The following is a 56,401-nucleotide window of genomic DNA, read 5'->3' on the forward strand; positions in this document are numbered from 1 at the left end:
GTCCGGCGTCTCGTCGTAGCGTTCATCGCCACGTCGAGTCGCGTCGCCGGAATCGCCGGACAGCTCGCGTTGCAAGGCATCGAAGTCGGTGGCGTGCGTGCTGTATTTCAGCTCCCTCGCCACCTTCGTCTGCTTGGCCTTAGCTCGGCCGCGCCCCATGGCTCGACCCCCTCGCACAGGGACGGGGGCGGCCGGGGGAACGGCGGCCCCACTCGTCTCGACAACTAGTTCCTGGTAACTACCGTACCGTGTCGAAGGGGTTCCCCGCGACGCGGTAGGCGTGAGACATACCGCCGGATCTCCGCGTGGGAGGATGCGCGGGTGCTACGACCGTTCGTCGCCTACCTCAGGGTGTACGAACCGCTGTCGGCTCTTGACGCACCGTTGGCGGAACAGGCCCGCAAGGCCCTCGAAGCCGGGGCGTTGAGCCGAGCGGACGTAGGCGCCCGCGAGCGCGAGCTGTGGCTGCGGTCACAGCTTGCCCGACCGCGGCGCCTGTTGCCCGGTGAGCGCGCCGACGGCGCCGTCGCCCCCGACGCGCCGTTCGACGTGCTCGCGCTCGACCCCGCCGACGTGCCCGGTGACGTGGGCGAAGGCCCGCTGGTGTGCCCGCTGGACCTGCGGGCGCGGTCCGCCGCCGCCCTGGTCGGATTCCTGGCGACGTCGACCGCGCCGCTGCGCGAGGCCGCCCTGTCCGTCGAGCCCGACGAGGTGCGGGCACGGGCCACCGCGGTCATGGCCGAGCTGAACCGGGGTGCCGTCCACGTCATCTCCACGACCTGGACCGTGCCGCTGCCGTGGTTCGCGCTCGTCGAGCAGGACGCCCGGCGGATCGTGCTCACGCCCAAGAACGACCCCGACCGCGAGGTGTCCTGGCGGGTGTCGATGGGCGAGGCGCGGGCACGCGTGGCGCGGGCGCACCGCGTCGTGTCCCAGTCCCTGGGAAACGACGGTCCGGCCAAGGTGCTGTCCGACACCGGCCGCTGGCTCGACCACTTCGCGCCGGACTCGGCGGTCGAACTCGACTACGGCGGCCTCGTGCAGCTGATCGACGACAAGGACCTCCAGGAGGACACGTCCGCCGAGGACGTCAACGCGATCGTGGACGCGTTCGAGAGCGGCGACGTCGAGGAGGTCGCGCTGCGGTACGAACGGCTACGGGAGTTCTGGGGCGAGCCCGCCCGGCGCGAGCGGCACGGCTAGGCCGTCTTCCGGGCGTGTCGCGATCGGCTCGTTCTCCGGGGTGGGCCTTGACCCGCGGTCGAAGCACGGCCCAGCAGCAGCCGGGCGCCGATCGCGGTCACGGCCGCGAGCAGCAGCGCGACGGCCCAGCCGAACGTGTCCGCGACCCAGGCAGCCAGCGGCGGGGTGACCGTGGCGGCCAGGTAGTTCGCCCCGTTCTGCATGGCGATCGCGGTGCCGCTGCGGCCCGGCGGCGCGAGTTCGCCCGCCGCCGTCAGCGCCACGCCGTTCCACGACACGGCGATCGCGGTCGTCGCCACGAACACCGCGCACACCACCCACGTCGGCGCGTCGACCGCCGCCGTGCACAGCCCGAACGCGACCGCGCAGGCCACGGCGAGCTTCCGCAACGGCCCGATCCGGTCGCGGACCGCGTCCGACCACACGCCGACCGCCAGCCGTCCCAAGCCGCCCAGCACCTGGGCGGCGGCGAACAGGCCGGCGGCGGGCCCGACCGGGACGCCGACCCGTTCGACGAGCAGCACGACCATGAGCGTGGCCGCCGTGAACTGGGGGACCACCAGCAGACCGCTCGCGACGCTCAGCCGGATCAGCCTCGGGTCGGCGAGCACGAGACCGGGTGCGCGGGTCGCCCGGACCGCGCCCGGCGGTTCCCGGACCAGCGCCGCCGTGGCCAGCGCGACGAACCCGGTCACGCCCGCGAGCGCCACGAACGCGACCGGCACCCCGGCACCGATCGCCACGCCCGGCAGGACGGCTGCGGTCAGCGCGGCACCGAGCGGCGAGGCGGCCTGGCGCACGCCCATGGCCAGGCCGCGCTTGTCGGTGGTGAACCAGTTCATGACGGCCCGGCCACTGGCCGCGTTGACGCTCGCGCCGCACAGGCCGACGCCGACCAGGGCGACGCCCGCGAGCACCGGACCGCCGACCGCGGTCAGGGCGAGGAAGAGCGCGGCGCCGAACCCGCCGATCGTCATGGCCAGGCGTTCGCCGTGCCGGTCGGCGACCACGCCCCACGGCACGAGCGCGACCATCGTGCCGAGGTTGACCGCGCCGAGCAGCAGGCCGACCTGGGGGAGCGTCAGTCCGAAGTGTTCGCGCAGTTGCGGCGTGAGCGCGGGGAGGCCGAGGAAGACCGCCGCGTTGACCCCTTGCGCGACGGTGCCGACGGCGAGGACGACCCAGCGGTTGGCCATGGGTCGACCGTAGATCGGCTGTTCACTCGATGGGAAAATGTTTCCATCATGTGGTTGCTACTCCTTGCTTCGGCCCGGGTTCACCGGCCAGCCGCGCTCGGCCGCGAGCAGCTCGTCCACCGACGCGCTGCCGCTCTGGTAGCGGCTCGCGATCTCGGCGTTGAGGTGGTCGACCACGGCCTGGACCTCGCGTCGCCGTGTGGACACCGACGACTCCTCGCCGGCGAACGTGCGCAACGCCAACGCCAGCTTGTCGTCCGAGAGCGCGCTCACGTCCGACAGGTCGACGTCGGCCAGCAGCGCCTCGACGTGCCGCTGGTGCGCGTCCGCCCGGGACGGCTCACGGGTCTGGTAGCGGCCCAGCCCGCTCGCCGGTCCGACCGCGTTGCCCGCGAGGATCGAGGCCAACCGGTCGACGACGGCCGCGCCCCCCTCCGTCCGCCTGCGCATCTCCGCTCGCACGATGTCGATCCGGGCGTGCAGGAGCCGGCGCAGGTACGACAGGTCGGTCTCCTCCTGCGCGGCTTCGTCACGGAGCGCGCGCACTTCGCCGAGCGGGAGACGGTCGATCCCCTCGGCGTAATCGGGAGCGAGCACCCGGTCGATCCGGCGGCGCCCGCCAGGACGCACCTCGATCACGTACTCATCCTGAGGTAGTTCGTGCCCACCCGCCAACACAAACCTGCTTCCAAAGTCGTCTCAAACCTGTACCGGGTCGCGCACGCCGAGTAGTGCACGTGCATCGGCCGGTGAAAGTGGCGGTCGCTGCGCGATCCGGGCGAGACCGGCCGCGCGCGCCACCAGTTGTGCGTTGTCACGCACAGGTTGGCCCTGGGCATAGGAGAGGGTGTCCTCCATTCCCACCCGAAGGTGGCCACCCGCCCCCAGGGCCGTGAACATCACCGGGAGTGACGTCCGCCCGATGCCCGTCGCGGAGAACGTGGCACCTTCGGGGAGCAGTCGCAGAGCTGCGGTGAGCGTCTCGGCGTCGCCCGGCATGCCACCCGGCACGCCCATGACCAGGTCGACGTGCACCCGGCCGCCGGCGGGCAGACCGTGGCGGTCCAGCAGTCGGCGCAGGGCGGCCAGGTGGCCGAGGTCGAAGATCTCGTACTCCGGCACGATCCCGCGTTCCCGCATCGCCAGGTGCAGGGAGACGACGAACTCCCAGCGGTTGAGGAAGACCTCGTCCCCGAAGTTGATCGTGCCCATCGTGCAGGACGCCGAGTCGGGCAGGGCGTCGAGCGCCCGCAGCCGGTCGGCCTCCGGGTCGTGCACCGACCCGCCGGTGGAGAGCTGGACGACCAGGTTCGTCTCCGTGCGTAGAGCCTGCACGGTGTCCTTGAGCCGGCCGAGGTCCAACGAGGGCCGCGCGTCGTCGTCCCGGATGTGCACGTGCACCATGGCGGCGCCGACCTGTTCGCAGTCACGCGCGGTCTCCACCAGCTCCGGCAGCGTCACCGGCAGGTGCGGCACGTCGGACTTCGCGTGCTCGGCCCCGGTGGGGGCCACGGTGAGCAGCGTTCCGGGTCGGGACATGCGGTGATAGTGGCACATTCCCTGATCCGGTCAGATGAGGTGAACGGGTGGGAAACCCGGTTGTCGGCACGGTTCGGTATTCCTACCGACCACCAATGGAGCAGGTCGCGACGCGCATATGGACCAACCCGGGTGGTTCTCGCGGTGGTCCGCACCAGTGCGGACTCCTCCGTGCGCACCCCACGTCCGTTCGGCGCACCCCGCCGTGACCGCTTCCCCCGCACCGGTTTCACCCGTCCGGCCTATCGGCGGGACTTCGGGTCCGCACCGGTGCGGACCCGGAATCGTCACCACGCGCCGGCCGAATCGGCGGCTCGGACGGTCGCGTCCCGCCCGCCGCGCACCGTGACTCCGGGTCCGCGGCGGGGAGGGCGTCCGGTCAGGTGCGGCGGGTGAAGCCCTGCGCGGCCTGACGACCCAGGCCCGGCGTGTCCGCGGGGACGGAGTCGGGGTCGACGGTGGCCTGCACGACCCGGTCCTCCGCGCCGACCAGCAGCTCGGTCGACGGGTCGACCGAGCGCTTGACCAGGGCCAGCGCCACGGTGCCCAGCTCGTGGTGCAGGGCGACCGTGCCGACCCGGCCCACGACGCGGTCGCCTGAGGTCACCGGGTCGCCGGTCTCCGGCTGCACCTCGCGGGAGCCGTCGAGGTGCAGCAGCAGCATGCGGCGCGGCGGGCGGCCCACGTTGTGGACCTTCGACACCGTCTCCTGGCCCCGGTAGCAGCCCTTGTCCAGGTGGACCGCCGCGCCGATCCAGTTCACCTCGTGCGGGATGGTCTTCTCGTCGGTGTCCACCCCCAGGCGCGGGCGCAGGGACTCGACGCGCAGCGCCTCGAACGCCCACGTGCCGGCCGGTCGGGCGCCGGCATCGGTCAGCCTGGTCCACCACGCGGCGAGGTCCGCGCGGGGCACGGCGAGGTCCGCCGACAGCGGTCCGGGCCACGGCGTGCGGCGGACGAAGCCCGTCGGCAGCGCGGCGGCGCCGTGGGGCGCGTCCGGCAACGTCAGGTCCAGCTTGTCGAACACCTCGGCCAGGGCGGGGCCGGTGACGCTCAGGATCGCCAGCTCCGGCGTCGCGTCGCGCACCTCGACCTTCGACCAGAAGATCATCTTGGTCAGGTACGCCAGCAGGTCGCCCGCGCGCGCCGACTCGGTGTCCAGGTACACGACGCCGTCGACGTGGGCCACCACGACGTGGTGCTCGACCCGGCCCTGCACGTCCAGGATCAACGCCTCGGTCCCGACCTCGCCGAGCGCCGTGAAGTGCTGGCTGGTCAGGCTGTGCAGCCACGTCAGCCGGTCGGCGCCGCTCACCGCCAGGACCGCCCGGTGGGAGCGGTCGACGACGACGGCCGCGCGCGCCGCCGCCCGCTGTTCGGCGAACGGGTCGCCGAAGTGCCACGGCACGCCCTGGTCGGGTGCGCCCTCGAACGGTGCCACGGCACCCGGCAGGGCGAGCAGCGGTGAGTTCACTCAGGTCTCCTCGGGTACGTAGGACTCGACGCAGGACCGGCACGTCCCCGACAGCGCCAGGTGCCCCGCGTCCAGTTCGAACCCGTACTGCCGCTCGAGTGTTCCGGACAGCGGTTCGAGCAGGTCGCACGGCACCTCGTCGATCCGGCCGCAGCGGTGGCACACCAGGTGCACGTGCTCGTGCTCGTCGATCGAGTAGCTGGGTGCGCCGTGCCCGAGGTGCGTGTGCCGCACCGTGCCGAGCCGGTCCAGCAGGTCGAGCGTGCGGTAGATCGTGGTGATGTTCACGGTGGGTGCCGTCTCCTGCACCCGACGGCACACCTGCTCGGGCGTGGCGTGCCCGAGTTCGCGCACCGCGTCGAGGACCAGTTGCCGCTGCGGTGTCATCCGCATGCCGCGGTCGTGCAGCGTCTTGCGCAGGGCCTTCCGGCCACCGGCGGTCTCCACGGGTCCATCGTAGGCCGTGGGTACCCTCACGGGCATGCGCGTGCTCGCCCTGCCCGACGGAACGCTCGCCGACCCCGACCAGCCGTTCGTCCGCGCCGACGACCTCGGCCTGCTGCGCGGTGACGGCGTGTTCGAGACGGTCCTGGTCGTCGACGGAAAACCCCGCGAGTGGGCCGGTCACCTCGACCGCCTGGTCCGGTCCGCGGCCATGCTCGACCTCGAACCGCCCGACCTGGCCGGTGTCGAACGGGCGGGCCGGGCGGTGATCGACCACTGGACCGGCGGCGAACTGGCGTTGCGCCTGGTCTGCACGCGTGGTGCCGAGGGCGGCGACGGCACGCCCACGGTGTTCGCGCTGGGCTCGGAGGTCGGCGCGAAAGCACGTCGGCAACGCGTCGACGGCGTCTCCGCGATCGCGCTGGACCGGGGTTTCGACGCCGATCTCGCCGAGCGCGCGCCGTGGCTGCTGCTGGGCGCGAAGTCGTTGTCCTACGCGGTCAACATGGCCGCGTTGCGCGAGGCCGAACGCCGGGGTGCCGACGACGTCGTGTTCACGACACCGTCCGGCGAGGTGCTCGAAGGCCCCACGTCCACGCTGGTCCTGGTGCGCGGGCGGACGTTGCGCACGCCACCGTCCGCTTTGGGCATCCTGCCGGGCACGACGCAGGCCGCCCTGTTCGAGGTGGCGGCCGGTGCCGGGTGGACGACCGAGGTCGGCCGGGTCGACGTGGCGGACCTGTACGACGCCGACGCCGTGCTGCTGGCGTCCAGCGTCCGCCTGATCGCCCGCGTGCACACGCTGGACGGCAAGTCGCTTCCGGACTCGTCGGAGGTTCACGCCGAACTCGCGGCGTGCTACGAGTCCCGGTACTGAAAAAGGCCTTTCCCGGGAAGGATTTCCCGGGAAAGGCCTCTTCAGGTGGTGACTACTTCAGACCGGCGTCGACGGCGTTGATCAGGAGGCCGCCGGCGGTGTCGCCGGACATCTCCCAGATCATCGCGCCGAGCAGGCCCTTCGACTTCATCCAGGCGGTCTTCTTCTGGATGGACCAGACGTCGTCGAACGTCCACCACTGGCCGTTGTCACCGGTGAAGCACGAGGTGGCGACGGACGGTTCGTCGTGGACCACGGTGCAGTTCGGCACACTCGCGATCAGGTTGGAGTAGCCGCGCGTGCCGGCCTCCTCCTGGAACTGGCCCGGTGCCGCACCGGTCGCCGACTGCCACTCGCCCTTCTTGCCGCCGTCCTTCACGCCCTGCCAGCCGCGTCCGTAGAACGCGAGGCCGACCGTGATCTTGCGGGGCGGCACGCCGGCTTCGAGGTACGCGTTGACCGTGTCCTCGACGCTGAAGTGGAACGAGTACGGGTCGTCGGCGTCCTTGTACAGGTTGCCCTGGTGGCCCGTGCGGTTCGGCTCCCACGAGTTGTCGCTGCCCGAGCCGTGGAAGTCGTAGCCCTGGACGTTGAAGATGTCCATGGACTTGGCGACCCGGCCCAGCTCCCAACCGGCGTCGATCTTGGCGCGGTCGGCCGGCGTGAACGCCGTGATCTGGTAGCGCTTGCCGGAGGTCTTGGTCAGCTCGTCGAGCTGCTTGCGGAACTCCTCGATCAACAGGGTGTTGTTGACCTTGTCGTTCGGGCCGATGTGGTTGCCCGCGTGGCCTTCGGCGCCCGGCCACTCCCAGTCGAGGTCGAAGCCGTCGAAGATGCCCGCGGCCGTGCCCGGACCGCCCGCCGCGTTGTAGGTCGGCAGGTTGCCCTTGATGTACATGTCGATGCAGGACGACACGAACTTCTTGCGCGAGGCGTCCGTGGCCGCCACGTCGGAGAAGTACTTCGAGTACGTCCAGCCGCCCAGGGAGATCAGCACCTTCAGGTTCGGGTGCTTGGCCTTGAGCTTCTTGAGCTGGTTGTAGTTGCCGCGCAACGGCTCCCAGCCGGTGTCCGCGACGCCGTCGACCGACTGCGCCGAGGAGAACGGCCGGCTGTAGTCGGCTTCCGCGTCGCCCGCGCCGTCACCCTGGTTCGGGTCCTGCGGGTTGGGCGAGGTGCCCTTGGTGACGCCGTGGAGGCAGGTCAGGTTGACCGGGTCGATGTTGCCGAACGCGTAGTTCAGGTGCGTCAGCTTCGCCGCGGTGCCGCTGGTGTCCAGGTTCTTCACGAAGAACTGGCGACCGTAGATGCCCCACTGGACGAAGTAGCCGACCCGGGCGTAACCGCCGACGATGTCCGCCGTGGTCACCTTGACCGGGGTGCTCGCGGCCGAGATGTTGTCGTACAGGTCGCGAGCCTTGACGGAGAACGTGTACTCCGTGGACGGCGACAGACCGCTGACCACGGCGGTCGGCTCCAGGACGGTCGCGGCGACGGTGTCGCCGACGTAGACGTCGTAGTTCGCGACGCCCTTGTTGTCCGTGGAAGCGTTCCACGCCAGCGTGACGCTGCCCGCGTCCTTCGCCGTGCTGCGCAGGTTCGCGGGCACGGTCGGCGCCTGGGTGTCGTCGGCCGGGTTGTTCGTGGTGACCGACAACGCCGTGCTCGCCGCGGACAGGGTGCCCTTGGTGTCCTTGGCCTTCACGGTGAACGAGTACGCGGTGTTCGGGGTCAGACCGGTGATCGTCGCGGCGGCCGTGGTGACCGTGGCGGCGACCGTCGTGCCGTTGTAGACCTCGTAGCCCGCGACCGGCAGGGAGCCGGCCTTGGAGGCGTCCCACTTCAACGACACCGTCTTGGTCGTCTTGACCGGCGAGGTGAGGTTGGCGGGGACCGTGGGCGGCACGTCCGGCGTTCCGTCGCAGTTGGCGTTGTTGATCCGGCAGGTCACCGGTTCGACGGCCGAGCTGAGCTGGAACGTCGGGCTGTACGGCTCGGTGGTCTTCCGCGCCCCGATGGACTTGTTGTAGTGCACCGGGTTGAGGGTGACCGTGTTGCCGGACTGCGCGACGGTGCCGTTGTTCGCGTTGCTCGCGGTGACGCCCGAGGGCAGCGTGAACGTGATGGACCAGTCGGTCAGCGTCGCGTCGGTGTTGTTCGCGACGATGAACTTGCCCTGGTTGCCGTTGAGTTCGAACTCCGCGGCGACCGGTGCCGGTGCGGGGCCGGGACCACCCGAGCCGTCGCAGTTGGCGTTGTTGATGGTGCACGCCGTCGGGTCCACCGCCGAGCTGAGCGTGAACGTCGGGCTGAACGGGTCGGTGTTGCGCCCCGCCGGCAGGTTGCTGATGTAGTAGGCAGGGGTCAGCGTGACCTTGGTGCCGTTTTGTTTGGTGGTCGCGTTCTGCGCACCGCTCACCGTCACCCCGGCGGGCAGGTCGAACTTGATCGACCAGCCCGAGACGGCCGTCGTGCCGGTATTGGCCACGACGAACTTGCCGGTGTTCCCCGTGCGGGAGAACGTGGCGGTGAGGCCCGTGGCGGCGTTGGCGGCCGGCACGGCTAGTGCGGTCAACACGGTCAGTGCAAATAGCGCGGTGGCTAGTCGACGCATGGGTTGTGCTCCTCGATTGCAGGGACAGTCGAGAACCACGGCGGCCAAGGGAGAACGTAGGTCGTCGGTCGGGGTTCCACAATGGGTCTAGACCATTTGCGTCCGTTCAGCCCTGCGGGCGGAAGCGCACCCGTGTACCCGGACGGGCCTGTCCCAATTGGTGCAGCACCTGCGGTGCGACAACGCCGATCACCGGATAACCGCCGGTCGTGGGGTGGTCGGCGAGGAAGACGACCGGTCGTCCGTCCGCCGGAACCTGCACCGCGCCCGTCACCAGACCTTCGCTGGGCAGTTCGGAGTATCGCGTGGATTCCGTGCGGACCAGACTCGTACCTTCCAGGCGCAATCCGACACGATTGCTCTTTTCGGACACCGCCCAGTTCCCTTTGTCGAGCTGCGCGGCGGGATTGTCGAACCATTCGTGGCGTGGTCCCAAGAGGACCGGCACGACCAACTCCGGTGGAATTCGCACCGGGACGAGGACGTCCGCGCCGACCGGCACACCGCGTGCCGCGCCGAGGGGCAGCACGTCGCCCACCGCGAGCGGCCCGGGACCCAGGCCCGAGAGCAGGTCGGCGGCCCGGCTGCCGAGGACCGGCCGCACGTCCACACCCCCGGACACCGCCAGGTAGACCCGCAGGCCGTGTTCGGCACGGCCGATCGCCAACTCGTCGCCGGGCGCCAGGTGGACCGGGCTGTCGACGTCGCGGCCGTTGCGCCGGACCGGCGCGTACGGGCCCGTGACCGCGGCCGTGCAGGAGGCGGACGCGCGGACCGCGAGCCCGCCGATCAGGACCTCGATCCCGGCGGCGTCCCCGTCGTTGCCGACCAGGCGGTTGGCCAGGCCGAGCGAGACCGGGTCCAGGGCGCCGGACGGCGGCACGCCCAGGTGCGCGTGGCCGGGCCGGCCCCGGTCCTGCACGAGCGCCTGCGGGCCGGTGGCCAGGACGGTCAGCGTGCGCGACACCTCAGACCACCTCGAACCGGACGTGGTCGCCCGGCGTGAGCAGGGCCGGCGCCCGCCCGTCGGGATCGAACAGCGGCGCGTCGGTGCGGCCGATCAACCGCCAACCGCCGGGCGTGGCCCGCGGGTAGGCGGCCGTGTACTCGCCCGCGATGCCGACCGCGCCCCGCGGGACCTTCGTGCGCGGCGTCTCCAGACGGGCCTGGTGCAGGACGTCGGGCAGGCCGGTCAGGTAGGCGAAACCGGGCGCGAAACCGCAGAACGCCACCCGGTAGCGGGCCTCGACGTGCAGCCGCACGACCTCGTCGGCGGTGATGCCGGCGGTCGCGGCCACCAGGTCCAGGTCCGGTCCGTCGTAGACCACCGGCAGCACGACCTCGCGCGCGGGCGCCTCGTCGACGTCCGAGGGGTCGAGGTCGGCGAGCACGGCGCGGACCCCGGCACCACCGCCCACCACCAGCACGGTCCGGGCGGCGGGCACCACCTCGACCACCCCGGCGACGTCCCGCACGGCCCGGCGGACCGCCTCGACCTCACGGCCCGAGGAGACCTCGACCAGCACGCCGTCGGCACCGCACCGCAGCAGTCGCATCGGGTCCCGGTTCAGCCCACCACGCGGCGCAGGTGGGCGGACGTGTGCGGCTGGAGGGGCTGTCCGACCATGGCGCGCTCTTCCACGTACGCCAGGTCGCCGTTGTTCACGATGCCGTAGAGCCGCTGCGCCGCGACGACGTCCTTGGCCGTGGCCGTGCGGATCACCGCGTCGGTCCCCAGTTCCCACGACGTCTGCGTGCGCGGCTTGCCGTAGTACAGCTCCACGATCCCGGTGTTGTGCGTGAGCAGCACCTCGATCGTGTCGTCGGGCTGCGGACGCCAGAACCCGGTCTCGCGCGCGGCCGGGCGGATCACCGCGCCCTGCTCGTCGAGCAGCCACGACCGGGCCTCGTAGTAGAGGAACGGGCGGCCGTCGTGCGCGAACGTGACCTGCTGGCCGAACCGGTACGGGCCGTCGATCGTCGGGTACACGACCTCGCCCTCGCCGCGCCAGACGCCCACGAGCGGAAGCAGCGCCAGGCAGGCGTCGTGCAGGGACGGGCCCTCGCGCAGGTTCGCGGTGTCCGCCGGGATCGGCAGGTCGTCGAACTGCGGCAGATTGCGCGAACCGGTCGTCGCGGCCCGCGACGCCGCCGCCTGCACGGCCGCGTCGCCGCTGCCCGGAACGGGCGCGTCGGAGGTCATCAGCGCTGGTCGGAGTACAGCCGGTACACGACGTACCCGGCGAACCACGTGATCAGCAGCGAGACGAACACCAGCAGGCCTGTGAAGAAGTGTTCCACCCGTCGAGTTTATCCCCCGACCCCGGACGCGCGTCGGCCCCGGTGGCGAACACCACCGGGGCCGACTACGGGTACGAACGTCAGGCCGCGACCGTGACCTGCACGGTGTGGACACCCGGACCCTCGGCCGTCACGACCGCCTCGCCGTTGCCCGAGCGGTGCAGGGCGCGGATCGTCCACGCACCCGGCGCCGCGAAGAACCGGAAGTCGCCCTCGGGGGAGGACACGACCTCGGCGGTGAACTCGCCGGTCGAGTCGAGCAGGCGCACGAACGCGCCCTCGACCGGACCGTCCGCCGTGCTCACCTTGCCGGTGAGCACGACCTCGTTGCCGCCGACCTCCACGTCGACACCCTGCTGGGGCGCTCCGCAGCTGCTCATGTTCAGGCTCCCTTGCCGTCGCCGAGCTCCACCGGCACGCCGACCAGCGAGCCGTACTCGGTCCACGAACCGTCGTAGTTCTTCACGTCCTCGTGGCCGAGCAGCTCGTGCAGCGCGAACCACGTGTGCGAGGAGCGCTCGCCGATGCGGCAGTACGCGATCGTCTTGCGCGAGCCGTCGAACCCGGCCTCGCCGTAGATCGCGGCCAGCTCCTCGTCGGACTTGAACGTGCCGTCCTCGTTCGCGGCCTTGCTCCACGGCACGTTGATCGCCGAGGGGATGTGGCCGCCGCGCTGGGCCTGCTCCTGCGGGAGGTGCGCCGGCGCCAGCAGCTTGCCCGAGAACTCGTCGGGGGAACGCACGTCGACCAGGTTCTTGTTCCCGATCGCAGCCACGACCTCGTCGCGGAACGCACGGATCGACAGGTCCTGCTCCTGCGCGGTGTAGTTCGTGGCCGCGCGGGACGGGACCTCCTTGTCCAGGGGACGGCCGTCGAGTTCCCACTTCTTGCGGCCACCGTCGAGCAGCTTCACCGTGGTGTGGCCGTACAGCTTGAAGTACCAGTACGCGTAGGCGGCGAACCAGTTGTTGTTGCCGCCGTAGAGGACGACCAGGTCGTCGTTCGAGATGCCCTTCTCGGACAGCAGCTTCTCGAAGCCCGCGCGGTCGACGAAGTCGCGGCGCACCTGGTCCTGGAGTTCGGTCTTCCAGTCGACCCGGACGGCGCCGGGGATGTGGCCGCCTTCGTACGCGGTGGTGTCCTCGTCGACCTCGACGAACACCACGCCGGGCGTGGTGAGGTTCTCCTCGGACCAAGCGGCCGAGACCAGGACGTCTTCACGGCTCATCGAGCTGCTCCTGTTTTCCTTGAGTTGGTTGCTAGCTGCGTACGAGGGCGGGCGTGAAGCGGCGCAGGAGCAGGAACATCTCGCAGCCGAGGCACAGGCCGAGCGCGGCGTTGAGCAGCGCGGCGACCAGGGCACCGGACGTGGCGACCACTCCGAGCGCGGTGAGACCGGACGCGTACCCGATCGTGCCGACCGCGGCGAACACGAAGCCGACGCCCTGCGCGAACCGCAGGGGGGCGGTCTCCTCGCGTTCGGCGGTCGGCTTCAACCGGGGTGCGACGAAGGACCGGAAGACCGCCGTCCAGGGATTGGCGTTCAACGACACGAACGCGCCGAGGCCGAACAGCACCGCCTGTGCCGCGAGCACGGGCCACGCGCCGGTGAGCAGCACGACCACGAGGACCACCGCGGTGGTCCACGCGGTGAACCGCGGTCCTCTCGGGTCTACGGGGGAGTCCTTCGGCACGGCGATCTCCTGACGAACGGGGACGTGGTCCGGTCCGGGCGGCGGCGACGGTGCGTGCGCACGTCGTCGGGAGCCGTCCGGTCAGATCGCCGCGCGACACAGGCTGCTGCGCACGCGGCACAGGTCCACCGCGCGTCGTCGGGTCAGCAGCAGGGTCACGCCGCGAGCGTAGCCGGTCGTCCCTGCTGTCGGGAGTGCGGTCCACTGGATGGGAGATGCCAGGTTCGTCGTAACGCGACTCACCCCAAATGCGTTCGGAGCGCCTCCGCCAGGGCCTCCCGACGCGGCACGCCGCCGACCCGGAGCAGCTCCGCGCCGGACGCGTCGAACGCGATCGTCGTCGGCGTCCGCAGCACACCCAGGGTGGTCGCGACCTCGGGCCGGTCGGCCACGTCGAGTTCCGCGTGCCGCAGCCCGGGGGTCTTCGCGGCGAGGTCGGCGAGCAGCACGCGCGTGTGCCGGCAGGGCGCGCAGAACGTGGTGGAAAGCTGCACGAGCGTCACGGCGGCGTCCGCGTCGAGCAGGGCGCGCACGGGCTCGGGCAGGTCGACGGTCTTCCGCGCCGCGCGCACCCGCCCGTCACGCACCTTCTTCACCACGCCGATCGCCGCGACCACGAGGACGACGCCGAGCAACGCCCACAGCCCGGTCGTGCTCATCAGAAGGCCGCCTGGTCGAGCGGGATGTCGTTGACCGTGCCCTCGACGGTCAGCGCACCGCTCTCCACCTTCACCGACGTGGGAGTCACCTTGAACGGGAGGTTGCCGGGGTCGACGGTCACGCTCAGGGCCTGCCGCACCGCGCCGAGCACCTCGGCCAGCGCGCCCAGGGACGTGTCGTCGAGCTGCACGTCCGTGGTCGTGATCTGCACCCGGCCGCCGTCGAGCAGCGTGACCACGCCGGTCGCGGTGATCCGCAGCTTGCGGCCGGCGACCGTGGTGTTGCCGCCGAGCTTGACGCCCGCCTGCTTGGCGCTCACCGGGAAGCCGGGCAGCTCGGCGGGTTCGATGGACATGTCGGTGAACGGCGTGACCACGTTGACCAGTCGGTTCACGTCGCTGGCCTTGATCTTGACCGTGCCCTTGACCTGGTCGATCCGCGCGTCGCTGGTGTCGCCGGAGAGCAGCGGGGACAGCCCGATCCGCACGTGGTAGAGGTTGGCCTTGATCTCCAGGTCGCGGAGCTGGTCGTTGACGGGTACGCCGGACGCGCTGATCTCGATGTCGCGGTAGTCGCCCGCGACCGCCTGGGCCAGGAACGGGAACCCGTTGATCCGCACGTGCGGGTCCTCGCTGAGCCCGAACTTCGCGCGCATCTTCTGCGCCACCTGGTACTCGCCGGCGGCGGCGAGCCCGAAGTCGGCCGCCACGAGCAGGCCCACGAGCACGAGCAGCACCACGACGAGTCTGCGCCCGCGCGCCGGTCGGCGTGGGGTGTCGGTCACGGGTGCGGTCATCGGTTCTCCTCAGCGCGCCTGTCGAGCCAGGTCGCGATCCGGTCTACCAGAGCGGGTGTCATCGCGGACTCCGCGTGGCGCACTCCGGGCTCCAGCCACAGTTCGGCGTCGCCGCCCGCCGCGCGGTGCAACGCGGTCGAGTGCGCGGGCGCGAAGTAGTGGTCGAGTTCGCCGTGCACGAGCAGCAGCGGGACGGGCGCGATCCGGTGCACGACCTCGATCGGGCTCTCCGGCGCCACCGCCCACGGGTCGCCGAGCCGCACGCCGAGCGCACGGGCCACGACCCGGCCCTGCGGTTGTTCGAGCAGCCAGTGCACGCGTCGCATGGCCGGCGTCTCGCGCACCCACCAGCGGCTGGGGCTGCTGACCGCGGCGACGGCGGCGGGTCCGGGCACGTGGTCGAGCGCGGCGTGGCGCAGCGCCACCGACGCGCCCATCGAGAACCCGACCGTCACCACGCGTCGGTACCCGAGGTCGTGCGCCAGCGAAACACCGGCGGCGAGGTCGTGGGTCTCGGTGTCGCCGACCGACGACCGGCCACCGGAACGACCGTGTCCCCGGAAGTCGAGGGCGACGACGCCGCCGTGCCGGGCGAACCGGTGCAGCACGCGGGCGACGTAGGGCTTGCGCACGTGGTTGGTGAACCCGTGGCCGACCACGAACGCCAGATCGGCCGCCGAATGGCCGATGTGTACGCCCTGTAGTCGAATGCCGTCGTACGTCCGACGCGCGACCGGAACCGCCGCGGGTGTGATGCCGGTCGGCTGACCTGGGTTTTTCGTGGAACGCACGGGTAGGGTCTCCGGCATCCGCAGGCAACGGGGCCCGGTCACCGTACTTCGCCGCCGGGTGTTCGGTGACCCGACACCGGCCGAATCAGGAGGGCTGGCCCGCGATGAGCATCGACGTGCTGCTGCTGACCGCAGAACCCGACCACGAGACCGTGCTGCCCGCGCTCACCCTGCTCCCGCACGCGGTCCGCCCGCTGCGCCCGGAGGTGTCCGCGCTGCTGGAGGCCGGTCCGCACGACGTGGTGCTGGTGGACGCGCGCACGGACCTGGTGGCGGCGAGAGGCCTGTGCCGGCTGCTCGACTCGGGCGGCGTGGACGTGCCGGTGGTGGCGGTCGTCACGGAAGGCGGCCTGGTGGCCGTGAACGCGGACTGGAACGTGGACGAGATCCTGCTGCCCACCTCCGGCCCGGCCGAGGTGGACGCCCGGCTGCGGCTCGTGCGGTCGCGGCGGGGTGTGGAGAAGCAGGGCGGCGACGGTTCCCTCCAGCTCGGCGAGCTGGTGATCGACGAGGCCACCTACACCGCCCGGCTGCGCGGACGTCCGCTCGACCTCACCTACAAGGAGTTCGAGCTGCTCAAGTACCTGGCCCAGCACGCGGGTCGGGTGTTCACGCGGGCCCAGTTGCTCCAGGAGGTCTGGGGCTACGACTTCTTCGGCGGCACGCGCACCGTGGACGTCCACGTGCGACGCCTGCGCGCGAAGCTGGGTCCCGAGCACGAGTCGCTCATCGGCACCGTGCGCAACGTGGGCTACAAGCTCGTCCGCCCGCCCCGTCAGGGTGCGGCCCGGCGCCCGGCACCCCTGCTCGACGAGCTGGCCCATCGCGGCTGATCCGCGAGTCATACGTTCGGACACCGCGAGTTGTGCGTTCAGGCATCCCGAAACATGCATTCGCGCACCGCGGGGGTGGTGCCGGTCGTCACGATCGACGCCGTCGTGGACAGTGCTCTCCCGACTCGTGGTGCCTGAGTGCATATTTCGCGGTGTCCGAACGTATAACTCGCGTGTTGGCGTGTGCGCATGGTGGGACGCGGCGGTGGCGCGGGTAGGTTCGATCACGTGGAGACTGCCTGGTTCGAGGGCCTGACCGCGGCACGGATCGCGACCGTCGAGGCGCTGCTCGCGGCGGCGAAGGAAGCCGACGGCGTGGCCGCTGTCGGCGAGGCGGTCCACCTTCGTCTGCGGCCGGGTGCGACGGGGAGTAGGCACCTGCTGGCCGAGCGGGACGGCGTGCTGGTCGGCTACCTCCACTTGGACGTCGTAGGTGACGCGGACGGCAACAAGGTCGCCGAACTGGCCGTGCACCCCGAGCACCGTCGTCGTGGCGTGGGCACCGCTCTCGTCGAGGCGGTACTGGCGGAACGGCCGCGCATCTGGGCGCACGGCGGCCACCCCGGCGCCGAGGCGTTGGCGGCGAAGCTCGGCTTCCGCAAGGTCCGCGAGCTGCTCAAGCTCCGCCGTGACCTGGCCGGCGAGCTGCCCGAGGCCCGGCTCCCCGAGGGTGTGACCCTGCGGGCCTTCGTCCCGGGGCGGGACGAGGAGGCCGTCGTCCGGGTCAACGCGAAGGCGTTCTCGTGGCACCCCGAGCAGGGTGCGATGACCGAGGACGACGTCCGGCTCAAAGAGGCCGAGCCGTGGTTCGACGCGGCCGGGTTCCTGCTCGCGGTCGACGGCGACGACCGGCTGCTCGGGTTCCACTGGACCAAGACCCACGGTGCGCGGCGTGGCGAGGTCTACGTCGTGGGTGTCGACCCGGATGCGCAGGGCGGTGGCCTGGGCAAGGCGTTGACGCTCGCCGGACTCGCCCATCTGCGCGCGACCGGACGCGACGAGGTGGTCCTTTACGTCGAATCCGACAACGCAGCGGCACTAAGCGTGTACACCCGGTTGGGCTTCACCCGATGGGATTCGGATGCGCAGTACTCGAAGTAGTGACAAACCCATTACGTGCCGCAAACGCGCAGGTCACGGCATCACCCGATCGGCGGTGTGACTCGTCACCTCCCGCATGGAGTTCACCTCCCGTTCACGCCTTCCTGGGCACCCGTCCACCATCGCTACCTACCGTCCGTGGCGAGCGGCGTACCTCGCCGCCAATTGCTTCCGATGGTGGAGGACCCAGGTGAAGACCACGCGGCACGGCGCCGTTCTCGGGCTTATCGCGGCCGGTGCGCTTCTGCTCACCGCTTGCGGCAGCGACAACAACACCCCCGCAGGCAACGCGACCTCCGCGACGTCGGGTGCGGCGGCGGCCACGCCCGTCGAGTGCGGTGGGAAGGCCAAGCTGAACGCTGAGGGCTCCTCCGCGCAGAAGAACGCGATCGACACGTTCATCCAGGCCTACAAGGCCAAGTGCTCGGGCCAGGACCTCGCCTACAACGCGTCCGGCTCCGGCGCGGGCGTGAAGAACTTCAACGCGGGCCAGGTCGACTTCGGCGGCTCCGACTCGCCGCTGAGCAAGGACAAGGGCGAGGTCGAGGCCGCCACCAAGCGCTGCCAGAGCAACCCGGCGTGGCACCTCCCGCTGGTGTTCGGCCCGGTCGCCATCGGCTACAAGCTCGAGGGCGTGAAGGACCTGGTCGTCAACGGCGACGTCGCGGCCAAGATCTTCAACGGCACCATCAAGAAGTGGAACGACCCGGCGATCAAGGCCCTGAACGGCAGCGCCACGCTGCCGGACAAGGACATCAAGGTCGTCTACCGCTCCGACGAGTCGGGTACGACGGACAACTTCCAGAAGTACCTGAAGGCCGCCTCGAAGGGCGCCTGGACCCAGGGCGACGGCAAGCAGTTCAAGGGCGGTGTCGGCGAGGGCAAGGAGAAGTCCGCCGGTGTCGCGCAGGCCGTCGGCTCGGTCGACGGTGCGGTCACCTACGTCGAGCTGTCGTTCGCGCAGGACAACAAGCTGTCGATCGCCAAGATCGACGCGGGCCAGGGTGCCGTCGAGCTGACCGGCGAGTCGGTCGGCAAGTCCATCGAGGGCGCGAAGATCAAGGGTGAGGGCAACGACCTCGTCCTCGACCTCGACTCGATCTACGCCACCACCACCGCGGGCGCGTACCCGCTCGTGCTGGCCACCTACGAGATCGTCTGCTCGAAGGGCTACGACCCCGACGTCGCGAAGGCCGTCCGCGCGTTCCTGACCGTGGCCGCCACCGACGGTCAGGCCGGCCTGGCGGACGCGGGCTACGCTCCGGTCCCCAAGGCGTTCCAGGACAAGCTGCTGACCGCGATCAAGGCCATCGTCTGATCCGGATCGCCACCTCTCCCCGGCGACGCTGAAGCGATGAACGACCCCACCGTGGCCACCCGCCCCGCGGGCACCGGAGACACCGGTGCCCGCGGGGGCGGGCCGGCCGCTCGACCCGCCCCGGAGGCTCCGATTCCCCCGATCACGGAAGCCGACCAGAAAGCAGCGCACGTTCGGCCGGGCGACCGGATCTTCCGCGGCCTCGCCACGGGATCGGGCGTCTTCATCGTGGTCCTCATCGGGGCCATCGGACTGTTCCTGCTGCTCCAGGCCATTCCCTCGCTGCTGCTCGACAACGTCAACTTCGTGACGAGCCGCGAGTGGTCGACCGGCGACGTGAACGACCTGCGGTTCGGCATTCTCGACCTGCTGCTCGTCACCGTCGTGTCGTCCGCGCTCGCCCTGGTCATCGCGATGCCGATCGCGTTGGGCATCGCGCTGTTCCTCACCCAGTACGCGCCGCGCCGCCTCGCGCGTCCGTTCGCGTACGTCATCGACCTGCTCGCCGCCGTGCCGTCGATCATCTTCGGCCTCTGGGGCCTGCTGGTGCTCGGCCCGGTCCTGACGCCGATCGGCCAGTGGCTGACCGACAACCTCGGCTGGACCGGCCTGTTCGCCAAGGGCAACGTGTCGATCGAGCTGGGCGGCACGATCTTCACGGCGGGCATCGTGCTCGCGGTGATGATCCTGCCGATCATCACCGCGGTCAGCCGCGAGGTGTTCGACCGGACCCCGCCCATGCACATCGAGGGCGCACTGGCGCTCGGCGCGACGAAGTGGGAGGTCGTCCGCACGACCGTCCTCCCGTTCGGCAAGGCCGGCTACGTCAGCGCCTCGATGCTGGGCCTGGGCCGCGCGCTCGGCGAGACGATCGCGTTGACGATCATCCTGAGCAGCACGATCGAGCACTTCGGCTGGAGCCTGTTCGACGGCGGCGCGACCTTCGCGTCCAAGATCGCTCTCGCCGCGCCCGAGTTCAACGACCCGAAGTCGGCGGGCGCCTACGTCGCCGCGGGCCTCGTGCTGTTCGTGCTGACCTTCGTGGTCAACGCGCTCGCCCGGGGTGTCGTCGCCGGTCGCAAGGAGTACGAATGACCACCACGGCGGACCTCAACCGCCTCGCGACGCCGCCGACGTTCCAGAGCACGAGCGGCGCGCGACGGTTCAAGAACGGCTTCGCGACCGCGCTGGTGTACCTCGCCTTCGCGATCGCCATCGTGCCCCTGGTGTGGGTGCTCTACACGGTGGTCCAGCGTGGCTTCCCGGTCGTGCTGGACGGCGACTGGTGGCAGAAGTCCCTGTCGGGCCTGCTGGCCCGACAGTCCGGCGGCGGCGTCTACCACGCCATCTACGGCACGCTGGTCCAGGCGCTGGTCTGCGGCTTGCTGTCGGTGCCGATCGGCCTGTTCATCGCGGTCTACCTGGTCGAGTACGGTGCCCGCTCGCGGCTCGCCCGGATCACCACGTTCATGGTCGACATCCTCACCGGTGTCCCGTCGATCGTGGCCGCGCTGTTCGTCTACTCGCTGTGGATCACCACGTTCGGGCTCGACCGCAGCGGCTTCGCGGTGTCGTTGTCGCTGGTGCTGCTCATGGTGCCGGTGATCGTGCGCACGACCGAGGAAATGCTCAAGATCGTCCCGGACGAGCTGCGCGAGGCGTCCTACGCGCTGGGCGTGCCCAAGTGGAAGACGATCGTGAAGATCGTCATCCCGACGGCGCTCTCGGGCATCCTGACCGGTGTCATGCTCGCCCTTGCCCGCGTGATGGGCGAGACCGCGCCGGTGCTGGTGCTCGCCGCGTACGCGCCGTTCATCAACTACAACCTGTTCGACGGTCCGATGGCGTCGCTGCCGCTGCTCATGACCGTCGAGCGGAACAACCCCACGGACGCGGGCTTCGATCGGATCTGGGGTGCCGCGATCACCCTGGTGCTGATCATCACGCTGTTCAACCTGCTGGCGACGCTGCTCTCGCGGCTGCTCGCCCCGAAGACGAAGTGAGCGGGCGATGGCCAAGCGCTTGGATGTGAAAGACCTCAACATCTACTACGGCAAGTTCCACGCTGTGGAGAGCGTCTCGCTCGCGGTGCCGCCGAAGAACGTGACCGCGTTCATCGGCCCGTCCGGTTGCGGCAAGTCCACCGTGCTGCGGTCGCTCAACCGCATGCACGAGGTGGCGCCCGGCGCGCGCGTCGAGGGCAAGGTGCTGCTGGACGGCGAGGACATCTACGCCTCGACCGTGGACCCGGTGTCCGTGCGCCGCACGATCGGCATGGTGTTCCAGCGGCCCAACCCGTTCCCCACGATGTCCATCCGGGACAACGTGGTCGCGGGCCTGAAGTTGGCCGGTGCCAAGAACAAGAAGCAGCTCGACGAGGTCGCGGAGCGCTCGTTGCGCGGCGCGAACCTGTGGAACGAGGTCAAGGACCGGCTCGACCGCCCCGGCGGCGGCCTGTCCGGCGGTCAGCAGCAGCGGCTGTGCATCGCCCGTGCGATCGCGATCCAGCCCGACGTGCTCCTGATGGACGAGCCCTGCTCGGCTCTGGACCCCATCTCGACTCTGGCGATCGAGGACCTGATCACCGAGTTGAAGAAGGAGTACACGATCGTCATCGTGACCCACAACATGCAGCAGGCGGCGCGCGTCAGCGACCAGACCGCGTTCTTCAACCTGCTCGGCGTGGGCAAGCCCGGCCAGCTGATCGAGATCGACGACACGGAGAAGATCTTCTCCAACCCCAGCCAGAAGGCCACCGAGGACTACATCTCGGGCCGCTTCGGCTGATCCGGCAACGGAAAAGGGCCTTTCCGCATCATGCGGGAAGGCCCTTTTCGTCGTGGTGGAACAGCCGCATGCGTCAGGCAGGAGTGGATCGGTTCGGTGGGGACGGCGGTGCCGTCCCCACCGAAAGGGACTCAGACGTCGTCGCCGCCGTACCCGGGCATCCGGCCCGTGACGACGAAGACGGTCCGCTTGGCCACGGACACCGCGTGGTCGGCGAACCGCTCGTAGAAGCGGCCCAGCAGCGTCGTGTCGACGGCCGACGCGACGCCGTGCGACCACTCCTTGTCCATGATCACGGTGAACAGGTGGCGGTGCAGGTCGTCCATCGCGTCGTCCGCGTCCTCGAGCGACCGGGCGCGCTCGACGTCGCGGCTGCGGATGATCTCGGTGGCCTCGCGGGCGAGTTCGACCGCGATGCGGCCCATCTCCGCGAAGTACGGCTGGACGGTCTCGGACAGCACCGGGTTCGGGTGACGCCGCCGGGCCGCCTTCGCGACGTGCAGCGCCAGATCGCCCATGCGCTCCACGCTCTCGGCGGCGTGGATCACGGCGAGCACGACCCGCAGGTCGGTCGCGACCGGGGCCTGGAGGGCCAGCAGCGCGTACGCCTGCTCTTCGATGCTCGAACGCACGTCGTCGATCTTCAGGTCGTCGCCGATCACCCGCTCGGCGAGACCGAGATCCGCGCCCAGCAGCGCCGCGGTGGCGCGCTCCATGGCGTCGCCCGCCATCGCGCACATGTCCGCGAGCTGCTCGGCGAGTTGTCCTAGCTGGTCATGGTAGGCCTCACGCATGAGGGCAGCCTACGTCGGCGTTGTCGCGGCAGCGACATACCCCGATGAACCCGAGATGAACCGAAGGCGTCCAGATGGGCTAGGCGCAGGGGTCGCTCGCAGCGTTCACAATGGACAGATCCTTCGGTGTCGTCGGCTTGTCCGGGTCGCTCGCGCCGGCCTGTGGTGGCACGACCTTCTCGTCCCAGTCGGGGCTGAGCACCAGTTGGACGGCACCGCCCATGCTCTCGTCGAGCACCAGCTCCGAGTCCGGTATCGCGGCCTTGAGCGTCGCCGCCCAGTCCTCGCGACCGGTCGCGTAGCGGATCACGGTCTTGTCCACCGAGGGTGCACTTCCGGTGAACACGACGTCGAAACCCAAGCCCTGCAACGCTTCCGCGGTCGTGGCAGCCGCGCCGCCGACCCCGTTCTCGCTGTTGCGCACCTGGACCTTGACCTGCTTCGGGTCGATCACCTTGCCCTGCTTGGGCGCCGGCTTCTCGGCGGAACCCGTGGTGCTCGGCTGCGTCTGCTTGGCCGGCGTCTCGCCGGGCAGCGGCAGGCCGTCGATCACCGCCTGGAACAGCGTCTTGGTCTCCGGGAGCTTCAGCAGTTCCTTGTTGTCGTTCGGGGACGGCGTCGGTCCCTCGGAGGTCTCGTGCGGCACGGTGATGAAGCTGACCCGGCCGGCCTCCAGGCCCTGCAACGACTCCGCGAGCGTGAGCATGTCGTTGACGCCGATGTTCTCGCCCGAGGTCGAGGCGGCGAACGCCTCCATGAACGCCTTGAGCTTGCCCGGGCTGAGCAGGGTCTCCGACGACAGGACCTTCTTGAGCAACGCGGACAGGAACTTCTTCTGCCGCTCGATCCGGTCGTAGTCGGCGAACTGCTCGTTGAGCACGTAGCGCGCGCGCACGTAGTCCAGGGCCTTCTGACCGCTGATCTCGTACTTGCCCGGCTTGTCGAAGATCATGCCGAGCTTGCCGTCCTCCATGACCTTCGGTACGCACACCTCGACCGAGCCGACCGCGTCGACCATGCCCTTGAAACCGTTGAAGTCGACGGACACGAAGTGGTTGATCTTCAGGCCGGTCAGGTCGGTCATGAACTTCGTGACGCAGAGCGGACCGCCGTCGGCGTACGCCTCGTTGGCGAGCACGTCCTCGGCGGGTTCGAGCTGTTCGCCGGTGTACTGGCCGGTCGTGTAGTCCCAGCGCTCGCAGGCCGGGCGGGTGATGCGCAGGTCGCGCGGCACCCACACGACGACGACCCGCTTCCGGTCCGCCGGGATGTGGGCGAGCATCAGGACGTCCGAGCGGGCGCCCTTCTCCTTCTGCTCGGTGCCGACACCGTCCTCGGGCTTCGCGCCCGCGCGGGTGTCGGAGCCGACGATGAGGAAGTTCTCGTCGCCCAACTGCTTCTCGGCCTGGTGGACGTTCTTGTCGTCCCCGGGCAGTGCCTTGATCTCCTGGATCTTGCTGTCCAGGTAGACCATGGCGCCCCAGCCCAGGCCGGTGGAGACGAACACCAGGACGGCCGCCGCGAGCGCGACGATCTTGACCAGTCGCACGATCCGCTTGTGCTTCGGGCTGCGTTCCCGCCGCGCGGGCCCCTCTTCGTCGTCGCCGTCGACCGGCGAGGCGTACTGGGTGGCGTCCTCGTCGGCCTCGGACTTCCACGGCATGAGCTTCTGCCGGCGTTCCTTGCGCAGGCGCTCCTGCTCGGCGAGTTCGTCGTGCACCGCGGAGAACCGGGCCAGCGTGTGGTCGACCTCGCGGCGCTTGGCGACCTCGTCGCTGATGACCTCCATCTCGGTGGTCAGGCTCGCCGGGTCGATCCCCTCGCGCGGGTCGGGTCCGGGCGGCTTGGGGCCGCCGGGCGGCCGGCCCTGGTCCGGGTGGCCGGCGTTGCGGGGGCCGCTGTTCTGGGCGCCGTTCTGGGGACCCGCGTTCTGCGGGCCCGCGTTCTGCGGGCCCGCGTTCTGCGGGCCCGCGTTCTGGGGGCCCGCGTTCTGGGGTCCACTGCTTTGGGGCCCACTGCTTTGGGAGTCGCCGTTCGGGGTGCCGGCGAGCCGGTCCGCGACGCCGGGACCGTCACTCGCGAGCCTGCGCGGCACGTGCCCGTCGGCCGGTTCCGCGTCGGCGGCGAGCCGGCGCGGGGTGTGGCCGGTGCCCTGGGGACCCTCGGCGTCGTGGGGACGCCGGGCTCCCGGGCCGCGCGGGTCGAGGTCGGGCACCGGCATCCGGCGTGAGTCGGACCCGTCGGGACCGGGCGCGGGCATGCGCCGCGAGTCCGACGCGCCGCGGCGCTGGTCGGGTGCGTCGGCATCGGGCAGGCGGCGGGAATCCGGACCGTCGCGGCGCGGGTCGGCACCGTTCGGGCCGGGCAGCGGCATGCGCCGGGAGTCCGATCCGTCGCGGCGCGGGCCGGGACCGTCGTTGCCGGGCAACGGCATGCGTCGCGAGTCGGACCCGTCGCGCCCCGGTTCGGGACCGTTGTGGCCGGGCAGCGGCATGCGCTGCGAGTCGGACCCGTTGTGGCCGGGCAACGGCATGCGACGGGAATCGGATCCGTCGCGCCCCGGTTCGGCGCGGTCGAAGTCGGGGTCCGGCCCGCGTCGCGGATCCGGTCCGCCGGGTCGGGGGACACGCCGCGAGTCCGGACCGTTCGGGCCGGGCGGCGGCATCCGGCGTGGCCCGGAGCCGTCGGGCGGCATGCGGCGCGAATCCGGGCCGTCGGGTCCGGGTGCGCCTCGTCGGAGGTCGTCGGCATCCGGCACCGGGCCGCCGGGCAGCGGCATGCGGCGCGAGTCGGAGCTTCGCCGCGGGTCGGGGCCGTCGGGGGCCGGGATGCGGCGGGAGTCCGGTCCGGGCACGCCGGATCGGGGTTCGCCCGACTCCGACGTGCGCCGCGGGTCGGGGGCGGGCGGGCGGTCCCGGGTGTCGGGACCAGGCCCCTGGCCGGCGTGTTCGGCTGCCGGGAGGTGCGGTTGGTCCGGCCGACGCCGGGGGCCGCTGTCGCCGTCGGGTCGACGCGGGTCGCCGGGAGCGGCGAAGCGGCGCGAGTCGGGGCCTTGGCGCGGGTCGCCGGGCGGAAGCCGGTGCGGACCGGAACCGTCCTCGGGTCCACGCCGGTACCCCGGGTCTTGATCGGGTTCGGCGAGCCGCCGCGGCTCGGGCCGGCGGCCGGCACGGTCGGGTTCGGCGAGTCGTCGGGGGTCGTGGTCGCCGGCCCGCCGGGCGGGACCGCCGTCGTCCACCTCGCCGAGACGCGGTCCGACGTCGGGTCGGCCACCGGCTTCGGGCAGGTCCCGACCACGCGGGCCGGGTTCCGGTGCGCGGCGCCCGTTGCCCGGCTCGGTGGGAGGAAGTCCTTGACCACCGGGCGGGACGCGACGTCCGCCGTCGGCCTCGCGACCGCGGCCCGATCGGCTCCGACGCCCGTCGTCCTGGGGACGTCCGCGGCCGGGTTCTTCGTCCTCGGCCGCGAAACGGTGTCCGCCGTCGGCGTCGGCGCCTCGACGCCCGTCCGCGCGCCCCGGCCTGCCGCCTTCGGTCCGGGGACCTGTCCGGACCTGGTCGGGCTCGTCGGGCAAGGCCCGTCGCCCGCTGTGCGCGGCGGGCGGTTCCGGCTCGGCGGTACGACGTCCGCCGCCTGCTTCGCCCCGGTGGTCCGGTCCGTCGGGCAGCACCCGACGTCCGCCGTTCGGCTCCGGTTCGCTCGTCCGGCGTCCGGCGGTCGTGCCGGTCCGGTGGTCGGGTTCGTCGGGCAGGGCGCGACGTCCGCCGTTCGCGGCGGGCAGGTCCGGTCCGGCCGCGCGGCGTCCGTTGCCGGGTCCGGTCCGGCGTCCGCCGTCCGGGGCGGGGAGTTCCGGTTCGCCGGTGCGGCGTCCGTCCGCCGGGCCCGGACGGCCGTGCCCGGCGACTCCGCGTCCGTTTTCGGCCGCGGTCTGCCGATCGGGACGGGCCCGACCGTCGGTCCCGTCGGGCCGGGAGCGGCGTCGGCCGGGGGGTTCGTCCGGGGCGGGCTGTCCGCTGCCGGCGGTCGGGTGCGGCTCGGCGGCGCGGGTGTCCGCACGACGGGGATTGTCCGGGTTGCCGGTGCGGCCGAAGTCGGTGCCCGGTGCGGCGGTCTGGCGGCCACCGTCGTCCAGGCGGGCGCGGCGGGCTTCCGGGCCGCGTTCGGGGCGCAGGCCCGGATCGGACAGCGGTGTGTCGTCCGCGCGGCGGCGTCGGCCGCCCTCACGGGGTTCCGCGCCGTCCTGCTCGGCCGCGGCACGGCGTCCGCCGCGGCGGCCTCGTCGGTCGGCCTCGGGTGTGGAGCGGCGGAAGCCGACGGGATCGTCCGAGGTCGCGGAGGCGGGCGGTGTCGGGCGGTGTTCGGGCCGGTCTTCGGTGTCCGCGAGTCGCCGGCGGCCGGTCGGCCCGTCCGGCGGGACCGGGCGGGGGAGGTCGGTGCGGCTGTGCTGCTCCAGCAGTTCGGAGACGCTCAGTCCGCCGCCGTCCTCCCGCGACCTGCGCCGACGTCCGGTCGGGAGGTCGTCTTCGGGGCCCAGGTCAGCGCGGGAACCGGTGCCGTCGCGGCGGGGCTCGTCGGGCACCCGGTCTCCCTTCAGCTTCGGTCATTACTGGGTTGTCATCACGAGTTGACGACATCAAGGACACAGTGGTTGCACCAACGGCGTGTCACTTGCGTTGGCGATACTACGGATGACAGCCGATCCTGACGACCACTCCCGGTGATACAGGGGTCGGTAGGACTGCGGTACAAGCCCGCTACTACCCCCCGAAGGAGTGAGAATTATTTGATGCTCAGTAACCGGCTACGCGCGGCTCGGTGATTCCGCGTCGCCCGGAAGCGGGACCGGCCAGGCGGACCCGACCGCCCTCCCGGTAGGCGACCGCGTTGCGACCGGACTGCTTCGCCGAGTACAGGAGGCTGTCCGCGCGCAACAACTGTTGCTCAGGAGCAACGGCCGGTCGCGTCGACGCGTCCCCCGCCGGCGGTTCGCACGCCAGTCCCATGCTCACGGTCACCCGCAGCCCCGGCGCGAGCGAATCCCAGGCGTGACGCTCGACACGCGACCGGGTCGTCTCGGCGATCCGGACGGCCTCGGCGGCGTCCACGTCCGGCAGCACGAGCACGAACTCCTCACCGCCGTAGCGCGCGCAGAACGCGCCGTCCGGCAGGTCGACCTGCAACAGCTCCACCACGTTCTGGAGCACGCGGTCGCCGAGCAGATGGCCGAACGTGTCGTTGACCTGCTTGAACCAGTCCAGGTCCACCAGCGCGATGGCCAGTTCCGCGCCGCCGCCGCGCTCGGCCACCAGCGACACCAGGCGCTGGTCGAGGTACCGGCGGTTGTAGCTGTCGGTGAGGCTGTCCCGCAGGCTCTGCTCCCGGGCCTCCGCGTGCTCGCGCCGCAGCCGGTCGACCTCGCGGCGCAACTGCTCGGGCACCATCGGTCGCACGTCCTGCTCGGCGAACGCCAGGTCGTACGCCGAACGCAGGTGCCGGTACGCCTGACGCCACTGCCCGCGGGCGGCGAGCAGGGTCGCGATCGACTCGTGCAGGTGGACCAGGTCGGGCCCGTCGGCCAGACCGTCGGGCTCGACGATCTCGGGTCGCAGTGCGGTCATCGTGCTCACCTCCCTACTTGCCAAGGTGTCGTCCCTGATGAGGCGGCTCTTGAGCCGCAGGGACAGGTCGGCGGGTGATTTCCCTCGACTGGTTGACCGTGCACTGCTCCGAATCGGTGACTTTCCGCAATCACGTCGTCACGGAGACGGGTGGGTCACTTGCGCGTGATGCAGGGCGCGAAACCGTAGGCCCGGCCGTTGAGCAGCACGACGTGCTGCGAGCCGATCTGGCTGCCGATTTCCGTGCCTTCCTGGAACAGGGTCAACGTTACGGCGACCACGAACACCACGCCCCGCGGGTGTTCGTCCTGTTCGGGTGGTGTCCAGTCGGCGTCGAGCCGCAACGTGGCCAGCGTCGGCACGACCCGCAGCGTGCCCTCCGGCAGCTCGCAGTCGTCGTCCTCGAAATCGGGGTGCTGCGTCTCCCGCAGCAGCTCGCGCTGCTTGTCGACGCCCGCCGTGCCGGCCTTGTTGAGGTTGTCGAAGTAGCCGGAGACGAGCGCGCGCTCGGTGTCGGTGATCGTCAGCGGCTTCGGCGTGCCCGCCACGGCGGGACCGCACCCGGTGAGCAGGAGTGCGCAGAGGGCGGCGAGTGCGCCGCGCTTGTCAGCCACCGGAGTGCATCACGTCGGCACCGAGCGGGACCGTGTCGTCCTCGGGGTCGTCCAGCCAGCCCTCCGGCAGCACGACCTTCGCGGGCGAGCCCTGACGTCCGCGCGGCCCCTCGGCGTCGACCGGGGACTCCGCGTCGTGGTCGAGGCGGCCGAGCAGGTCGTCCAGCTCGGCGAGCGTGCCCACCATCGCCAACGACCGGCGCAGCTCGGAGCCGACCGGGAAGCCCTTGAGGTACCAGGCCATGTGCTTGCGCAGGTCCCGGACGCCCTTCTCCTCGCCGAGGTGGTCGGCGAGCAGCGCGCCGTGGCGGCCGAGGATCTCCGCGACCTTGCCCAGCTTCGGCGGCGGCGGTGGCGGCTGGCCCCGGAAGGCGGCCTGGAGTTCGCCGAACAGCCACGGCCGGCCCAGGCAGCCGCGGCCGACCACGACGCCGTCGCAGCCGGTCTTCGCGACCATGTCCAGGGCGTCCTGGGCGCTGAAGATGTCGCCGTTGCCGAGCACGGGCACGTTCGTGACGGCCTCCTTGAGCCGGGCGATCGCGGTCCAGTCGGCCTCGCCGGAGTAGCGCTGGGCGGCCGTGCGCGCGTGCAGCGCGACGGCTTGGGCGCCCTCGTCGGCGGCGATGCGGCCCGCGTCGAGGTAGGTGAGGTGCTCGTCGTCGATCCCGATCCGGAACTTCACGGTCACCGGGACGCCCGCGGGCTCGGCCGCGCGGACGGCGGCCCGCACGATCTGCCGGAAGAGCCGGCGCTTGTAGGGCAGTGCCGCGCCGCCGCCCTTGCGCGTGACCTTGGGGACGGGGCAGCCGAAGTTCATGTCGACGTGGTCGGCCCGGTCCTCGCCGACGACGATCCGCACGGCCTCGGCCATGGACTTCGGGTCGACGCCGTAGAGCTGCATCGAGCGTGGCCGCTCGCCCTCGCCGAAGGTGATCATCTCCATCGTCTTGGCATCGCGTTCGACGACGGCGCGTGCGGTGATCATCTCGCACACGTAGAGGGAGTCGGCGCTGCCGAACTCGCGGCAGAGCTGTCGGAAGGCCACGTTCGTGATGCCGGCCATCGGCGCGAGCACGACGGCGGGATCGACCGCGTACGGGCCGATCTTGAGCGACGGTGCCGGGTCCACGGGGTCAAGGCTAGCCCGCCGACGGCGCCGTTCCCGCCCGTTCGGCTGTGGCAGTGGTCGCGCGGTTCGGGGAGACTCGGGTGCGAGTCGTCTGTTCCCGACTCGGTGGCCGGATCGAGGGGACCGGCTCGCCGTGGGGGCGCAGGCGTTCCGTCCTGTCGAAGGGGAACGCTGTCATGTCCGAGCAACTCGTGCTCGTCCCACCACTGTCCGTAGTGCCTGCCGTCGTGCTTCCGGAGCCGGCGGTCGTGCCGGTCTCCATCGCGGTCCCGTTCACGCACCGCCTGTGACCTGATCCCCGGTCGACCACGCGCCGGGCCGGCGGTCCCGGCACGTGGTCGCGTGGGTTCTCGCAGGGGACGGGGTGATCAGAAGCGGACGGTCAGGCAGCCGATGCGGGCGCCCGCCGTTCCCGCATGACCCTCACCGGTGTGCGTGTGCTCCTCGTGGATCACGACGGCGTTGGCGTGGCGCTCCTTGAACTGCCACTTGACCTTCGTGTACGAGATGCCGCGCCCCTTGTCGTCGGTGGTGAAGTCGAGCCAGATCTCGTTCTGGGGGTTGGCGAACTTGGGGTCGGTCGCCCCGCCCTGCACGTTCTGGTAGTGCGGCCCGGCATCGGCCGGCTTGGGACCGCACGCGTTGACGTGTGCGTGCGCGCCGTACTCCCGGTTGGGCAGCAGACCGGTGGTCTTGAGGGCGACGATCGTGCTGCCGCCGAACGGGATGGACGTGACCGTGGCGCGGGCACCCTCGGGCACCCGCGGGTCGTAGCTGATCAGGTCGCCGGACACGTGGACGAAAGACGCCGCTGTCAGGGCGAGCGCTGCTAGGAGGTGCATGCACCCTCCCTATCGGGAGCCGCAAGCACTCTCCACCGCCGTCACACGTTCGGGTGCGGTTCGCAGAGGTGTTCGACCGACGTGGAATCGCAGACCGGATTTTTGTCGGTGTCGCCCTCTAACGTCCGGTTCGTGATCGCAGAAGTGCGGGGAAACCTGCTGGAAGCCGAGGCGGACGCCATCGTGAACGCCGTCAACACGGTGGGCGTGATGGGCAAGGGCATAGCCCTGGCGTTCAAACGCGCGTACCCGAAGAACCATGCGGAGTACCACGCTGCGTGCGCCCGCGGAGAGCTGGAGGTGGGCCGGCTGCTGATCCACGAGACGGGTCTGGAGGTGCCGCGCTACGTGATCAACCTGCCGACGAAACGGCACTGGCGTTCACGGTCGCGGCTCGCGGACGTCGTGGCGGGCATAGCGGCGTTACGGGAAGCGTTGGTGTCCTTGGACGTCCGCTCCGTGGCCGTGCCCGCTCTGGGCTGCGGCAACGGCGGCCTGTCCTGGTCGGAAGTCGGACCGGCCCCGCACGCGGGCCTGGCCGACCTGCCGGACGTGGACATCCGGCTCTACCTGCCGAACTGACCTCACGGCGACGGCACGTCGAAGCCTTCGGCCCGCAGCATCCTCCGCGCTCCCCACAGACCGGGCGGAGTCGCCCGCACGTGGGTCGGATCGGCCGGTTCGACCGCGCCCAGGGCCTCCGGTGCCGCGAGCACCGCCGGGAGATCCCGCTCCCACATCCGCTCTCGGAGACCGTCCATCTGGTCCACCAGGCCGACCGCGCTCTTGACCGGCACGAGTCGTCCCTTGAACGCCCGAACCAGTCGGGCGACCTTGGCCCACGCCACCAGCAGCGACACCTCCGACAGGTCCGCGGACCCGTCGACTCCCGACAGCAGTGCCAACTCGCGGGCGTCGTCCGGACGCAGGTGCTTCTTCGCGGTCAACGACCGACCCTCACCCGATCAAGCCACCAAAGCCCTGAACCGGGCGACCATGGCGGTACCGTCGGCCAAGGACTCCGCCTCGCCGTCGGGAAGACCCAACGCGGCCACTTCCAGCACGTGGCGCTACATGATCAACGCCAGCACGTCCCGGTCGTACTCGACCTCATCGGCCTGTACCGCCCGGAGAAAGCCGCGAACGGCGACCTCGTCCTCGATCTGAGGAACCATTCGAGCAAGAGCCACTCGACATCCGCCGAATCCCACCGCGTGAGCCGCTCCAGACCCGAGTCCAACGCCGCCTCCACGACGAACGGGTCGACATCGAACCCCCGCGCCACCGCCCAGTCGTCGAACTCGGCCACCAGCAAGTCGATCTCGTCGGGCTGCTCCGGGCCATCGCCACCGCCATGCATGGCCGAACGCTGTCCAGCACCGACGACCCGACCCGATCCAGGCACCGACATGCGGTCCCGGGCGTACCGACGACGAAAGTGACGAACCTGATCGAGAGTGCGTCGTACGTACTCGCGTTGACCAGCGGTTATGGTGGGCCGCCAGGGACTCGAACCCTGAACCCGAAGATTTCGAGACGACGTTGCTCGTCGTCTGCGGTCCGTGCTCGACACGTGCCGCTTCCTGCGCGAACCGGTCTTCGGACTGGACACAGTGGACGGACGTTGCCGGTCATTCGACGTCGTTCTGTGTGGGTAACCTGTGGCGTTGATCTTGCTCTCAACCGCGACCAGCGGGCCGACCTTCGCGCGTCAGCGGCTGTGACAGGCCTGGTCCTCGTCGCACATCCAACTGCGTGCCGTGACCCGTTGGCAAGACGGCGAAGCCGTTGCGGCAGCCGATCGCCGTGCACAGCTCGCCCAAGCCTCATGACCGCGCGATCGTCCGGAGTCTGAGCGCTGGAAGCTGCTGTGTGGTTCCTGGCTGCCCCGGTGGTTGGCGCGCCGCCGTCCCGGTCACGTGCACCGACTCCGCGCGCGGCCGACGGGCGGAGCGAAGCGGGAGCCCGGCGTGCCGCGATGCGGGGAGTCGGTGCCGACGTGAGCCGCACCCGGCCACGCGCCGCCGCAGGCGGCGCGTCTTGATCCCATAGAGCCGAATTCGGCAGTACCTCTCAGGTGAGTGCCGAGACCAGTGTCGACATGTCGGTGATGACGACCTCGGGGCGTTCGGCGGTGAACAGTTCGACCTTGCCCGGTTTGTTGGCGTAGCCGATGGCGTTGGTGTGAGCTGCCTTGGCGGCTTCGAGGTCGGTGAGGGAGTCTCCGACCAAGGTCGACCGTCCAGTTGCGACACTGAGCCGTGCGCAGGCTTGGTGGAGCAAGTGGGGCGCGGGTTTCAGCAACGCGGGCGCGGGTTCGGTGCGGGCTGACACGGCGTCGATGTGGTCGAGCAGGCCCGTGCGGTCCAGGTAGGCGTGGACGGCTGCGGCTGAGTTGTTGCTGACGACGGCGAGCTTGCGGCCGGTGCGTGGCCACGTGCGGATGAGGTCGTGCGCGCCGGGGGTCGGTTCGGCGGACTCGACGGCCTCGACCTCACTGTCCCGGAGCACGGCTTCCACTGCCCGTAGTTCGTGGGCGCCCAGCTCGGCGGCGTAGTGGAGCACGACGAACGGGTCTTCGGTCTTCTCGACCTCGGCGGGGAGGTCGTCGCGGAGGACATCCCTGAGTCGTTGGGCCACCCGGTCCGCAGGAAGTCCGGCGAACACCGAGCAGATCGGGCCGTCGAAGTCGAGCAACAGCGCGTCGGTGGCGGCGAGGACGGCGCGCAGTGCGGTCGGGTCGTTCAGGGGAACCTGGCCCAGGGTCACCGCTTGTGCTCCGTGGCGATGGTGTCCCAGATGCTGTCGAACCAGGTACGGGCCTGTTCGATGTACTGGCTGCCGGTGCTGGTGTTGTCGTCGGTCGTGCTGTGGTGGAACAGGATCGTGTCCTTGCCGACCAGGTCGTAGATCGGCTGGGTCTGGCCGTCCAACGTCAGGACGTGTTCGCGCACCGGGTAGAAACCGAAGAAGGCTTCCTCGTTGTTGATCAGGTAGAGCTTGAACAGCGGAGTTGCCGCGTGGACGCGGATTTCCGCCGTGGCTTCCTTGATCAGGCCCAGGTCGGCGAGTTCGGTGACGTTGTCGATGATCGCCAACGTGTGCCGTCGCATGATCTCGGCCATCCGGTCCCGGAACGCGGGGCTGTCGGCCTTGTCCTCGACGGTGCAGGGCACCGACCACGGCACGGTGGGGTCCGGCACCAGCATGCGGACGCGGATGGTCTGGGGCGTCAGGCGGCCGATGCGGATCTTGTCGAGCGGCTCTTGGAGAACGCCGTGCAACGTCTCGCCGGAGAACCCGGCGAAGTCGATCGTCACGTGGTCGGTCTCGAAGGCACGTTCGATGTGCGGGCGCAGTCCGACCGGGCGCTCGGTGCGTTCTCGGACGTAGACGCCGCTGCCCTGCCGGGAGACGATCAGACCGTCGTCGCGCAGCTCCCGGAGCGCGCTTTGGACGGTCATCGGGGCGACGTCGTACTGCTTGGCCAGCTCGGCGCGGGACGGCAGCCGGTCGCCGGGCTTGAACACCTTGGTCAGGATCGCGGCCTTCAGGGCGTTCGCGACCTGCATGTACGGCGGACGCGGGTCGTCCGGATCAAGTGGCACGTCGGTCTCCTCCACGTCCCAATGTCCAATGTGAGAAGTAGGGACATGGGACAGGCTTCAGGGTAGGGCACCTGCCTAGACGGCCTAGAGAGCTAGCTCAATCGGGTGATCGACGTGCGTCCGCTTGACCTGTCTAGCCAAGCTGGCTTACTTTCGAATCTGTACAGGCAAGCTAGCTGGGTTCGGAGGTGAAGGACGATGGCGGTTCCCTACGGGACGCGGTTCGCGGCGGCGTTCGACCAGGTCTTCCCGATGGGTGCGCTGATGGTCGGCGAGGTCGCGCCGGACATGGAGTACCTGAGCGCAGAGGACAAGGCACGCGGCAAGCACGCCAAGCAGCGCGTCGACGAACGAACCGGTAAGCGGCAATGGAAGGTGGTCGTGACCGACCCGTCCGCGGAGAAGGAACGGGACGCGTCGGTGACCGTGACGCTTCTGGCCGATGTGCAGCCGGTTCCGCCGGACTCTGTCCAGGTCATGCCCGGTATCGAGGTCCGGCCGATCGCGTTCGACGGGCTGACTGTCGAGCCACGGGTCATGGGCGATCGTTACAAGTACCAGGGCTTCGCGATCCGGGCGACGGCGTTGGTGTCGCCTCCGGGAAGTGCGGCCCGGCGGACACCCGACAAGACCGTGAACGAGTCGAAGGCGGCGTGACACGGTGCGGCCGTCGCCCGAAGCGGTCGCGCTGTGGGATGTCGCGTACGCGCAGCAGGTGCGTGCGTTGTTCGAGGCGTCCACTTCGGATGATCCTCGGTCGGTCCTCCGCGTGGCGGAAGGTCATGCGCGTCTGGCGGATGCGTGGCGGGCCCTCGCCGGTGACGTCTCCGTTGCCCTGTGGGCTCGCCACGCCTGTGCCGTCGCGGCTGTGGAGTTCTCCAGACGGGCACGCCTCGAACTCGCTCGCGTTGCCCCGGAAGAAAATGAGCGTAAATGCCATGGCGCAACGTAAGCGCAGTGATCCCACCGAAGATCGGTGGAACGAGGCGATGTCGGTTGAGCGGTTGAGTCAGGCGCACGACATCGTAGGCCGGTTGATGCCCCGTCCGGACGCCGCTTCGGAAGTGTGGATGGACTTCTACCGGCGCTCGGTCCGGGTGTACGAACGGGTGGCGGAAGTGGATCGAGGCCACCATCACGAAGCCCTGTATTGGGCGGGGCGCGAACGCGTGAAAGCGGAACTGTTGGCTTCTTCGGATCGGAATGACGAGTGAACGGCGTGCAGTACACGATCAGACTCCGGCGGGAGATGTTCCGGAAAGCGAAAAGGTTGGCGGGTTTCCCTTCGGATTCGGCCGTGGCGAAGGCAATCGGTGTGCACCGGTCGACGGTGAAGCGGATTCTGGATGGTGAGATCTATCCCGGCCCGGCGTTCATCGCGGGTATGATCATGGCGTTTTCCCCCTTGAGGTTCGATGACCTCTTCGAAATTGTGCGCGTCAAAGTCGATGCGTGACGGGCGGTGAACAGTGGGACGTGGTGGCTTGCGGTACGGGAACGTTCGGATACAGGGGCGAATGATCGCTGAAATGGTCCGTCAGGCGCGTCAGTCGAAGGGCATTTCGACCGGTCAGATGGTCGACCGGATGGGGTGGTTCCGCTCCGAGTTGTCAGGTGTGGAGAACGGTACCCGTCGATGTGAGGTCGACGAACTGGTGCTGTACCTGGCGATGTGCGATGCGGACCGCGAAACGATGGCCCGTGTTGTGGGAGTGCATCGGCAATGGGGTGACACCATGTTGGTCCATGGCCACGACTCGGGGCTTCCCGACACCATGTGGGCCTTGTTGAACTGCGAGAAGGCGGCCACTGCCGTAGCGGCGTACGACCCGGTACTCATTCCCGGACTCCTGCAGACCCAGGCGTACGTTCACGCGTTGCTTCTCGGTGCCGACGTCGATCCGGAGAAGATCGACGACAGGGTTCGCGACCGCATGGCGCGGCAGCAGGTGATGTTCGAGGCGAGTCCTCCCCGGTTCGAGTTCTTCGTGCCCGAAGCCGGGTTGCGCGCCGTAGTGGGAAGTCGTGAAGTGATGAGCGAACAGCTCATGTACATGGTGTTGCTGTCCAATCGGGACGGAATCGACATCCGCGTCCTCCCGTCGGGAATCTCCGGGTCGGCTTGGCTTCGCGGTCAGTTCGAGTTCATGAACCACGACGAATACCCTGCCGTCGTGCATGTGGAACTCGACACGGCGAGCGTTCTCGTCGACGATCGCGGCAGTGTCGACTGCTATCGGGACAGGATTCGCAGACTGCGAGAAGCGGCACTGGACAAGGCGCGGTCGAGAGCGCTCATGCTCGACATGGCGCACGAATACAAGACTCGGACCGTGAAGGTGGAACGTCTCCGCCCGTGATCGCGGGTGATATCGCCGGTCGGTATGAGTCGACGGGAACAGCCTGGAAGTCTTGGCGGGCCTCGTGCTGTTCCCGTCGACTCTGTCGACCGATCTTTCTCGCGGTTTCCTGACGACAAAGGATGTCCGGTCATGGCAAGGATATCAGCAGTCGGTGCGAACAAGTCAACACTGTGCGTACGTGCAACGTCGTGGAAGTTGTCGAATGGTCGCCGGTGCACGGGATGCCACAGGTTCGGTGTGTACGCACCGGGTCAGTTGGTGTGCTGCGGTTGCCTGGGTTGGCTTTCGCTGATCTTCGCCGGTGGTGTGCGGTGAGTGGGCGATGGGTCGATCCTGCGCCGTTCGAGGGTTCCCGGCCCCGGTTGCCATGGTGGGCGCTGCTGCCGGGGAAGGCAGGCGTGTTCGCGGCGGTGGCTGCGGTGGCGTGGGTCCTGGCTGCGGCCGTAGTGCGCCTGGTGCTTGTGGCAGTCCGCTACCCGATCTCTGTAGGACTGACAACGTTGTCGGCGTGGTTCTTGCTGCGTTTCGGCTGGTCCCCATTGGTCCTTGTGCTGTTGTCCTTCGTCGCAGCCGTGACGATCTGGTCCGGTCTGCACCGTCGCTCGTTCCTGCGGTGGTTCTGGCTGCGGGTGGTGACGGAGTGGCGGCGGGCGACGGTGTACGTGCCCCGGTGGCGGTCGGTGGTGCGGTTGTCGGGCCTGGTCGGTCGGGACCGGGGGCGTGAGTACCGGCCCCGGTTGCGGCGGGTGCGGTCGGAGGGGTGGCGGGACCGGGTCCGGGTGCGGATGGTGCCCGGCCAGGCGCCGGAGGCGTGGGAGGCGCGGCGGGAGGGGTTGGCGCACTCGTTCGGCGCGCGGTCGTGTCGGGTGCGGGTGCTGCGGCCCCGGGTGGTGGAGCTGGACCTCGTGCACTCGGACCCGTTGGCCCGGCCGGTGGTCGTGCCGCCGCTGGGCGGGGTCGAGGTGGACTTCCGCCGTGTGGTCGTCGGCGTGACGGAGTCGGGGCGTCCGTGGCGGCTGCGGTTGCTGGGCGCCCAGGTCCTGGTGGTCGGCGTGCCCGGCGCGGGCAAGGGCTCGGTGCTGTGGTCGCTGGTCTGGTTCCTGGCCCCGGCGGTGCGGGCGGGTCTGGTCCGCCTGGTCGGCATCGACCCGAAGGGCGGGATGGAGCTGGGGCAGTGCCCGGAGGCGTTCGACCGCGTCGTCTACGACAACGGGCCCGACGCGGTCGCGTTGTTGGAGGCCGTCGCCGCGCAGGTGAGGGAACGCGCGTCCCGCTACCGGGGTGTGCGGCGGCTGTGGACGCGGTCGGCCGGTGAGCCGTTCACCGTGCTGGTGGTGGACGAACTCGCGGACCTGGTCGCCTACCAGCCGGACAAGGGCCTGCGGGAACGCGCGGTGCGGGCGGTGCAGACGATCACCTCGCAGGGCCGGGCGCCGGGTTATGCGGTGGTGGGTCTGGTGCAGGACCCGCGCAAGGAGGTCGTCGGGTTCCGGCACCTGTTCTCCACCCGTGTGGCGCTGCGCCTGGACGAACCGGGCCAGGTGGACATGGTGCTCGGCGACGGGGTCCGGGAGCGGGGTGCGGCGGCGCACGAGATCGGCGAGGACACCCCCGGTGTCGCCTGGGTGAAGCAGGACGACCGCCGCGAGCCGGAGCGTGCCCGCGCGTTCCACGTGACCGACGGCGATCTGGTGGAGCTGCGCGACTACCTGACCTACGGCCGGGTCCACGAACAGCCCGACGACGGCGACCAGTGGCAGGAGGCGGCATGAACGGCGGGACTCGCGCTGAGCGGATGCGCCAACCCATGGCGCTGGACGTGGCCAAGGCGGCTGCGGAGAAGTACGGGGTGTGCGTGCGGCCGTTCACGATGGAGGTCGAGGACCGGGAGAGCTTCGAAGTCCGGTACGTGGCCGTGCCGTGCGGGTCCACTGTGGAGAGTGTGTGCGGGCCGTGTGCCCGCAAGGCCAGGGCGTTGCGGATGGCCCAGTGCCGCGAGGGCTGGCACCTGACGGAGGAACCCGACCTCACGCCGCGTCGACCGTCCGAGGACGAGACGGCGTTGCTGACGCTGCGGGCGGACTTGGTCGCCGCCTACCGGGAGACCGACGGCGACACCGACGACTTGCGGGAGGAGATCGCCTCGGTAGACGCGGAACTTCGGCAACTCGGCGTTCGGGGTCGACTGCCGTCCCCCGACGCCCCGGCAGCACGGCCGGTGAAGCGGTCTACGAAGCGCCGTCAGGACGCGCCGGACCTGCCCCGGCGTCGGGTCGAGAAGCGGACCGTGGGCAGGGAGTACGCGGGCCGGTTCCGGCCCTCGATGTTCGTCACGCTCACCCTCGACACCTACGGCCGCGTCCACGACGACGGCACCCCCGTGGACCCGACGACCTACGACTACCGGCGTGCCGCGCGGGACGCGGTGCACTTCGCGTCGCTGGTGGACCGCTGGTGGCAGAACCTGCGCCGCGTCGCCGGATGGGACGTGCAGTACTTCGCCACCGTCGAACCCCAACGCCGGGCCGCGCCGCACCTGCACGCCGCGTTCCGCGGCTCGCTGCCGCACGACACGATCCGCCTGGTCACCGCCGCCACCTACCACCAGGTCTGGTGGCCCAACCACGACGAACCCGCCTACGACCGCGACCACCCGCCCGTCTGGGACGCACGGGCCGACGCGTTCGTCGATCCCGACACCCGCCGACCCCTGACCCCGTGGGACGACGCGGTCCAGGCGGCGGACGAACCCGCGCACGTGGTCCGCTTCGGGTGTCAGGTGCACTCCAAGGGCATCCTCGGCGGCACGGAAGAAGCCGGACGCCACATCGGCTACCTGTGCAAATACCTCACCAAATCAATTGGAGAGGTGGTCGAACAGCGCACCGACCGGCAACGCCGACACGCCGACCGCCTGGCCGACGAGTTGGCCGTCACGCCCTGCTCGGACCGATGCGCGGTCTGGCTGCTTCACGGCGTCCAACCACGCGGTGCCGGTCCCCGGACCACCCCCGGCCACTGCAAGGGCCGCGCGCACCGCCGGTCGACGCTCGGCCTGCCCGGACGCCGGGTGCTCGTCTCCCGCAAGTGGTCAGGCAAGACCCTGGCCGACCACCGGGCGGACCGGAAGCGGTTCGTGCTCGACGCCTTGGCAGCGGTCGGCATCGAGAAGCAGGAACCGGACACCTCCCAACTCGTCTGGCACAAGGTCCGGCCCGGCGACCCCAACGTCCCGCCACGCGCACACCAACTCATGCACGCCATCGCCGAACGGACCCGATGGCGAGCCGAGTACGACCGCGCACTACTCGCAGCCACCGGCTCACCGCCAGGCGCAGATGTTTCGGCAACTCCGCAGGCAGCTTGATCAAAGGGGGACGAGATGAACGGGGAATTCGAACCGCTGTGGACCGTCGCCGACGTGTCCGCCTTTCTCGAAGTGCCGGTGCACACGCTCTACGGTTGGCGCACCAAGGGCTATGGGCCGCCTGCTCGTCGGGTCGGCAAGCACCTGCGGTACCTGCCTGGTGAGGTCCGTGCCTGGTTCGTGTCGCTGGACTCGGAGGCGGCCTGATGCCTCGGCCTCCACTGCCCATCGGCACCTTCGGCAGCATCCGCCACTACCCGACCGCGACCGGATGGCGGGCCATGACCATGTACCGCGACCGGGACGGTAAGACGCGGCCGGTCGAGCGGTTGGGAAAGACCAAGACGGCCGCTGAGCGGAACCTCAAGAAGGCGCTCGCCGAACGGTCGGGGCCGTCCATGGGGGATGCGCTGACCGCTGACAGCCGGTTCAAGAAGGCGGCTGAGCTGTGGTTCGGCAAGTTCGAGGCGGCGGCGAACGCGGGTTCGCGGTCACTCGGAAGTGTGGACACCTACCGGAGCATCCTCGACCGGCACGTGTTGCCGGGGCTGGGTGAGATCCGGCTGAGGGAGGCGACCGTTCCGCGCGTGGACGCCTTCCTGGACGCGCTTCGGCGCAACGTCGGGGTCTCGACGGCCAAGACCGCCCGGTCGGTGGTCTCCGGCGTCCTGGGTCTGGCCGTGCGACACGGCGCGTTGGACGTGAACCCGACCAGGGAGACGGCTCGGCTGGAGAAGGGCCGGAAGAAGGGGCCGAGGGCCTTCACGCTGGAGGAACGGACGCTCTTCCTCAAGCGGCTCGACGCGGATGAGAAGGCGAAAGCGCGGGACCTGCCGGACCTGTCGCGGTTCATGATGGCGACCGGGGTCCGGATCGGTGAGGCGCTGGCCGTGTACTGGGGAGACGTGGATCCGGACGCGCGGACGGTGGCCGTGGACCACACCGTGATCAGGGCCAAGGGCGTGGGTCTGTTCAGGAAGTCCACCAAGTCGGAGGCCGGTGAGCGGACGCTGTTGCTGCCGTCCTGGGCGGTCGAGATGTTGGAGCAGCGGAAGGCGATCACGCTCTACCCGTGCGGGCCGGTCTTCCCGGACAGCCTCGGGGGCCTGCGGGACCCGTCGAACACCCGTCGGAGCTTCCGAGAGGCGCGAGGAGCCGAGTTCGCCTGGGTGACCTCGCACGTCTTCCGGAAGACGGCGGCGACCATCCTCGATGAGGCCGGTCTCACCGCCCGGGTCGTGGCGGACCAGCTCGGCCACTCCCGGCCTTCCATGACGCAGGACGTCTACCTGGGTCGGAAGGTGGTCGATCGACGGGCGGCCGACGCCTTGGAGGGGGCTTTCGGGCAACCTCCCGAGGACGAGTGACCGCCCCGCCGGGTTATGGAGTCGGCACCCGTTTTGTGTGGCAAAGCTATGGCGGTGATCTGGAGACGCTGAAGCCCCAGGTCGTTGACCTGGGGCTTTGGTGGGCCGCCAGGGACTCGAACCCTGAACCCGAAGATTAAAAGTCTCCTGCTCTGCCAATTGAGCTAGCAGCCCTCGACGACAGCTTACCGACGGTGGTCCACTCAGCGGGCCCGGGTGGGGGACTCAGCGGGGCCACGGTTGCACGGTCGCACTCGGCTGTACCGGGTTTGTGGTGGTCAGCGGGGTTTTCGGGCCCCGTAGTCCGGTCAACTGGGGTGCGGTCAGACCGAACGCCTTCGGGGTCGTGGTCCACGTCTGCGCCGCCAAGGGGCCGTGGGACGCCGCCACGACCACGCTCCCCGGTCGCGAGCCCAGGAACACCGCCGCCTCCGCGAACAGGGTCACGTGCGCGAACGCCGCGTCCAGGGCCGCCACCGCGTGACCGGTGAACGTCAGGTCCGGGCCGTCCCACAGGTTGGCCAGCAGCAGGCCCGACGGCGCCACGCGCGGTGCCGCCTCGTGCAGGTACGGAACGGTCAGCAGCTCCGTCGTCACGGCACCTCCCCGGAACACGTCGAGCACGACCAGGTCCGCCCCCTCCACCGTCAGCAGGCCGGCCGCGCCGTCGCCCACGACGACCTCCACGTCCGGCACCGGCAGGTGGCGGGACACGAACTCCACCAGCGGCCCGTCCAGCTCGAAGACCGTCTGCCGCGACCCCGGCCGGGTGGCGCCGACGTACCGGGGCAGGGTGAGCGCGCCGCCGCCCACGTGCACGGCGTCCACCGGACCCGCGGGCCAGTGGTGGTCGATCAGGGCGCCCATCCACCTCGTGTACGGCACCCGCAGGAACGTCGGATCAAGCGTGTCCACATAGGACTGCGATACGCCGTCCACGGCCACGGTCCACCCGGTCGGCCGGGTGCGGTCCGGGATCAGGTCCGCCCGGCCGAAGAGCACCTGTTCCGTCACGGTCGTGCGCGTGTCCGATCCCACGGGGCGCGATGGTAGTTCTAACGTCGACCCCATGAGGCTGGCCACGTGGAACGTCAACTCGGTCCGTCAACGCGCCGCCCGGCTGCTGCCGTGGCTCGACGAACGCCGCCCCGACGTCGTCTGCCTCCAGGAGACCAAGCTCGCCGACGACGCCTTCGACACCCTTCTCGGCGAAGAACTCGCCGACCGCGGTTACGCCGTCGCCCGCCACGGCGAACCGCGGTGGAACGGTGTCGCCCTGCTTTCCCGAGTGGGACTCGAAAACACCGTTTACGGCCTCCCCGACGGTCCCGGCTTCCCACACGCCGAAGCGCGCGCCGTGTCCGCGACGTGCGCCGGCATCCGCGTGCACTGCGTCTACGTCCCCAACGGCCGTGAGGTCGACTCCGACCACTACCGCTACAAACTCGCCTGGCTCGACGCGTTGAGGAACTCCCTCGACGACGGGAACACCGTTGTGGCCGGCGACCTCAACATCGCGCCGACCGACGCCGACCTGTTCGACCCCGCCCGCTTCGTCGACTCCACTCACGTGACGCCCGCCGAACGCGATGCCCTGCACGCCCTCGGCCTCGTCGACGTCGTTCGCGAGCGCTGGCCCGAGGAGCGGGTCTTCAGCTACTGGGACTACCGCGCCGGCATGTTCCACCAGGACCTCGGCATGCGCATCGACCTCGTCCTCGCCACGGCCGACGTGGCCGCCCGCACCGCCGCCGCCTGGGTCGACCGCAAGGCGCGCAAGGGCGCCGGCCCCAGCGACCACGCCCCGGTGATCGTCGACCTGGACACCGCGCCCGACGGCGACATCGGCCCGGTCGTGCCCCCGCCGTCGGCGCCGCGCCGGCGTTGAAACCCGCCGGAACCCCGCGCCCGCCCCGGTCGTCCAACCGCCGATTGCAACATTTTCAGCGGTTGCGCCGATTTCCCGGGTAGGGACGCACAGGGGGGTGCATGGGGGAGTTCTTCTCGGTCGCACTGGGTTTTCCGACAGCCGTGTTGAGCATTCCGCTGGTCGTCGTCGTGGGCTACTGGGTCGTGGTCGCGTTCGGCGCCCTCGATCTCGACGTCGTGGACGTCGAACTCGGATTCGGGTTGGCGGGCACGCCGGCCGCGCTTTCGCTTTCCCTGTTGACCGCCTTCTCCTGGTTCTTCTGCCTCGGGGGCGCCGTGTTGCTCGACGGATGGGAACTGTCCACCGCCCTGTACCTCGTGATCGGCTTCCTCTTGCTGATCGTCGCGGTGCTCGTGGGCCTGATCCTCACGCGGATCGTGTCGGTGCCGCTGCGCCGACTGCTGCCCGACGACAAGTCCGACTCGCGGTCGGCGTTCGTCGGCCGCACCTGCGTGATCCGCACGAGTTCCGTCACGCAGACGTTCGGCCAGGCCGAGGTCACGGCCGACGACGGGTCCTCGGCCCTGGTGCAGGTCCGCCAGCCGGGCACCGACCACCTCACCGCCGGCAGCACGGCCGTGATCTTCGATTACGACGCGACCGGCGAGTTCTTCTGGGTAACGCCGCTGGACACGACCTTGGGGGGACAACACTGATGGGCGTCATCTCGACCGGACTCGGCATCCTCATCGCCGTCGTCCTGTTCATCCTGATCATCTTCCTGATCCTGTTCGGCCGCCTGTTCCGCAAGATCGAGCAGGGCAAGGCGTTGATCATCTCCAAGGTCCGCCGCGTCGACGTGACGTTCACCGGCGCCATGGTGCTACCGGTGCTGCACCGCGCCGAGATCATGGACATCTCCGTCAAGACCATCGAGATCCGCCGGGCCGGCACCGAGGGCCTGATCTGCCGCGACAACATCCGCGCGGACATCCGCATCACGTTCTTCGTGCGCGTCAACAAGACCGTCGAGGACGTCATCAAGGTCGCCCAGGCGATCGGCACGCAGCGCGCCTCCGACGTGGCCACGCTCCAGGAGCTGTTCAACGCCAAGTTCTCCGAGGCACTCAAGACCGTCGGCAAGCAGCTCGACTTCGTCGACCTCTACACCAAGCGCAACGAGTTCCGCGACCGGATCGTCCAGGTCATCGGCACCGACCTCAACGGCTACTCGCTGGAGGACGCGGCCATCGACTACCTGGAGCAGACGCCGATGGCGCAGCTCAACCCGACGAACATCCTGGACGCCCAGGGCATCCGCAAGATCACCGAGCTGACCGCGATCGAGCACGTCCGCACGAACGACTACCAGCGCGGCGAGGAGAAGGAGATCACGCGCCAGAACGTCGAGGCGCGCGAGGCCATCCTGGAACTCGAACGCCGCCAGGCCGACGCGGAGATCAAGCAGCGCCGCGAGGTCGAGGTGCTGCGCGCCCGCGAGGAAGCCGAGATCGAGACGGTCCGCGCCCAGGAACGGCTCAAGTACGAGACCGCCCGCCTGCGCGGCGAGGAGGCGATCGGCATCCAGGAGGAGAACAAGTCCCGCGAGATCGCCGTCGCCGAGAAGAACCGCGAACGCGTCATCGCCATCGAGACCGAGCGCATCGAGAAGGACCGCCAGCTCGAGGTCATCGGCCGCGAGCGCGAGACCGAGCTGTCCCGGATCTCCAAGGACAAGGAGGTCGAGGGCGAGAAGCGGGTCATCGCCGAGGTGGTCCGCGAGCGGATCGCGGTCGAGAAGACCGTGGCCGAGCAGGAGGAGAACATCAAGCGGCTGCGCGCGGTCGAAGAGGCCGAGCGGCTGCGCCAGACGATCGTCATCGGCGCCGAGGCCGAGGCGCAGGAGTCGCTGGTCAAGGACATCAAGGCGGCCGAGGCGGCCGAGGAGGCCGCGAAGTTCAAGGCCCGCGAGGAACTGCTGCTCGCCGACGCCCGCCGCCAGGCCGCCGAACTCGACGCCGCCGCCGCCATCCGGCTCGCCGAGGGCAGGCAGGCCACGGCCGCCGCGAGCGGGCTGGCCGACGTCCAGGTCCGCGAGCGCAACGCCGAGGCCGTCGAGAAGCTCGGCCGCGCCGAGGCCGTCGTCGAACGCGAGAAGGCGCTCGTCGCCGCGGAGGCCATCCGCGAGAAGCTCAAGGGCGAGGCCGAGGGTCTGGCCGACAAGGCCACCGCGATGGCCGCGCTCGACGAGGCCACCCGCGAGCACGAGGAGTACCGCCTGCGGCTGGAGACCGAGAAGGAGATCCGGCTCAAGGGCATCGACGCGCAGCGGCAGGTCGCGGAGTCGCAGGCCCTGGTGCTGGCGGCCGGTCTGGAGAAGGCCGACATCGACATCGTCGGCGGCGACGCCATGTTCTTCGACCGGATCGTCGGCGCGGTCACGCTCGGCAAGAGCGTCGACGGGTTCCTGGAGCACTCGGACGTCGCGCAGAAGCTGGTCAAGCCGTGGCTCAACGGCTCGGGCGACTTCACCCAGGACATCACGCGCATCCTCGGCTCGTTCGGCACCGAGGACCTCAAGAACCTCACCGTGTCGGCCGCGCTGCTCAAGCTGATCAACGCGGGCGGTCCGGACGAGGGTCGGCTGCGCGAGCTGCTGGCCATGGCCCAGCGCCTCGGCGTGGCCGAGCGGCCGATCGCCGCCCTCTCGTGACGACGGAGTTGGACGCGGGCACCTACGAGGTGCTGAAGGCCCGGCTGGCCGACCAGGCCGCCGGGCTCGCCGCCCGCGCCGGCGAACTCAACACCCGACGGCTGGAGGTGTTCGGCAGCGCCGAGCTGGCGCTGCTGGGCACCGACCGGCTCCGCACCGCCAACAACTGCGTGCCGGCCGACGCGGTGCACGTGGGCGGGCTCGTCCTCGTCGGCCACCAGGTGCTGCTCGGTCTCAAGGCCGAGGTCGCGGTCGCGGACGTGTTCACGCTGCACCGCCTGGTCCGCGCGGACGACGCGGTGCGCTTCGAGGACGTCGCGTCCGACGGGGTGCCCGGCCTGCTCGACGACGACCGGTTCCGGCGCGACTTCGCCGAGCTGCACCGGTACTTCCGGGACGCGCGGCTGATCCGCCTGCGCCGCGTGGAGGGCCGCCTGCTGGCGGTCTTCCGCACCGGCGGCGTCAACGGCGACGTGCGCGTGCTGCGCTGGCAGGTGGACCCCGACGGCACCGTGTCCTACGTGGACAACCAGGGCGGGCGCGACCACGTGTTCCCGCGGTCGCACGACTTCGACTGGACGCCGACCACCCGCGAGCAGCACGTCCTGGGCCGCCACCCGCACATCTCGATCGAGGACGAGGTCTTCGTCGAGACCGTGGGCGGCGACCTGACGGTCAAGGTCGAGGACAACACCGAGTCCGGCGAGGGCGTCTACCGCGAACCGGTCGACGACCCGTTGCAGTCGCTGGCCGACGCGGACGTGCACTACGCCCGCGTGGGCACGCTCATCGTGCTGCGGATCAGGCCCTACAACGAATCCGCGTGGCGGCACCTGGTGTTCAACACGCGCACCAAGAGCGTCGTGCGGCTCGACGGCATCGGTCTCGCGTGCCGACGCCTGCCCGAGGACCAGGGCCTGGTGTTCCCGGGCGGCTACTACCTGGCCACGGGCGCGAGCAAGACATTCGACACCGACGTCGCCGAGCTGGAGTTCGACCGGGAGATCCGGTCTGCCAACGGCGAGGACGTGCTCTACGTCTTCCACGACCGCGACGACCGGCGCATGCTCCTGCTGCCCTACAACGTCATCCGCAAGGAGATCGCGAACCCGTTGCCGTGCGGCGGGTACGCGCTGTATGACGACGGCACGCTCGTGGTGTTCCGCGCGTCCTCGGAACCCACCCGCGTGCACCCGGTGCAGGTCTGGCACACGCCGTACGAGTCGGACACGTACGCCGCCGCGCAGCCGACCGGCACCGGCCCGTTGGAACGCGTGGGCAACGCCGATCTCGTGCGCGGCATCTCGGACTGCCTGACCGTGCACCGCATGGTCGGCGAGATGGCGCCGTCCGTGCCCGTGTTCGAGGACCTGATCGCGACCTGCACCCGGGTCGACGACACCTACCACTGGCTGTCCGACCCCGATCTCGGCGACCTGCGCACCCCGTTGGTCGAGGTCCGGGCGACGGCCACGCAGGTGCTCGACGAGTTCGAGGCCGTGCGGGCGCTCACCGCGCAGGCCGCGGACGCCGTCGCCGAGACGGCCGACAAGATCGCCGCGTTCATCCGCCGCACGCGCGCCGAGGTGCCGTCGGACGCGGACGAGTGGGTCCGCCGACTCACCGAACTCCGCGCCACGCAGGGACATCTGGTCACGTTGCGCGAGCTGCGCTACGTGGACCTCGGCCGACTCGACGAGCTGGCCGGCGCCGTCGAGGCGGAGATCGACTCGACCGCGCACCGGGCCGTCGAGCACCTTCGCCACGAGGACGCGTTCGCGGGCTACTACGCGCACGTCGACGCGTTGGCCGGTCGTACCGGCGAGATCCGCACGGTCGCCGAGGCCAAGCCGGTGTACGACGAACTCTCGGCGCACCAGCGGGGTCTGGAGATCCTGACCGAGGTCGTCGGCACGCTCGACATCGCCGACGCCACCGTGCGCACGACCATCCTGGAGCGCATCGGAGAGGTGCTCGGCGGCCTCAACCGCGTCCGGGCCACGGCCGACGTCCGGCGGCGCGCGCTGCTGGCCACCGAGGGCCGGGCCGAGTTCGCCGCCGAGTTCGCGCTGCTGGGCCAGGCCGTCACGGGCGCGCTCGCCGTCGCCGACTCGCCGCAGCGCTGCGACGAGCAGCTCGGCCGCCTGCTGCTCCAGCTCGAGAACCTCGAATCCCGGTTCGGCGAGTTCGACGACTTCCTCGGGCAGCTCGACGCCAAGCGCACCGACGTGTACGAGGCGTTCGCGTCCCGCAAGCAGGCACTGCTCGACGACCGCGCGCGCCGGGCGGACCGGCTGGTCGACTCGGCCGACCGCATCCTGGCGAGCGTGGCCCGGCGGGTCGCGTCCCTGGGTTCGCTCGACGAGGTCAACGCGTACTTCGCGACCGACCCGATGGTGCTCAAGGTCCGGTCGGTCGCCGGCGAGCTGCGCGGGCTCGGTGACCAGGTGCGGGCCGAGGAACTCGACGGACGGGTCCTGGCCGCGCGCCAGGAGGCCGGGCGGGCGCTGCGCGACCGGCTCGACCTCTTCGACGGCGAGACGATCCGGCTGGGCCGGCACCGGTTCGCGGTCAACACGCAGCCGCTGGACCTGACGCTCGTGCCCGCCGACGGCGGCATGGCGTTCGCGATCACCGGCACGGACTTCCGCGCGCCCGTGCGCGATCCGGGGTTCGCCGCGACGCGCCCGTTCTGGGCCCAGACGATCGTGTCCGAGACCGACGAGGTCTACCGGTGCGAGCACCTGGCCGCCGCGATCCTGGCCACGCACCCGCTCGACGCGCTGCAGGCGGCCGGCGACAAGCTGCTCGACCTCGTCCGCCGCGAAGCCGACCTGCGGCTGGACGAGGGCTACGAGCGCGGCGTGCACGACCACGACACCACGAGGATCCTCGCCGAACTGCTGCGGCTGTACGAGGCCGCCGGGCTGCTGCGCCACCCGGCGTCGTCCCGCGCGGCGGCCCAGCTCCTGTGGGCCGGAGCCGACGAGGACACGCGGGGGCTGTGGACGCGACGCGCGATCTCGCTCGGCCGGGCACGGGCGAGGTTCGGCCCGTCACGGGCGTTCGCGGACCTGTGCGCCGAACTCGGCGACCTGGCCGGCGACCCGCTCGCGGGCGAGTACCTGGTCGAGGAGCTGTGCTCGACGCCGTTCGGGTTCGTCACGAGCGCGGGTGCGCGGGCACTGGTCGCGGAGTTCCACCGGGCGCTGGGGTCGCGCGTCGAGTTCGACGCGGACCTCGCCGCGGTCGACGCGACCGTCCGGCGTGAGCTGGTGCAGGGCTGGTACGAGGCGTTCCTCGGCGACCGCGACGAGCCCGACCTGCCCGAGGCCGTGGTGCTCGAACTGCACCCGGACCTGCCCCGGCGGCACTCCGACCTGTCGTTGGAGTCCACTGTGGACGGCCTGCTCGGCACGCACCCGCGCGTGGTCGACACCCGGCTGGCGTTCCGGTTCGACGAGCTGCTCGCCCGGACCCGTGCGTTCCGGGACCACCGCGTGCCCGGGTACCGCGCCTACCAACGGCTGCGCAACGACCTCGTGGCCCGCGAACGACACCGGCTGCGGCTCGACGAGTACCGGCCGAAGGTGATGAGCGCGTTCGTCCGCAACCGGCTGCTCGACGAGGTCTACCTGCCGCTGGTCGGCGACAACCTGGCCAAGCAGCTCGGTGCCGCGGGCGAGGGCCGGCGCACCGACCAGATGGGCCTGCTGCTGCTCATCTCGCCGCCCGGCTACGGCAAGACCACGCTCATGGAGTACGTGGCCAACCGGCTCGGCCTGGTGTTCGTCAAGGTCGACGGTCCGGCGCTGGGCCACGGCGTGACGTCGGTCGACCCGGCGGAGGCGCCGAACGCCACCGCGCGCCAGGAGGTCGAGAAGATCTCCTTCGCCCTGGAGTCGGGCAACAACGTCCTGCTGTACCTGGACGACATCCAGCACACGTCGCCCGAGCTGTTGCAGAAGTTCATCTCGCTGTGCGACGCGCAGCGGCGGATGGAAGGCGTGTGGGACGGCGGCACGCGCACGTACGACCTGCGCGGCAAGCGGTTCGCCGTGGTGATGTCGGGCAACCCGTACACCGAGTCCGGCTCGGTGTTCCGGATTCCCGACATGCTCGCCAACCGCGCGGACGTGTGGAACCTGGGCGACGTGCTGTCCGGTCGCGACGAGCTGTTCGGGCTGAGCTACGTGGAGAACGCGCTCACGTCGAACCCGGTCTTGGCGCCACTGTCCACAAGGGACCGTGGTGACGTCGAGCTGCTGGTGCGGATGGCGCAGGGCGAACCGGTGCGCGCGGACCGGCTCTCCCACCCGTACCAGTCGGTCGAGCTGGAGCAGGTGCTGGCCGTGCTGCGCAAGCTGCTCGCCGTGCGGGACGTCGTGCTGGCCAACAACCGCGAGTACATCGCGTCGGCCGCGCGGGCGGACGCGTCGCGCACCGAACCGCCGTTCCGGCTCCAGGGCTCGTACCGCAACATGAACCGGCTCGCGGAGAAGGTCGTGCCGGTGATGAACGACGCCGAGCTGGCGGGTGTCGTGGACGACCACTACCGGGGCGAGGCGCAGACGCTGACGTCCGGTGCCGAGGCCAACCTGCTCAAGTTCGCCGAGCTGCGCGGCACGCTCACCGCCGACCAGGAACTCCGGTGGGCCGAGGTGAAGGTCGCCTACCTGCGGGAACGGGCGCTCGGCGGCGCGGAGGACGACCCGATGAGCCGGGCCGTCGGCGCGGTCGGCCTGCTCGCGGACCGGATCGGCGGCGCGCTCGACCGCCTGGCGGACCGCGGCGTCAGCAGGTGAACCGGCGGCCGGGGATCGGGACGCCCCTGGTCCCCCGGTCGGCCGGGCGGCACTGGGGGCGGTGCGGGCGGTCCTGACCGGCGACCGGGTGCCGGTCCGCGTGACCCGACGTCCGATCCGGGCGCTGTCCGGGCCGGCCCGCGACCTCACCGGCGGCCGGGTGTCGGGCCTGCCCGGGGTCCCACGCCTGCGTGGGGCGACGGGTCGGATCCGGGTGCCGGTCCGCGCGCGGGCGGGAACCCGTGCCGGGCACCGAATACGTGCCGGGTACCGGGTACGCGCCGGGCACGGAATACGCGCCGGGTACCGGGTACGTGCCCGGTACGGAATAGATCGTCAAGCCGTAGTAGGGGGTCGGGCCGGAATACGCGCCCGAAGCGGAGTACGAGCCGACGTCGGAATCCGGCGTCGATCCGGAGGTGGTTCCCGGCACCGACCCCGGATACCAGTTCGGATCCGGGACCAGACCGGGGTAATCGGGGTAGTCCGGCCACTCGGGCCAGTCCGGCCAGTCCTGCTCGTCCTCGACGTCGTCTTCCTCGTCGTCCGGCTCGGGCCAGGAAGGGCAGAACGGCAACGGGCGGCACGTCGGGTGCGGCGACGGCTCGGTGGGCGTCGTGCTCGGCTCGGGCCGCGGGCGTTCCGCGGGCCGCACCGGGACGGTCCGGTCCACCTGGGCGTTGACCGGCGGCGGTGGTGGTGGCGGCGCCGGACGTGTCGCCTCGACGTTCGTCGTGTAGGTGGCGCTCAGCTCCGTCTGCGCCGTCTGACTCGGCGAGACCCGGCGTGCGTCGACCGGCCGCTGTCCGTCGGTCGAGACGAGCATCGCCGCGAGCGCGCCGGCCGCGAGCACGGCCAGTGCCCCGGCGAACGTGGTGCGCCTGCCGTTTCTCATCGCTGCAACCCGATTCCCGAACCCTCCACGGTGTCACGTGGAATCGTTCTGCCCGCTAAAGGTGTTACCACCAGGCCCATGCGTCCATCCTGGCGGCTGCACCCGCCGTGAGGTCTGTGTCACGATGCGATTCATGCGACCGGACGCCGGACTGCTCGGGCCTGGCTCCGTCACGTGGCAACTGCACGCCGATCCGGCGATGTGGATCGCGGGCGTCACGAGCCTGTACCTCCAGTCGCTGCACCCGTACGCCGCACGGGCCGTGGTGGGGAACTCGACCTTCCGCGAGGACCCGGTCGGCCGATTGCTGCGCACCGCGGATTTCGTGGGCGTGACGAGCTATGGCACGACCGCCGAGGCCGAGGCCGCCGGTGCCCGCGTCCGGGCCGTGCACCGGTCGTTGCGGGCACGGGACGAGCACGGCCGCACGTTCCGCGTCGACGAACCGGAACTGCTGCTGTGGGTGCACTGCGCCGAGGTGTACTCGTTCGTCACGGTCGTGCGCCGGGCCGGTTTCCGGCTCGCCGACGCGCAGGTGGACCGCTATTACGCGGAACAGCGCCGGATCGCCGCGCTCGTCGGCCTGCACGCCGAGGACGTTCCCGGGAGCGCGCGGGAAATGGCCGCGTACTTCGCCGCGATCAGGCCTTCGTTGCGGTGTGGCGCCGATTCCGAGGTGGTGTACCGCTTTCTGCGCCGGCCGCCGTTGACCGGCGCGGTGCGCTTCGGGCTCGGTGCCTACGAGCCACTGGTCGGACGGCTCGCGTACGCGCTCCTGCCGTCGTGGGCGGTCGCGCTCCACGGGCGGCGTCCGTACTCGGCGGCGACGGCGACCGTGGCCCTGCGGTCGTTGCGCGCCTTGGCTCTCGCCGTGCCCGCACATGTGCGGTGGCGGTACCCCGGCGGGCATGTGAACCGGGCTGTCGCACGCCTGGGCAAGGCCGCGACGCCGAGTCGAGCACTGCTCTCAGACCGGAGCATGATCGGCAAACCGCCTCGATGACGCCCGATCGTTTGGCGATCCAGCGGCTTTCCCCCCGCTTGCTTCGAACTGAACAAGCAGTGGCTCTTCAGTGGTAGTGCCGGGCGGGCCTTCGGCGATACAGTCGCCGACGCAGGCCGTGGTTTCTGTGTTCGTGTCTCACGCTCGCGGAACGCACGCGGGCGCTCCGTTCCCGCTTTTCGAAGCGGGGAAACGCCCCGGGACGGCCCGGGGCTGCATGGTGCAGCCCGACGCTTTCCTGCGTTGGAGGCAGGTAGATGGCAATCGGCACGGTCAAGTGGTTCAACGCCGAGAAGGGCTACGGCTTCATCGCCCAGGAGAACGGCGGTCCCGACGTCTTCGTGCACTACTCGGAGATCGACGGCGCGGGCTACCGGTCGCTGGAGGAGAACCAGCGGGTGGAGTTCGAGATCGGTCAGGGCACCAAGGGACCTCAGGCCCAGGGCGTGCGCGTCATCCACTGACGCGTCCGACGAACGTGGCACGGCCCCCGATCCGCAGCGGATCGGGGGCCGTCGACGTTCTCGGGAAATCGATCACATACCGCGCTGCCGGGCTTCCCACTCCAGTCGCTGCATGACCCATTCCGTGGCCAGCGCCTGGGGCGAGGTCTGCCGCTCGGCGGCCAGTTCCTTCAACTGCTCGTTGGCCATCAACTGCAGCCGCAGCTGGTACACCTGAGCGTTGCCGAAGCTCCCGGCGGTGGTCTCCGCGTCCGCGGCCGTCTCCGGCGCCAGCGCGGCGAGGTACGACGTCAACTCGTCGTCCGTACCGGGCTCTTCCTGCGAGGGCGGGCGGTGCCGCCCCGACTTCGAGCGTCCAAGCGATCCAAGAGGCACGGCGACACGATAACGGTTGGATTGCGGAGCCGCCGCAACTGTGACTTGCGCCACAGGGAGAGGCCCCCGCGCCAGGGGGAGGAACGCGGGGGCCGGAGGGGATCTCCACAGGTGCTGACCGGGGGTGTGTCAGCAATTCGGATTGTCGCACGCGTACCCGGAGCCGGCGAGTGGTTCGCCGGGAAAAACTTCAGCCAGCCGTCGCCCGGAACCCGCGCAGCCGCAAGCTGTTGGTCACCACGAAGACCGACGAGAACGCCATCGCGGCCCCCGCGAGCATCGGATTCAACAAACCGAGCGCGGCCAACGGCAAACCGGCGACGTTGTAGGCGAACGCCCAGAAAAGATTTCCCTTGATGGTGCCCAGCGTCCGCCGGGAGAGCCGGATCGCGTCCACGGCGACCCGTAGATCCCCCCGCACGAGCGTCAGGTCGCCCGCCTCGATCGCCACGTCGGTGCCCGTTCCCATGGCCAGGCCGAGATCCGCGGCGGCCAGCGCGGGCGCGTCGTTCACGCCGTCGCCGACCATGGCCACGACCCGGCCCCGGGCGCGCAGGCGTTCCACGACGGCCACCTTGTCGGCCGGCATGACCTCCGCGATCACCTCGTCGATCCCGACCTCGGCGGCCACCGCGCGGGCCACGACCTCGTTGTCGCCGGTGAGCAGCACGGGCCGCAGGCCGAGCGCGCGCAGCCCCCGGATCGCCTCGGCACTGGTCGGCTTGACCCGGTCGGACACCGACAGCAGGCCGAACGGCGCGTCGTCGACCGACACCGCGATCACGGTCCGGCCCAGCGCGCGCAACTCGTCGGCGCGTTCCTTGAGCTCCGGCGTCAGCGCCGCGGACCCGGTCCGGCCCGCGAACACCCGCCGGCCGTCGAGCACCCCGGTCACGCCGACGCCCTGGACGTTGCGGAATTCCCCGATCGTGGGCAGCGTGCCGACCTCGACACCGGCACCCCGGACGATCGCCGACGCGATCGGGTGTTCCGACCCGTCCTCGACCGACCCCGCGACCCGCAGCAGTTCCTCGCGCGACACGCCCTCGGCGGGCACCACGTCGACCAGGTCCAGCTTGCCCTCGGTCACCGTGCCGGTCTTGTCCAGCACCACGGTGTCCACGCGCCGTGTCGACTCCAGCACCTCGGGTCCCTTGACCAGGATGCCGAGCTGGGCGCCACGACCCGTGCCCACCAGCAGCGCGGTCGGCGTGGCCAGCCCCAACGCGCAGGGGCACGCGATCACCAGCACGGCCACCGCCGCGGTGACCGCGAACTCGACCGGCCGGCCCGCCAGCAGCCACGCGGCGAACGTGCCGAGCGCGATCACCAGCACGACCGGGACGAACACCCCGGAGATCCGGTCGGCCAGGCGCTGCACCTGCGCCTTGCCGGACTGGGCCTGCTCGACCAGCGCGGCCATCCGGGAGAGCTGGGTGTCCGCGCCGACCTTCGCCGCCCGCACGACCAGCCGGCCGCCGGCGTTGACGGTGCCGCCGACCACCCGGTCGCCGACGCCGACCTCCTCGGGCACGGACTCGCCCGTGACCATGGACCGGTCGACGGCCGACACGCCGTCGTCGACGACGCCGTCCGTGGCGATCCGCTCGCCGGGCCGCACCACGAACCGGTCGCCGACCTTGAGGCGCTCCACGGGAATCCGCGCCTCGACCCCGTCGCGCAACACCCCGACGTCCTTGGCGCCCAACGCGAGCAGCGCGCGCAAGGCGGCGCCCGCCCGCCGCTTCGACCGCGCTTCGAGCCACCGGCCGAACAGCAGGAAGACGGTGACGCCGACCGCGACCTCCAGGTAGATGTCGCCGCTCGTCGTGGGCCGGGGCACGAGGCTGAACCCGTGCCGCATCCCGATCATGCCCGCGTCGCCGAAGACCAACGCGTAGACCGACCACAGGTAGGCGACCACGACACCCATGGACACCAACGTGTCCATGGTGCTCGCGCCGTGCCGTGCGTTGACCGCGGCGGCCCGGTGGAACGGCCAGCCGCAGACCCAGACCACGACGCTCGCCAGCGCCAGCGAGAACCACTGCCACGCCGGGAACTGGAGCGCCGGTGCCATCGACAGGACGATCACCGGCACGCCGAGGAACGCCGCGATCCCGACGCGCAGCCGCAGGCCGCCCGCCTCGTCGTCGACGTCCTCGGTCGCGTCCGGTCGTGGCGCGGCGGCGTCGTACCCGGCCGCGCGCACCGTGGAGACCAGGTCCGCGACGTCCAGTCCGACCGGGAAGTCGACGGTGGCCTTCTCCGTCGCGTAGTTGACCGAGGCGGTCACCCCGTCGAGCTTGTTGAGCTTGCGCTCGATCCGGTTGGCGCACGAGGCGCACGTCATGCCGGTGATGGCCAGCTCGACGTGCCCGGTCTCCGCGGTGGGCATGGTCAGCCGACCAGCTCGTAGCCGGCTTCCGTGACGGCGGCGTGCACCTCGTCACGGGAGAGTTCGCGCTCGCTGGTCACGGTCACCGCGCCGGTGTCGACCTTGACGTCGACGGCGGTGACGCCCTCGACCCCGGTCAGCTCCTCGGTGACCGAGGCGGCGCAGTGGCCGCAGGTCATGCCGTTGACGGTGTACGTGGTGGTGACGGACATCGGGAAGCACCCCATTCTCTCGACGTGCCGCCCAATATACCCCTAGGGGGTAGAGGTGTCGTCGTCGGGTCGTTCCAGTTCGGTGATCTCGCCCTCCAGGCGGACCACCAGGTCCTCCAGACCGGCGAGCATGTCGTCGAGTTCGGTCATCTTGGCGGCCATCAGCGCGTCGAGGTCGGCCTCGATCGCGGACAGGGACAGACCTTCGATGGTCGGTTCGGGCGGTCCTTGGTCGTCACCCGATCGGACGGGTGGATCAGGCTCGGTCATGGGTACAGCCTAGGCAGCGAGGACTGGGCCGGCTTTCACAGACCGTGACGCTCCGTTGTGGCCGAA

Annotated in this window: 54 protein-coding genes and 1 tRNA gene; 23 read left to right on the forward strand and 32 right to left on the reverse strand. The window is 70.5% G+C overall.

Going from position 1 to position 56,401, the window contains the following annotated elements:
- A partial coding sequence (locus F4559_RS00005) for a DUF3073 domain-containing protein (RefSeq protein WP_184665537.1) occupies positions 1 to 159 on the reverse strand: 159 nt, incomplete at its 3' end.
- 162 nt (positions 160 to 321) lie between these two features.
- Here F4559_RS00005 and F4559_RS00010 point away from each other — a divergent pair.
- Positions 322 to 1,203: a DUF8083 family protein gene (locus tag F4559_RS00010; protein WP_184665538.1), complete on the forward strand. Its 882-nt coding sequence runs from the start codon at positions 322 to 324 to the stop codon at positions 1,201 to 1,203.
- On the opposite strand, the gene F4559_RS00015 is transcribed toward F4559_RS00010, so the two are convergent.
- The 5 genes from F4559_RS00015 to F4559_RS00035 form a co-directional block, all read right to left on the reverse strand.
- Positions 1,200 to 2,399: an MFS transporter gene (locus tag F4559_RS00015; RefSeq protein ID WP_184665539.1), complete on the reverse strand. Its 1,200-nt coding sequence runs from the start codon at positions 2,397 to 2,399 to the stop codon at positions 1,200 to 1,202. The two genes, F4559_RS00010 and F4559_RS00015, sit on opposite strands and share 4 nt — an antisense overlap.
- A gap of 57 nt (positions 2,400 to 2,456) precedes the next feature.
- Positions 2,457 to 3,038, reverse strand: a complete 582-nt coding sequence (locus F4559_RS00020) for an RsiG family protein (RefSeq protein ID WP_184665540.1) — start codon at positions 3,036 to 3,038, stop codon at positions 2,457 to 2,459.
- A 60-nt stretch (positions 3,039 to 3,098) separates the two neighbouring features.
- Complete coding sequence (locus F4559_RS00025; protein WP_184665541.1) at positions 3,099 to 3,938, reverse strand: beta-keto acid cleavage family enzyme; 840 nt, start codon at positions 3,936 to 3,938, stop codon at positions 3,099 to 3,101.
- A 379-nt stretch (positions 3,939 to 4,317) separates the two neighbouring features.
- On the reverse strand, positions 4,318 to 5,412 hold the full coding sequence (gene ygfZ, locus F4559_RS00030) for a CAF17-like 4Fe-4S cluster assembly/insertion protein YgfZ (protein ID WP_184665542.1): 1,095 nt from the start codon (positions 5,410 to 5,412) through the stop codon (positions 4,318 to 4,320).
- On the reverse strand, positions 5,413 to 5,859 hold the full coding sequence (locus F4559_RS00035) for a Fur family transcriptional regulator (protein WP_312865404.1): 447 nt from the start codon (positions 5,857 to 5,859) through the stop codon (positions 5,413 to 5,415). It lies immediately after the preceding gene.
- Between the two features lie 34 nt (positions 5,860 to 5,893).
- Here F4559_RS00035 and F4559_RS00040 point away from each other — a divergent pair, with 34 nt between their 5' ends.
- Positions 5,894 to 6,733 (forward strand): aminodeoxychorismate lyase, encoded by an 840-nt coding sequence (locus F4559_RS00040; protein ID WP_184665544.1) that lies wholly within the window; start codon positions 5,894 to 5,896, stop codon positions 6,731 to 6,733.
- A gap of 52 nt (positions 6,734 to 6,785) precedes the next feature.
- Here the strand turns inward: F4559_RS00040 and F4559_RS00045 are convergent, their stop codons facing one another.
- The 10 genes from F4559_RS00045 to F4559_RS00090 form a co-directional block, all read right to left on the reverse strand.
- Positions 6,786 to 9,347, reverse strand: a complete 2,562-nt coding sequence (locus F4559_RS00045) for a glycosyl hydrolase family 18 protein (RefSeq protein ID WP_184665545.1) — start codon at positions 9,345 to 9,347, stop codon at positions 6,786 to 6,788.
- Positions 9,348 to 9,453: 106 nt separating this feature from the next.
- Complete coding sequence (locus tag F4559_RS00050) at positions 9,454 to 10,314, reverse strand: 5-oxoprolinase subunit C family protein (RefSeq protein WP_184665546.1); 861 nt, start codon at positions 10,312 to 10,314, stop codon at positions 9,454 to 9,456.
- A 1-nt stretch (position 10,315) separates the two neighbouring features.
- Positions 10,316 to 10,903: a 5-oxoprolinase subunit PxpB gene (pxpB, locus tag F4559_RS00055; protein ID WP_184665547.1), complete on the reverse strand. Its 588-nt coding sequence runs from the start codon at positions 10,901 to 10,903 to the stop codon at positions 10,316 to 10,318.
- Between the two features lie 11 nt (positions 10,904 to 10,914).
- Positions 10,915 to 11,550 carry a heme-binding beta-barrel domain-containing protein gene (locus F4559_RS00060; RefSeq protein ID WP_184665548.1) on the reverse strand — a complete coding sequence of 212 codons (636 nt, stop codon included), beginning with the start codon at positions 11,548 to 11,550 and terminating at the stop codon, positions 10,915 to 10,917.
- A 178-nt stretch (positions 11,551 to 11,728) separates the two neighbouring features.
- Positions 11,729 to 12,028 (reverse strand): DUF1416 domain-containing protein, encoded by a 300-nt coding sequence (locus tag F4559_RS00065; protein ID WP_184665549.1) that lies wholly within the window; start codon positions 12,026 to 12,028, stop codon positions 11,729 to 11,731.
- Positions 12,029 to 12,030: 2 nt separating this feature from the next.
- The gene (locus tag F4559_RS00070; protein ID WP_184665550.1) at positions 12,031 to 12,876 is read right to left on the reverse strand and encodes a sulfurtransferase; all 846 of its coding nucleotides are present in this window, start codon (positions 12,874 to 12,876) and stop codon (positions 12,031 to 12,033) included.
- 31 nt (positions 12,877 to 12,907) lie between these two features.
- A complete protein-coding gene (locus F4559_RS00075) occupies positions 12,908 to 13,342 on the reverse strand; it encodes a DUF4395 domain-containing protein (protein ID WP_184665551.1) in 435 nt (144 codons plus the stop codon).
- Between the two features lie 239 nt (positions 13,343 to 13,581).
- Positions 13,582 to 14,001 carry a TlpA family protein disulfide reductase gene (locus F4559_RS00080; protein ID WP_184665552.1) on the reverse strand — a complete coding sequence of 140 codons (420 nt, stop codon included), beginning with the start codon at positions 13,999 to 14,001 and terminating at the stop codon, positions 13,582 to 13,584.
- The gene (locus F4559_RS00085) at positions 14,001 to 14,798 is read right to left on the reverse strand and encodes an LmeA family phospholipid-binding protein (RefSeq protein WP_184665553.1); all 798 of its coding nucleotides are present in this window, start codon (positions 14,796 to 14,798) and stop codon (positions 14,001 to 14,003) included. The genes F4559_RS00080 and F4559_RS00085 overlap by 1 nt, the downstream gene beginning before the upstream one ends.
- A complete protein-coding gene (locus tag F4559_RS00090; protein WP_312865405.1) occupies positions 14,795 to 15,589 on the reverse strand; it encodes an alpha/beta hydrolase in 795 nt (264 codons plus the stop codon). Before F4559_RS00090 ends, F4559_RS00085 begins: the two co-directional genes overlap by 4 nt.
- Positions 15,590 to 15,693: 104 nt before the next feature.
- On the opposite strand from F4559_RS00090, the gene F4559_RS00095 reads away from it, so the two are divergent.
- From F4559_RS00095 to pstB, 6 genes are all read left to right on the forward strand, one after another.
- Positions 15,694 to 16,422 (forward strand): winged helix-turn-helix domain-containing protein, encoded by a 729-nt coding sequence (locus F4559_RS00095; protein WP_184665554.1) that lies wholly within the window; start codon positions 15,694 to 15,696, stop codon positions 16,420 to 16,422.
- 228 nt (positions 16,423 to 16,650) lie between these two features.
- Complete coding sequence (mshD, locus tag F4559_RS00100; RefSeq protein WP_312865406.1) at positions 16,651 to 17,523, forward strand: mycothiol synthase; 873 nt, start codon at positions 16,651 to 16,653, stop codon at positions 17,521 to 17,523.
- A gap of 190 nt (positions 17,524 to 17,713) precedes the next feature.
- Complete coding sequence (gene pstS / locus F4559_RS00105) at positions 17,714 to 18,841, forward strand: phosphate ABC transporter substrate-binding protein PstS (RefSeq protein WP_312865407.1); 1,128 nt, start codon at positions 17,714 to 17,716, stop codon at positions 18,839 to 18,841.
- A gap of 36 nt (positions 18,842 to 18,877) precedes the next feature.
- On the forward strand, positions 18,878 to 19,936 hold the full coding sequence (gene pstC / locus F4559_RS00110) for a phosphate ABC transporter permease subunit PstC (RefSeq protein ID WP_184665557.1): 1,059 nt from the start codon (positions 18,878 to 18,880) through the stop codon (positions 19,934 to 19,936).
- Positions 19,933 to 20,844, forward strand: coding sequence for a phosphate ABC transporter permease PstA (gene pstA, locus F4559_RS00115; RefSeq protein ID WP_184665558.1), 912 nt, complete (start codon positions 19,933 to 19,935; stop codon positions 20,842 to 20,844). Before pstC ends, pstA begins: the two co-directional genes overlap by 4 nt.
- A 7-nt stretch (positions 20,845 to 20,851) precedes the next feature.
- Positions 20,852 to 21,628, forward strand: a complete 777-nt coding sequence (pstB, locus tag F4559_RS00120) for a phosphate ABC transporter ATP-binding protein PstB (RefSeq protein ID WP_184665559.1) — start codon at positions 20,852 to 20,854, stop codon at positions 21,626 to 21,628.
- A 131-nt stretch (positions 21,629 to 21,759) separates the two neighbouring features.
- On the opposite strand, the gene phoU is transcribed toward pstB, so the two are convergent.
- The 6 genes from phoU to F4559_RS00150 form a co-directional block, all read right to left on the reverse strand.
- Positions 21,760 to 22,422, reverse strand: coding sequence for a phosphate signaling complex protein PhoU (gene phoU / locus F4559_RS00125; RefSeq protein ID WP_184665560.1), 663 nt, complete (start codon positions 22,420 to 22,422; stop codon positions 21,760 to 21,762).
- A 79-nt stretch (positions 22,423 to 22,501) separates the two neighbouring features.
- Positions 22,502 to 27,001 (reverse strand): LCP family glycopolymer transferase, encoded by a 4,500-nt coding sequence (locus F4559_RS36160; protein ID WP_184665561.1) that lies wholly within the window; start codon positions 26,999 to 27,001, stop codon positions 22,502 to 22,504.
- A gap of 211 nt (positions 27,002 to 27,212) precedes the next feature.
- Positions 27,213 to 28,040, reverse strand: a complete 828-nt coding sequence (locus tag F4559_RS00135; protein ID WP_184665562.1) for a GGDEF domain-containing protein — start codon at positions 28,038 to 28,040, stop codon at positions 27,213 to 27,215.
- A gap of 155 nt (positions 28,041 to 28,195) precedes the next feature.
- Positions 28,196 to 28,654 (reverse strand): hypothetical protein, encoded by a 459-nt coding sequence (locus F4559_RS00140; protein WP_184665563.1) that lies wholly within the window; start codon positions 28,652 to 28,654, stop codon positions 28,196 to 28,198.
- Positions 28,647 to 29,783: a tRNA dihydrouridine synthase DusB gene (gene dusB / locus F4559_RS00145; protein WP_312865408.1), complete on the reverse strand. Its 1,137-nt coding sequence runs from the start codon at positions 29,781 to 29,783 to the stop codon at positions 28,647 to 28,649. Before dusB ends, F4559_RS00140 begins: the two co-directional genes overlap by 8 nt.
- A gap of 368 nt (positions 29,784 to 30,151) precedes the next feature.
- Entirely contained in the window at positions 30,152 to 30,625 is a 474-nt protein-coding gene (locus tag F4559_RS00150) for a superoxide dismutase family protein (protein ID WP_184665564.1), read from the reverse strand.
- Between the two features lie 132 nt (positions 30,626 to 30,757).
- On the opposite strand from F4559_RS00150, the gene F4559_RS00155 reads away from it, so the two are divergent.
- A complete protein-coding gene (locus tag F4559_RS00155) occupies positions 30,758 to 31,207 on the forward strand; it encodes a macro domain-containing protein (RefSeq protein ID WP_184665565.1) in 450 nt (149 codons plus the stop codon).
- A 2-nt stretch (positions 31,208 to 31,209) separates the two neighbouring features.
- Here the strand turns inward: F4559_RS00155 and F4559_RS00160 are convergent, their stop codons facing one another.
- From F4559_RS00160 to F4559_RS00170, 3 genes are all read right to left on the reverse strand, one after another.
- Positions 31,210 to 31,572, reverse strand: a complete 363-nt coding sequence (locus tag F4559_RS00160; RefSeq protein WP_184665566.1) for a hypothetical protein — start codon at positions 31,570 to 31,572, stop codon at positions 31,210 to 31,212.
- A gap of 1,126 nt (positions 31,573 to 32,698) precedes the next feature.
- Positions 32,699 to 33,394 (reverse strand): HAD family hydrolase, encoded by a 696-nt coding sequence (locus tag F4559_RS00165; protein WP_184665567.1) that lies wholly within the window; start codon positions 33,392 to 33,394, stop codon positions 32,699 to 32,701.
- On the reverse strand, positions 33,391 to 34,197 hold the full coding sequence (locus F4559_RS00170; protein ID WP_184675309.1) for a GntR family transcriptional regulator: 807 nt from the start codon (positions 34,195 to 34,197) through the stop codon (positions 33,391 to 33,393). The genes F4559_RS00165 and F4559_RS00170 overlap by 4 nt, the downstream gene beginning before the upstream one ends.
- A 234-nt stretch (positions 34,198 to 34,431) precedes the next feature.
- On the opposite strand from F4559_RS00170, the gene F4559_RS00175 reads away from it, so the two are divergent.
- From F4559_RS00175 to F4559_RS00210, 8 genes are all read left to right on the forward strand, one after another.
- Positions 34,432 to 34,890 carry a hypothetical protein gene (locus F4559_RS00175; protein WP_184665568.1) on the forward strand — a complete coding sequence of 153 codons (459 nt, stop codon included), beginning with the start codon at positions 34,432 to 34,434 and terminating at the stop codon, positions 34,888 to 34,890.
- Between the two features lie 281 nt (positions 34,891 to 35,171).
- A complete protein-coding gene (locus F4559_RS00180) occupies positions 35,172 to 35,447 on the forward strand; it encodes an AMED_5909 family protein (protein WP_246445016.1) in 276 nt (91 codons plus the stop codon).
- A 5-nt stretch (positions 35,448 to 35,452) separates the two neighbouring features.
- Positions 35,453 to 35,689 (forward strand): transcriptional regulator, encoded by a 237-nt coding sequence (locus F4559_RS00185; RefSeq protein ID WP_184665569.1) that lies wholly within the window; start codon positions 35,453 to 35,455, stop codon positions 35,687 to 35,689.
- Between the two features lie 61 nt (positions 35,690 to 35,750).
- Positions 35,751 to 36,593, forward strand: coding sequence for a helix-turn-helix domain-containing protein (locus tag F4559_RS00190; protein ID WP_184665570.1), 843 nt, complete (start codon positions 35,751 to 35,753; stop codon positions 36,591 to 36,593).
- 575 nt (positions 36,594 to 37,168) lie between these two features.
- Positions 37,169 to 38,368 (forward strand): FtsK/SpoIIIE domain-containing protein, encoded by a 1,200-nt coding sequence (locus F4559_RS00195; protein ID WP_312865409.1) that lies wholly within the window; start codon positions 37,169 to 37,171, stop codon positions 38,366 to 38,368.
- A complete protein-coding gene (locus F4559_RS00200; RefSeq protein WP_184665572.1) occupies positions 38,365 to 39,963 on the forward strand; it encodes a replication initiator in 1,599 nt (532 codons plus the stop codon). Before F4559_RS00195 ends, F4559_RS00200 begins: the two co-directional genes overlap by 4 nt.
- Before the next feature lie 15 nt (positions 39,964 to 39,978).
- A complete protein-coding gene (locus F4559_RS00205; RefSeq protein ID WP_184665573.1) occupies positions 39,979 to 40,170 on the forward strand; it encodes a helix-turn-helix transcriptional regulator in 192 nt (63 codons plus the stop codon).
- Positions 40,170 to 41,330, forward strand: a complete 1,161-nt coding sequence (locus F4559_RS00210; RefSeq protein WP_184665574.1) for a tyrosine-type recombinase/integrase — start codon at positions 40,170 to 40,172, stop codon at positions 41,328 to 41,330. Before F4559_RS00205 ends, F4559_RS00210 begins: the two co-directional genes overlap by 1 nt.
- Before the next feature lie 98 nt (positions 41,331 to 41,428).
- Here F4559_RS00210 and F4559_RS00215 read toward each other — a convergent pair.
- Positions 41,429 to 41,504: transfer RNA gene (locus F4559_RS00215), tRNA-Lys, on the reverse strand.
- A 51-nt stretch (positions 41,505 to 41,555) separates the two neighbouring features.
- Complete coding sequence (locus F4559_RS00220) at positions 41,556 to 42,368, reverse strand: spermidine synthase (RefSeq protein ID WP_184665575.1); 813 nt, start codon at positions 42,366 to 42,368, stop codon at positions 41,556 to 41,558.
- Positions 42,369 to 42,399: 31 nt separating this feature from the next.
- On the opposite strand from F4559_RS00220, the gene F4559_RS00225 reads away from it, so the two are divergent.
- The 4 genes from F4559_RS00225 to F4559_RS00240 all read left to right on the forward strand — a co-directional run bounded on the left by F4559_RS00225 (position 42,400) and on the right by F4559_RS00240 (position 50,718).
- Positions 42,400 to 43,218 carry an exodeoxyribonuclease III gene (locus F4559_RS00225; protein WP_184665576.1) on the forward strand — a complete coding sequence of 273 codons (819 nt, stop codon included), beginning with the start codon at positions 42,400 to 42,402 and terminating at the stop codon, positions 43,216 to 43,218.
- Between the two features lie 101 nt (positions 43,219 to 43,319).
- Positions 43,320 to 43,916 carry an OB-fold-containig protein gene (locus F4559_RS00230; protein ID WP_184665577.1) on the forward strand — a complete coding sequence of 199 codons (597 nt, stop codon included), beginning with the start codon at positions 43,320 to 43,322 and terminating at the stop codon, positions 43,914 to 43,916.
- Positions 43,916 to 45,913 (forward strand): flotillin family protein, encoded by a 1,998-nt coding sequence (locus tag F4559_RS00235; protein ID WP_184665578.1) that lies wholly within the window; start codon positions 43,916 to 43,918, stop codon positions 45,911 to 45,913. The genes F4559_RS00230 and F4559_RS00235 overlap by 1 nt, the downstream gene beginning before the upstream one ends.
- Positions 45,910 to 50,718, forward strand: a complete 4,809-nt coding sequence (locus F4559_RS00240; protein ID WP_184665579.1) for a DNA repair ATPase — start codon at positions 45,910 to 45,912, stop codon at positions 50,716 to 50,718. The genes F4559_RS00235 and F4559_RS00240 overlap by 4 nt, the downstream gene beginning before the upstream one ends.
- On the opposite strand, the gene F4559_RS00245 is transcribed toward F4559_RS00240, so the two are convergent.
- A complete protein-coding gene (locus F4559_RS00245) occupies positions 50,708 to 51,613 on the reverse strand; it encodes a hypothetical protein (RefSeq protein WP_184665580.1) in 906 nt (301 codons plus the stop codon). The genes F4559_RS00240 and F4559_RS00245 overlap by 11 nt on opposite strands.
- Before the next feature lie 133 nt (positions 51,614 to 51,746).
- Between F4559_RS00245 and F4559_RS00250 the strand changes: the two genes are divergently transcribed.
- Together F4559_RS00250 and F4559_RS00255 are read left to right on the forward strand one after the other, a co-directional pair.
- On the forward strand, positions 51,747 to 52,616 hold the full coding sequence (locus F4559_RS00250) for an oxygenase MpaB family protein (protein WP_184665581.1): 870 nt from the start codon (positions 51,747 to 51,749) through the stop codon (positions 52,614 to 52,616).
- Between the two features lie 257 nt (positions 52,617 to 52,873).
- On the forward strand, positions 52,874 to 53,080 hold the full coding sequence (locus F4559_RS00255; RefSeq protein WP_184665582.1) for a cold-shock protein: 207 nt from the start codon (positions 52,874 to 52,876) through the stop codon (positions 53,078 to 53,080).
- A 72-nt stretch (positions 53,081 to 53,152) separates the two neighbouring features.
- On the opposite strand, the gene F4559_RS00260 is transcribed toward F4559_RS00255, so the two are convergent.
- The 4 genes from F4559_RS00260 to F4559_RS00275 all read right to left on the reverse strand — a co-directional run bounded on the left by F4559_RS00260 (position 53,153) and on the right by F4559_RS00275 (position 56,335).
- Positions 53,153 to 53,374: a hypothetical protein gene (locus F4559_RS00260; protein ID WP_246445020.1), complete on the reverse strand. Its 222-nt coding sequence runs from the start codon at positions 53,372 to 53,374 to the stop codon at positions 53,153 to 53,155.
- A gap of 271 nt (positions 53,375 to 53,645) precedes the next feature.
- Complete coding sequence (locus tag F4559_RS00265) at positions 53,646 to 55,853, reverse strand: heavy metal translocating P-type ATPase (RefSeq protein ID WP_184665584.1); 2,208 nt, start codon at positions 55,851 to 55,853, stop codon at positions 53,646 to 53,648.
- Between the two features lie 2 nt (positions 55,854 to 55,855).
- Positions 55,856 to 56,065 carry a heavy-metal-associated domain-containing protein gene (locus F4559_RS00270; protein ID WP_184665585.1) on the reverse strand — a complete coding sequence of 70 codons (210 nt, stop codon included), beginning with the start codon at positions 56,063 to 56,065 and terminating at the stop codon, positions 55,856 to 55,858.
- A 42-nt stretch (positions 56,066 to 56,107) separates the two neighbouring features.
- On the reverse strand, positions 56,108 to 56,335 hold the full coding sequence (locus F4559_RS00275) for a hypothetical protein (RefSeq protein WP_184665586.1): 228 nt from the start codon (positions 56,333 to 56,335) through the stop codon (positions 56,108 to 56,110).
- Positions 56,336 to 56,401: the final 66 nt, after the last annotated feature.

It is taken from the genome of Saccharothrix violaceirubra, assembly GCF_014203755.1.
In the GTDB taxonomy this organism is placed as follows: Bacteria; Actinomycetota; Actinomycetes; order Mycobacteriales; family Pseudonocardiaceae; genus Actinosynnema; species Actinosynnema violaceirubrum.

Excerpts from the sequence above, each read along its gene's own strand:
- F4559_RS00170 (WP_184675309.1), bottom strand. The coding sequence starts at position 34,197 with ATGCAGGTCGCGAACGCCCTGAAGGCCGCGATCCTGACCAAGGTGTTC.
- pstC (WP_184665557.1), top strand. The coding sequence starts at position 18,878 with ATGAACGACCCCACCGTGGCCACCCGCCCCGCGGGCACCGGAGACACC.
- F4559_RS00190 (WP_184665570.1), top strand. The coding sequence starts at position 35,751 with ATGATCGCTGAAATGGTCCGTCAGGCGCGTCAGTCGAAGGGCATTTCG.
- F4559_RS00040 (WP_184665544.1), top strand. The coding sequence starts at position 5,894 with ATGCGCGTGCTCGCCCTGCCCGACGGAACGCTCGCCGACCCCGACCAG.
- F4559_RS00060 (WP_184665548.1), bottom strand. The coding sequence starts at position 11,550 with ATGACCTCCGACGCGCCCGTTCCGGGCAGCGGCGACGCGGCCGTGCAG.
- F4559_RS00080 (WP_184665552.1), bottom strand. The coding sequence starts at position 14,001 with ATGAGCACGACCGGGCTGTGGGCGTTGCTCGGCGTCGTCCTCGTGGTC.
- F4559_RS00070 (WP_184665550.1), bottom strand. The coding sequence starts at position 12,876 with ATGAGCCGTGAAGACGTCCTGGTCTCGGCCGCTTGGTCCGAGGAGAAC.
- F4559_RS00180 (WP_246445016.1), top strand. The coding sequence starts at position 35,172 with ATGGCGCAACGTAAGCGCAGTGATCCCACCGAAGATCGGTGGAACGAG.
- F4559_RS00095 (WP_184665554.1), top strand. The coding sequence starts at position 15,694 with ATGAGCATCGACGTGCTGCTGCTGACCGCAGAACCCGACCACGAGACC.
- F4559_RS00175 (WP_184665568.1), top strand. The coding sequence starts at position 34,432 with ATGGCGGTTCCCTACGGGACGCGGTTCGCGGCGGCGTTCGACCAGGTC.
- F4559_RS00275 (WP_184665586.1), bottom strand. The coding sequence starts at position 56,335 with ATGACCGAGCCTGATCCACCCGTCCGATCGGGTGACGACCAAGGACCG.
- phoU (WP_184665560.1), bottom strand. The coding sequence starts at position 22,422 with ATGCGTGAGGCCTACCATGACCAGCTAGGACAACTCGCCGAGCAGCTC.
- F4559_RS00135 (WP_184665562.1), bottom strand. The coding sequence starts at position 28,040 with ATGACCGCACTGCGACCCGAGATCGTCGAGCCCGACGGTCTGGCCGAC.
- F4559_RS00015 (WP_184665539.1), bottom strand. The coding sequence starts at position 2,399 with ATGGCCAACCGCTGGGTCGTCCTCGCCGTCGGCACCGTCGCGCAAGGG.
- F4559_RS00270 (WP_184665585.1), bottom strand. The coding sequence starts at position 56,065 with ATGTCCGTCACCACCACGTACACCGTCAACGGCATGACCTGCGGCCAC.
- F4559_RS00250 (WP_184665581.1), top strand. The coding sequence starts at position 51,747 with ATGCGACCGGACGCCGGACTGCTCGGGCCTGGCTCCGTCACGTGGCAA.
- F4559_RS00230 (WP_184665577.1), top strand. The coding sequence starts at position 43,320 with ATGGGGGAGTTCTTCTCGGTCGCACTGGGTTTTCCGACAGCCGTGTTG.
- F4559_RS00235 (WP_184665578.1), top strand. The coding sequence starts at position 43,916 with ATGGGCGTCATCTCGACCGGACTCGGCATCCTCATCGCCGTCGTCCTG.
- F4559_RS00265 (WP_184665584.1), bottom strand. The coding sequence starts at position 55,853 with ATGCCCACCGCGGAGACCGGGCACGTCGAGCTGGCCATCACCGGCATG.
- F4559_RS00065 (WP_184665549.1), bottom strand. The coding sequence starts at position 12,028 with ATGAGCAGCTGCGGAGCGCCCCAGCAGGGTGTCGACGTGGAGGTCGGC.
- F4559_RS00255 (WP_184665582.1), top strand. The coding sequence starts at position 52,874 with ATGGCAATCGGCACGGTCAAGTGGTTCAACGCCGAGAAGGGCTACGGC.
- F4559_RS00225 (WP_184665576.1), top strand. The coding sequence starts at position 42,400 with ATGAGGCTGGCCACGTGGAACGTCAACTCGGTCCGTCAACGCGCCGCC.
- F4559_RS00085 (WP_184665553.1), bottom strand. The coding sequence starts at position 14,798 with ATGACCGCACCCGTGACCGACACCCCACGCCGACCGGCGCGCGGGCGC.
- pstB (WP_184665559.1), top strand. The coding sequence starts at position 20,852 with ATGGCCAAGCGCTTGGATGTGAAAGACCTCAACATCTACTACGGCAAG.
- F4559_RS00150 (WP_184665564.1), bottom strand. The coding sequence starts at position 30,625 with ATGCACCTCCTAGCAGCGCTCGCCCTGACAGCGGCGTCTTTCGTCCAC.
- F4559_RS00210 (WP_184665574.1), top strand. The coding sequence starts at position 40,170 with ATGCCTCGGCCTCCACTGCCCATCGGCACCTTCGGCAGCATCCGCCAC.
- pstA (WP_184665558.1), top strand. The coding sequence starts at position 19,933 with ATGACCACCACGGCGGACCTCAACCGCCTCGCGACGCCGCCGACGTTC.
- pxpB (WP_184665547.1), bottom strand. The coding sequence starts at position 10,903 with ATGCGACTGCTGCGGTGCGGTGCCGACGGCGTGCTGGTCGAGGTCTCC.
- F4559_RS00025 (WP_184665541.1), bottom strand. The coding sequence starts at position 3,938 with ATGTCCCGACCCGGAACGCTGCTCACCGTGGCCCCCACCGGGGCCGAG.
- F4559_RS00205 (WP_184665573.1), top strand. The coding sequence starts at position 39,979 with ATGAACGGGGAATTCGAACCGCTGTGGACCGTCGCCGACGTGTCCGCC.
- F4559_RS00200 (WP_184665572.1), top strand. The coding sequence starts at position 38,365 with ATGAACGGCGGGACTCGCGCTGAGCGGATGCGCCAACCCATGGCGCTG.
- F4559_RS00245 (WP_184665580.1), bottom strand. The coding sequence starts at position 51,613 with ATGAGAAACGGCAGGCGCACCACGTTCGCCGGGGCACTGGCCGTGCTC.
- F4559_RS00045 (WP_184665545.1), bottom strand. The coding sequence starts at position 9,347 with ATGCGTCGACTAGCCACCGCGCTATTTGCACTGACCGTGTTGACCGCA.